General features: G+C 63.5%; 54 protein-coding genes and 1 riboswitch (1 of these 55 cut by a window edge). Of the genes, 20 read left to right on the top strand and 34 right to left on the bottom strand.

Features of this window, described 5'->3' with window-relative positions:
* Positions 1–7: 7 nt before the first annotated feature.
* Complete coding sequence (locus H281_RS0130000) at positions 8–832, top strand: OmpW/AlkL family protein (RefSeq protein WP_020070820.1); 825 nt, start codon at positions 8–10, stop codon at positions 830–832.
* Positions 833–1,083: 251 nt separating this feature from the next.
* Here H281_RS0130000 and H281_RS0129995 read toward each other — a convergent pair whose 3' ends face one another.
* Positions 1,084–1,731, bottom strand: a complete 648-nt coding sequence (locus H281_RS0129995; RefSeq protein WP_020070819.1) for a LysE family translocator — start codon at positions 1,729–1,731, stop codon at positions 1,084–1,086.
* A 67-nt stretch (positions 1,732–1,798) separates the two neighbouring features.
* Positions 1,799–2,668 (bottom strand): NAD(P)-dependent oxidoreductase, encoded by an 870-nt coding sequence (locus H281_RS0129990; RefSeq protein ID WP_020070818.1) that lies wholly within the window; start codon positions 2,666–2,668, stop codon positions 1,799–1,801.
* Between the two features lie 133 nt (positions 2,669–2,801).
* Here H281_RS0129990 and H281_RS0129985 point away from each other — a divergent pair, with 133 nt between their 5' ends.
* Positions 2,802–3,608: a Mut7-C RNAse domain-containing protein gene (locus H281_RS0129985; protein ID WP_020070817.1), complete on the top strand. Its 807-nt coding sequence runs from the start codon at positions 2,802–2,804 to the stop codon at positions 3,606–3,608.
* 78 nt (positions 3,609–3,686) lie between these two features.
* Positions 3,687–3,965 carry a hypothetical protein gene (locus H281_RS0129980; RefSeq protein WP_020070816.1) on the top strand — a complete coding sequence of 93 codons (279 nt, stop codon included), beginning with the start codon at positions 3,687–3,689 and terminating at the stop codon, positions 3,963–3,965.
* 216 nt (positions 3,966–4,181) lie between these two features.
* Here H281_RS0129980 and H281_RS0129970 read toward each other — a convergent pair whose 3' ends face one another.
* The 5 genes from H281_RS0129970 to H281_RS0129945 all read right to left on the bottom strand — a co-directional run bounded on the left by H281_RS0129970 (position 4,182) and on the right by H281_RS0129945 (position 8,198).
* Positions 4,182–4,394, bottom strand: coding sequence for a hypothetical protein (locus H281_RS0129970; protein ID WP_020070814.1), 213 nt, complete (start codon positions 4,392–4,394; stop codon positions 4,182–4,184).
* Positions 4,395–4,617: 223 nt separating this feature from the next.
* Positions 4,618–5,370, bottom strand: coding sequence for an IclR family transcriptional regulator domain-containing protein (locus tag H281_RS0129965; protein WP_020070813.1), 753 nt, complete (start codon positions 5,368–5,370; stop codon positions 4,618–4,620).
* 238 nt (positions 5,371–5,608) lie between these two features.
* Positions 5,609–5,860: a hypothetical protein gene (locus tag H281_RS0129960; protein ID WP_020070812.1), complete on the bottom strand. Its 252-nt coding sequence runs from the start codon at positions 5,858–5,860 to the stop codon at positions 5,609–5,611.
* A 798-nt stretch (positions 5,861–6,658) separates the two neighbouring features.
* Entirely contained in the window at positions 6,659–7,351 is a 693-nt protein-coding gene (locus tag H281_RS0129950) for a DUF2242 domain-containing protein (protein ID WP_020070810.1), read from the bottom strand.
* Between the two features lie 193 nt (positions 7,352–7,544).
* On the bottom strand, positions 7,545–8,198 hold the full coding sequence (locus tag H281_RS0129945; protein WP_027805062.1) for a lytic transglycosylase domain-containing protein: 654 nt from the start codon (positions 8,196–8,198) through the stop codon (positions 7,545–7,547).
* A 324-nt stretch (positions 8,199–8,522) separates the two neighbouring features.
* Here H281_RS0129945 and H281_RS0129940 point away from each other — a divergent pair, with 324 nt between their 5' ends.
* Complete coding sequence (locus tag H281_RS0129940) at positions 8,523–8,783, top strand: DUF6723 family protein (protein ID WP_020070808.1); 261 nt, start codon at positions 8,523–8,525, stop codon at positions 8,781–8,783.
* A gap of 140 nt (positions 8,784–8,923) precedes the next feature.
* Here H281_RS0129940 and glmS read toward each other — a convergent pair whose 3' ends face one another.
* From glmS to H281_RS0129915, 5 genes are all read right to left on the bottom strand, one after another.
* Positions 8,924–10,741: a glutamine--fructose-6-phosphate transaminase (isomerizing) gene (gene glmS, locus H281_RS0129935; protein WP_020070807.1), complete on the bottom strand. Its 1,818-nt coding sequence runs from the start codon at positions 10,739–10,741 to the stop codon at positions 8,924–8,926.
* Positions 10,742–10,802: 61 nt separating this feature from the next.
* Positions 10,803–12,164: a bifunctional UDP-N-acetylglucosamine diphosphorylase/glucosamine-1-phosphate N-acetyltransferase GlmU gene (glmU, locus tag H281_RS0129930; RefSeq protein ID WP_020070806.1), complete on the bottom strand. Its 1,362-nt coding sequence runs from the start codon at positions 12,162–12,164 to the stop codon at positions 10,803–10,805.
* 129 nt (positions 12,165–12,293) lie between these two features.
* Positions 12,294–13,268, bottom strand: coding sequence for a tRNA 2-thiocytidine(32) synthetase TtcA (gene ttcA, locus H281_RS0129925; RefSeq protein WP_020070805.1), 975 nt, complete (start codon positions 13,266–13,268; stop codon positions 12,294–12,296).
* A 3-nt stretch (positions 13,269–13,271) separates the two neighbouring features.
* Complete coding sequence (locus H281_RS0129920) at positions 13,272–13,667, bottom strand: dihydroneopterin aldolase (protein ID WP_020070804.1); 396 nt, start codon at positions 13,665–13,667, stop codon at positions 13,272–13,274.
* Positions 13,668–13,733: 66 nt separating this feature from the next.
* The gene (locus tag H281_RS0129915; protein WP_020070803.1) at positions 13,734–14,552 is read right to left on the bottom strand and encodes an SDR family oxidoreductase; all 819 of its coding nucleotides are present in this window, start codon (positions 14,550–14,552) and stop codon (positions 13,734–13,736) included.
* A 13-nt stretch (positions 14,553–14,565) separates the two neighbouring features.
* Between H281_RS0129915 and H281_RS0129910 the strand changes: the two genes are divergently transcribed.
* Positions 14,566–15,756 (top strand): class I SAM-dependent methyltransferase, encoded by a 1,191-nt coding sequence (locus H281_RS0129910; RefSeq protein ID WP_020070802.1) that lies wholly within the window; start codon positions 14,566–14,568, stop codon positions 15,754–15,756.
* 16 nt (positions 15,757–15,772) lie between these two features.
* On the top strand, positions 15,773–15,967 hold the full coding sequence (locus tag H281_RS0129905; RefSeq protein ID WP_020070801.1) for a DUF2905 domain-containing protein: 195 nt from the start codon (positions 15,773–15,775) through the stop codon (positions 15,965–15,967).
* Between the two features lie 83 nt (positions 15,968–16,050).
* Here the strand turns inward: H281_RS0129905 and H281_RS0129900 are convergent, their stop codons facing one another.
* From H281_RS0129900 to H281_RS0129885, 4 genes are all read right to left on the bottom strand, one after another.
* Entirely contained in the window at positions 16,051–17,283 is a 1,233-nt protein-coding gene (locus H281_RS0129900; protein WP_020070800.1) for a multifunctional CCA addition/repair protein, read from the bottom strand.
* On the bottom strand, positions 17,280–17,933 hold the full coding sequence (locus tag H281_RS0129895) for a glutathione S-transferase family protein (RefSeq protein WP_020070799.1): 654 nt from the start codon (positions 17,931–17,933) through the stop codon (positions 17,280–17,282). Before H281_RS0129895 ends, H281_RS0129900 begins: the two co-directional genes overlap by 4 nt.
* 32 nt (positions 17,934–17,965) lie before the next feature.
* Positions 17,966–18,919: a complex I NDUFA9 subunit family protein gene (locus H281_RS0129890; protein ID WP_020070798.1), complete on the bottom strand. Its 954-nt coding sequence runs from the start codon at positions 18,917–18,919 to the stop codon at positions 17,966–17,968.
* 81 nt (positions 18,920–19,000) lie between these two features.
* Positions 19,001–20,968, bottom strand: coding sequence for a lytic transglycosylase domain-containing protein (locus H281_RS0129885; protein ID WP_027805061.1), 1,968 nt, complete (start codon positions 20,966–20,968; stop codon positions 19,001–19,003).
* A 77-nt stretch (positions 20,969–21,045) separates the two neighbouring features.
* Here H281_RS0129885 and H281_RS0129880 point away from each other — a divergent pair, with 77 nt between their 5' ends.
* A complete protein-coding gene (locus tag H281_RS0129880; protein WP_020070796.1) occupies positions 21,046–21,588 on the top strand; it encodes a 5-formyltetrahydrofolate cyclo-ligase in 543 nt (180 codons plus the stop codon).
* A gap of 97 nt (positions 21,589–21,685) precedes the next feature.
* On the opposite strand, the gene H281_RS0129875 is transcribed toward H281_RS0129880, so the two are convergent.
* Positions 21,686–22,198, bottom strand: coding sequence for a winged helix DNA-binding protein (locus H281_RS0129875; RefSeq protein ID WP_020070795.1), 513 nt, complete (start codon positions 22,196–22,198; stop codon positions 21,686–21,688).
* Between the two features lie 201 nt (positions 22,199–22,399).
* On the opposite strand from H281_RS0129875, the gene pxpB reads away from it, so the two are divergent.
* The 6 genes from pxpB (at position 22,400) to H281_RS35495 (ending at position 28,957) form a co-directional block, all read left to right on the top strand.
* Entirely contained in the window at positions 22,400–23,053 is a 654-nt protein-coding gene (gene pxpB / locus H281_RS0129870; RefSeq protein WP_020070794.1) for a 5-oxoprolinase subunit PxpB, read from the top strand.
* The gene (locus H281_RS0129865) at positions 23,050–24,102 is read left to right on the top strand and encodes a 5-oxoprolinase subunit C family protein (RefSeq protein WP_020070793.1); all 1,053 of its coding nucleotides are present in this window, start codon (positions 23,050–23,052) and stop codon (positions 24,100–24,102) included. The genes pxpB and H281_RS0129865 overlap by 4 nt, the downstream gene beginning before the upstream one ends.
* A 97-nt stretch (positions 24,103–24,199) precedes the next feature.
* A complete protein-coding gene (gene pxpA / locus H281_RS0129860) occupies positions 24,200–24,952 on the top strand; it encodes a 5-oxoprolinase subunit PxpA (protein WP_020070792.1) in 753 nt (250 codons plus the stop codon).
* Positions 24,953–25,232: 280 nt separating this feature from the next.
* Positions 25,233–25,982: a DUF969 domain-containing protein gene (locus H281_RS0129855; protein WP_020070791.1), complete on the top strand. Its 750-nt coding sequence runs from the start codon at positions 25,233–25,235 to the stop codon at positions 25,980–25,982.
* On the top strand, positions 25,979–26,935 hold the full coding sequence (locus H281_RS0129850) for a DUF979 domain-containing protein (protein ID WP_020070790.1): 957 nt from the start codon (positions 25,979–25,981) through the stop codon (positions 26,933–26,935). Before H281_RS0129855 ends, H281_RS0129850 begins: the two co-directional genes overlap by 4 nt.
* 288 nt (positions 26,936–27,223) lie before the next feature.
* Positions 27,224–28,957, top strand: a complete 1,734-nt coding sequence (locus tag H281_RS35495) for a tetratricopeptide repeat protein (protein WP_020070789.1) — start codon at positions 27,224–27,226, stop codon at positions 28,955–28,957.
* A 13-nt stretch (positions 28,958–28,970) separates the two neighbouring features.
* Here the strand turns inward: H281_RS35495 and H281_RS0129840 are convergent, their stop codons facing one another.
* The 10 genes from H281_RS0129840 to H281_RS0129795 form a co-directional block, all read right to left on the bottom strand.
* The gene (locus H281_RS0129840) at positions 28,971–30,143 is read right to left on the bottom strand and encodes a TraB/GumN family protein (RefSeq protein ID WP_020070788.1); all 1,173 of its coding nucleotides are present in this window, start codon (positions 30,141–30,143) and stop codon (positions 28,971–28,973) included.
* Positions 30,136–31,155, bottom strand: coding sequence for a peptide ABC transporter ATP-binding protein (locus tag H281_RS0129835; protein WP_020070787.1), 1,020 nt, complete (start codon positions 31,153–31,155; stop codon positions 30,136–30,138). The genes H281_RS0129840 and H281_RS0129835 overlap by 8 nt, the downstream gene beginning before the upstream one ends.
* Positions 31,152–32,156: an ABC transporter ATP-binding protein gene (locus tag H281_RS0129830; protein WP_020070786.1), complete on the bottom strand. Its 1,005-nt coding sequence runs from the start codon at positions 32,154–32,156 to the stop codon at positions 31,152–31,154. The genes H281_RS0129835 and H281_RS0129830 overlap by 4 nt, the downstream gene beginning before the upstream one ends.
* Positions 32,157–33,074, bottom strand: coding sequence for an ABC transporter permease subunit (locus tag H281_RS0129825; protein ID WP_020070785.1), 918 nt, complete (start codon positions 33,072–33,074; stop codon positions 32,157–32,159).
* A gap of 6 nt (positions 33,075–33,080) precedes the next feature.
* A complete protein-coding gene (locus H281_RS0129820) occupies positions 33,081–34,091 on the bottom strand; it encodes an ABC transporter permease subunit (protein ID WP_020070784.1) in 1,011 nt (336 codons plus the stop codon).
* 150 nt (positions 34,092–34,241) lie between these two features.
* A complete protein-coding gene (locus tag H281_RS0129815; RefSeq protein ID WP_020070783.1) occupies positions 34,242–35,870 on the bottom strand; it encodes an ABC transporter substrate-binding protein in 1,629 nt (542 codons plus the stop codon).
* A 317-nt stretch (positions 35,871–36,187) separates the two neighbouring features.
* Positions 36,188–37,018: a methylenetetrahydrofolate reductase [NAD(P)H] gene (gene metF / locus H281_RS0129810; RefSeq protein ID WP_020070782.1), complete on the bottom strand. Its 831-nt coding sequence runs from the start codon at positions 37,016–37,018 to the stop codon at positions 36,188–36,190.
* A gap of 11 nt (positions 37,019–37,029) precedes the next feature.
* Entirely contained in the window at positions 37,030–37,383 is a 354-nt protein-coding gene (locus H281_RS0129805; RefSeq protein ID WP_006052549.1) for a phage holin family protein, read from the bottom strand.
* Between the two features lie 147 nt (positions 37,384–37,530).
* A complete protein-coding gene (ahcY, locus tag H281_RS0129800; protein WP_020070781.1) occupies positions 37,531–38,952 on the bottom strand; it encodes an adenosylhomocysteinase in 1,422 nt (473 codons plus the stop codon).
* Positions 38,953–38,984: 32 nt separating this feature from the next.
* A riboswitch (S-adenosyl-L-homocysteine riboswitch) is annotated at positions 38,985–39,123 on the bottom strand.
* 158 nt (positions 39,124–39,281) lie between these two features.
* Positions 39,282–40,091, bottom strand: coding sequence for a glycosyltransferase family 2 protein (locus H281_RS0129795; RefSeq protein ID WP_020070780.1), 810 nt, complete (start codon positions 40,089–40,091; stop codon positions 39,282–39,284).
* A 191-nt stretch (positions 40,092–40,282) separates the two neighbouring features.
* Between H281_RS0129795 and H281_RS0129790 the strand changes: the two genes are divergently transcribed.
* A complete protein-coding gene (locus H281_RS0129790; protein WP_020070779.1) occupies positions 40,283–41,233 on the top strand; it encodes a LysR family transcriptional regulator in 951 nt (316 codons plus the stop codon).
* Between the two features lie 63 nt (positions 41,234–41,296).
* Here the strand turns inward: H281_RS0129790 and H281_RS0129785 are convergent, their stop codons facing one another.
* Both H281_RS0129785 and H281_RS0129780 read right to left on the bottom strand, forming a co-directional pair.
* Positions 41,297–43,144: an OmpA family protein gene (locus tag H281_RS0129785; protein ID WP_020070778.1), complete on the bottom strand. Its 1,848-nt coding sequence runs from the start codon at positions 43,142–43,144 to the stop codon at positions 41,297–41,299.
* 195 nt (positions 43,145–43,339) lie between these two features.
* Positions 43,340–44,992 (bottom strand): GMC family oxidoreductase, encoded by a 1,653-nt coding sequence (locus H281_RS0129780; protein ID WP_020070777.1) that lies wholly within the window; start codon positions 44,990–44,992, stop codon positions 43,340–43,342.
* A 475-nt stretch (positions 44,993–45,467) separates the two neighbouring features.
* Here H281_RS0129780 and H281_RS0129770 point away from each other — a divergent pair, with 475 nt between their 5' ends.
* Both H281_RS0129770 and H281_RS0129765 read left to right on the top strand, forming a co-directional pair.
* Positions 45,468–47,153, top strand: coding sequence for an isovaleryl-CoA dehydrogenase (locus tag H281_RS0129770; RefSeq protein WP_020070775.1), 1,686 nt, complete (start codon positions 45,468–45,470; stop codon positions 47,151–47,153).
* 125 nt (positions 47,154–47,278) lie between these two features.
* Positions 47,279–48,697 (top strand): coniferyl aldehyde dehydrogenase, encoded by a 1,419-nt coding sequence (locus H281_RS0129765; RefSeq protein WP_020070774.1) that lies wholly within the window; start codon positions 47,279–47,281, stop codon positions 48,695–48,697.
* 35 nt (positions 48,698–48,732) lie between these two features.
* Here H281_RS0129765 and H281_RS0129760 read toward each other — a convergent pair whose 3' ends face one another.
* The 5 genes from H281_RS0129760 to fliE all read right to left on the bottom strand — a co-directional run bounded on the left by H281_RS0129760 (position 48,733) and on the right by fliE (position 51,976).
* Entirely contained in the window at positions 48,733–49,092 is a 360-nt protein-coding gene (locus H281_RS0129760; RefSeq protein ID WP_020070773.1) for an EscU/YscU/HrcU family type III secretion system export apparatus switch protein, read from the bottom strand.
* Positions 49,092–50,561, bottom strand: a complete 1,470-nt coding sequence (fliK, locus tag H281_RS0129755; protein WP_020070772.1) for a flagellar hook-length control protein FliK — start codon at positions 50,559–50,561, stop codon at positions 49,092–49,094. The genes H281_RS0129760 and fliK overlap by 1 nt, the downstream gene beginning before the upstream one ends.
* Before the next feature lie 67 nt (positions 50,562–50,628).
* Positions 50,629–50,955, bottom strand: coding sequence for a flagellar protein FliT (locus tag H281_RS0129750; protein ID WP_013589910.1), 327 nt, complete (start codon positions 50,953–50,955; stop codon positions 50,629–50,631).
* Positions 50,952–51,386: a flagellar export chaperone FliS gene (gene fliS, locus H281_RS0129745; protein ID WP_027805060.1), complete on the bottom strand. Its 435-nt coding sequence runs from the start codon at positions 51,384–51,386 to the stop codon at positions 50,952–50,954. The genes H281_RS0129750 and fliS overlap by 4 nt, the downstream gene beginning before the upstream one ends.
* Before the next feature lie 239 nt (positions 51,387–51,625).
* A complete protein-coding gene (gene fliE / locus H281_RS0129740; RefSeq protein ID WP_020070770.1) occupies positions 51,626–51,976 on the bottom strand; it encodes a flagellar hook-basal body complex protein FliE in 351 nt (116 codons plus the stop codon).
* A 236-nt stretch (positions 51,977–52,212) separates the two neighbouring features.
* On the opposite strand from fliE, the gene fliF reads away from it, so the two are divergent.
* The 4 genes in view from fliF to fliI are tightly spaced (each overlapping or abutting the next) and all read left to right on the top strand, a layout consistent with a single transcriptional unit that may run on beyond the window.
* A complete protein-coding gene (fliF, locus tag H281_RS0129735) occupies positions 52,213–54,012 on the top strand; it encodes a flagellar basal-body MS-ring/collar protein FliF (RefSeq protein ID WP_020070769.1) in 1,800 nt (599 codons plus the stop codon).
* Complete coding sequence (fliG, locus tag H281_RS0129730) at positions 54,002–54,997, top strand: flagellar motor switch protein FliG (RefSeq protein ID WP_020070768.1); 996 nt, start codon at positions 54,002–54,004, stop codon at positions 54,995–54,997. The genes fliF and fliG overlap by 11 nt, the downstream gene beginning before the upstream one ends.
* Positions 54,984–55,667: a flagellar assembly protein FliH gene (fliH, locus tag H281_RS0129725; RefSeq protein WP_027805059.1), complete on the top strand. Its 684-nt coding sequence runs from the start codon at positions 54,984–54,986 to the stop codon at positions 55,665–55,667. Before fliG ends, fliH begins: the two co-directional genes overlap by 14 nt.
* Positions 55,661–56,566, top strand: partial view of a flagellar protein export ATPase FliI gene (fliI, locus tag H281_RS0129720; RefSeq protein ID WP_020070766.1) — the 5' portion only. It continues 759 nt past the right edge of the window; 906 of the gene's 1,665 nt are visible here — the first part of the coding sequence; it begins with the start codon at positions 55,661–55,663; its stop codon lies off the right edge, out of view. Before fliH ends, fliI begins: the two co-directional genes overlap by 7 nt.

Here is a 56,566-nt window from a genome sequence, read left to right as displayed (position 1 = left end):
CAACAACATGAAAAAAATCTATCTCGCGATGCTGGTCACGTGCCTGTCCGCCAGTGCGCACGCACAACATGCGGGCGACAACGTCGCCGCGCTCGGCTGGTTTCACGTCATGCCGCAGGATTCGAGCACGCCGCTGACCACCCACGTCGCGCCCACGCCGATCAACACCCCGCTGCGGTTGCCAAGTTCGTTCACCTCAGAAGGCACGAGTCTGTCGACGAACAACGCCGACACCGTCGGCCTTGTGTTCAGCCATTACCTGACCGATCACATTGCCGTGACGACAGTGGCGGGCGTGCCCCCTGTGTTCAAGATCTACGGGCACGGCACGATCAAGCCGCCGGGACCGGCCGGCGCGCTCGGCCAGCAGGACATCGGCGATCCGCAGGTGAATCCGATCGTAAAGAGCGTGCGCCAGTGGAGCCCGGCCCTGCTCTTCCAGTACTACTTCAATGCACCGACGGCTAAATTCAGGCCGTTTGTGGGCGTCGGCGTGTCGTACAACTGGTTTTCGGACATTCAGCTGAGCCCGAACTTCGTGCAATCGACGCAGGAAAACCTTGGCGCCATCCTCGCCGCCGGCGCGGGCAAGCCGGGCAAAACACAGGTGTCGGCGAAGGCTTCGTCCTCGTGGGCGCCGGTTTTCAACGCGGGCCTCGCGTACAACATCACGGAACATTGGGGCCTGGTGGCCTCCGTGACCTACATTCCGCTGAAGACGACTTCGTCGGTCATTATCAAAGCCGCGGACGGCACGGAACTGGGCGTCTCGAAAGCCGAGCTCAAAGCTGACCCGATCATCTCGTTCCTCGCGGTCTCGTATAAGTTCTGAAAGAACCGACGCGCGACCGAGCCGGCCCACCGCGTGCGGAGAGCCGGCTTTTTTGCTTGTAGGGACAGAAGGAATTCGAGGCAAAAAAAAGCCCGCCTAAGTTGGCGGGCTGAATCCATATCAGAGGAGACATGGAGGAGACAAGACAAACTATAGCAAAAGGTTTGGTGCGACGCAACATCAAAATCAGGGTTGTCCCCTCTTGTTGCAGTTTCGCCACATGTGCTTAGGCAGGCCGGAACACGCCGCCGTCAGTGCCGCACTAACGCCATCATCGCGCCGAAGCCGACGAAAACGCCGCCCGTCAGGCGATTGAACATGCGCGCGACATTGCGGCTCTTCAGACGACTGCCGATGCGCGTGCCGAATCCGGCGTAGACGAAATACCAGCTCACCTCGAGAACGGCGAACGTCGCCACCAGAATGCCGAACTGCGGCAGCTTGGGCAGCGAGGCGTCGATGAATTGCGGCAGCAGCGCCGCGGCGAACAGAATCGCCTTCGGATTGCTGCCCGACACCAGAAAACCGTTGCGAAACAGCGCGAAAGGCGAGCGAACCGGTTTCGCGGCCCGGTCGTCGGCATTGGTCGCAGCCTCGGTGCCCGCGGTTTCGTCAGCGGGCGCGCGCCACGCCTTGATGCCTAAATACACCAGATACGCCGCGCCGATAAAACGCAGCGCATTGAAGAGAGCCGGCCACGCTTCCAGAAACACGCCGAGCCCCGCCGCCGACACCGCCAGCATCAGCACCAGCGCCGACAGACATCCGGCCATTGTGGCACCTGTACGGCGCAGGCCGTGCCGGGCGCCGTGCGTCATGACGAGCAACATGTTCGGGCCCGGAATGGCGCACACGACAAAGACAGTGGCGGCAAACAGCCACCAGGTATGCAAACTCATGACATCACCGCAAAAGGTTGGGCAACTAGTGAACGTGAAGCGGCACCGCCCGTGCGGGCCGCGTTGATCAACGGCCGGCGCGGCGGGCCGCCACCTGGCCCAGCACCGCGAAATCTTTCTCGCCGTCGCCATGCGCGACTGCCTCCAGCAGGCTGTCCCGAACGACGCTCGCGATTGGCAGCGGCGTCGTGACTGCGTCGGCTGCGGCAAGTGCAAGCCGCAAGTCTTTCAGCCCCAAGCGCGCCTTGAAGAGCGCCGGCTCGTAGCTCTGCTCCGCGATCATCTTGCCGTAGCCCGCGTAGACCGGGCCGGGGAAAATCCCGCTCGTGATCACGTCGAGGAAATCCTGGATCGCAAGGCCATGTCCCGACACCAACGCGGCCGCTTCGCCCAGCGTCTCGACCGCCGCGCCGAGCATGAAGTTGGCGGCAAGCTTGATGACGTTCGCCTGTTGCGGCAGCGAACCGATGCGCCAGGTTTTCTGCCCGATCGCGTCGAAAACGGGCTGCACGCGATCGATCGACTCCGCAGGCCCGCCGGCCACGATCGTCAGTTTGCCGGCGGTGGCCACGTCCGGCCTGCCGAGTACCGGTGCGGCGACGTAGTTGACACCGCGCGACGCATGCGCGGTCGCGAGTTCTTCGGCGAGCGCAACTGAGATCGTCGCCATGTTCACGTGAATCAGGCCGCGCGGCGCATGCTCCAGCAGCGATGCCGTTACGACCTCGCGCAACGCGGCGTCGTCGGCGAGCATTGAAAACACGGCGTCGCCGGCGAACGCTTCGGCGGGCGTCGCGACGAGTCGCGCGCCAGCGTCTACGAGAGGCTGCGCGCGTTCCGGCGAGCGGTTCCATACACGTACCTGATGCCCTGCTTTCAGGATGTTTGCAACCATCGCGGCGCCCATCTCGCCGAGACCGATAAAACCGATGTCCATCTGAGGCTCCGTCTTCTAAAGAACTGGAAGTAAAGCACACCCGTGGGACATATGCAGGAAAACGACGCAACCGCGGCCCGCAACCGGGCATGTCACTGCGGCACGCAACGGCGCACGGTGCGATACTTCTGCGATGGTCACCGCGACTTTCCGCTTCTATGAGGAGTTGAACGATTTTCTCGCCCGGCCGCTGCGCCGGCGAGCGTTCGCCTACGCATGCGCGCGCGACGCCACGACGAAACACGCAATCGAAGCGCTCGGCGTACCGCACACCGAAGTGGAACTAATCCTCGTGAACGGCGAGTCGGTGGGATTCAATCATCCTCTCGCCGAGGGTGATCGCGTCGCCGTCTATCCGAAGTTCGAAGCGCTCGACATCCGCCCGCTGCTGCGAGTGCGCGAACGGCCGCTGCGCGTAGTGCGCTTCATCGCCGACGCACATCTGGGCGGCCTGGCACCGCTGCTGCGCCTGGCGGGTTTCGATACGCTCTACGACAACCACTATCCCGACGCGGATATCGAAGCACTCGCCGCCGCCGAGAACCGCATCGTCCTCACCCGCGACCGCGAGCTATTGAAGCGCCGCTCGATTACGCATGGCTGCTACGTCCGCACGCTCCGTCCGCGCGAGCAGTTGCGCGAAGTGTTCGAACGGCTGGATCTGGCGGGCAGCGCGCAGCCGTTCCGTCTATGTCTGATGTGCAACGCACCGCTGCGGCGCATTCCACGCGACGAAGTCGGCGATCGCGCGCCCGACGGCGTGCTGCAGCGGCATAACCAGTTTGTCACTTGCGACGTGTGCCGCCGCGTATTCTGGGAAGGCACGCACTGGCAAAGAATGCGCGCACTGATGGACAGCGTAGCCGCAGCACCGGTCGACGCCGATGCCCATGCCGACGCCGACGCTCGCGATGCAGATGCGTCGGCCGCCTCGCCTTGAACGCAACGCCGTTCGCTCGCGCGACGCAACGCGCGGTGCGTACAATGCGGGATTACTTATCTGGCAGAGGCCTGACGTATGGCGATGAAAAAGACCGACCTTGAAAAGAACAAGGCACTCAAGCTGAACAATGCAATGAAGCAGTCCACCGCCGAACGCTTCGGCAAGGCTTCGGCTGCGGAGCCGAAACTGGATCGCCGGGAGCAGCGCAAACTGGATCAGGCGCAAGGTCTCGTCGCGTTCGCATGCAAGCTGAACGGCGACCTGGTTGCCGAGCTGAAAGAGCGCGCCGCGACGCATCCTGAAGGGATGACCGGACTACTGAATGAAGTGATCAAACGCGGCCTCGCGGGCTAAACACCGCTAACGCGAATGCGCGGCGCGGTATGCGAGCGCGCTGGGCGAAGATCGCTGCGAATCGCCGGGACTCGCGACAAACGCGACCGGAATACAAAAAGGCCAGAGCAGGAGCTCTGGCCTTTTTGCTTGCGACGCCTGCATCGAACCCGCATGACAGCCGCCCGTGCGGCGCGTGCAGCAGGCGAAGCGGCTCGCCTGACGAAGGGCGCCAGCTTAGTTCTGCGTGCCCTTGTCGTTCGTGCCGGCAGCCGACGCTGCTGCAGCAACCGGAGCGCGCTTGCCGTGCGTCTTCAGCTTCTTCACGTGATGCTTCTTCGGTGCGCTAGCTGCAGCGGCCGGAGCGGCTGCGTCCGATGCTTGTGCGAAAGCTTGAACCGAAACCAGCGCGATCGATGCTGCTGCGAGCGAGACGATAACTTTTTTCATGTGTTGTTCCCCAAACCTCAACGACTGAGTCAGTGTGAATGAAATAACTGCGCGGTGAAGCAGGGAGCGCTACAGGCGCCTTACCGCTTCCCGCGGGAGAGTATTACCTGGCGTAGGCGGTTTGTCATGCGCAAAACGGGATATGTATTTTCCGGGAGACAGCTGGCTTTCGAGCCGCTTTCGCTCACAAACAGCCGATATCAGGGATATCCCTTAGCTCTTCCTACACTAGGTTGCGCAGCAGGCTCGCGGTCTCGAGCAGCGTCGGCAGAACGCGGTGCAGCGCCGCGTTCGCCGACTCCTGACCGATCGGCATGCTCACGCTAATCGCCGCGACGACCGTGCCGTGCCGGTCGCGCAGCGGGACGGCAACGCCGCGGACACCGAGTTCCAGTTGCTGGTCTGTAACCACGTAACCGTTGCGCCGAATCTCGCCGAGCACTTCGCGCAGCCGTTCGATGGTGGAGTATGTGTGCGGCGTGAACACCTTGATCGGATACGACGCGAGCCATTGTTCGATGTTCTCCGGCGCCTGGAACGCCAACAACACCAACCCCGCGGACGATAACGGCGCCGGCGCGCGCGAGCCGAGAACGAAGCCGACCGCCATCGCCCGGTTCACACCGTTACGGGCGACGTAGACAACGTCGTGTTCGTCGAGAATCGCGACGAGCGCGGTTTCCTGGAGCGTCGCCGTAATCCGTTGAAGGAACGGCTGCACCGTGCGCGGCAAGCGCGCGGAGTCGAGATAGGACTGCCCTAGCCGCAACACGCGTGGCGCGAGCCAGAAGAGCTTGCCATCGGTGTCGACGTAGCCGAGTTCGCGCAGTGTCAGCAAATAGCGACGCGCCGCCGTGCGCGACAAACCGGCGCGTCCGGCTACCGCGGTCGGCGTCATGCGCGCGTGCTCTTCGTCGAATGCCTCGATGATCGCGAGCGCTTTCGCGGCACCGGCGATCCAGTCTTTGTCGTCCATCGGGTTGCCTGGGATTCGGGCTGCGAGCGAAAGCTCTGCTGGCGGCTCATTTCGGTCTAGCCGCTGGCACCTTTCGTCGCGTGATTGTGCCCGAAGCCGCCTCACTCTTGCGCGATTGGCGCGCGCGGGGCGTTGGATCAGTCGATGGTGAGTCTTGCGGTTGCATGAATCCGTGCTTCAACGAGCACCGGAGTGTGCGATGAACGCGGTGGGAAAAAGCGGCACGCTAGGTGCGCCGTCAAGCGGCGCGCGGATGCGCGTACAGGTGCCTTGCATCGCCGGTGGGCGGGAATACGCACCAGCAGCCGTCGTCGTGACGAAAGAAGAACAGCGCGCGCGAGCCTGATTCCGCCGATGTCTCCACGCGCACGTAGCGCCGGCCGCCATCGCGGGTACGACTGAATTCGGTGACGTGCACGGCCGCAGACGGAGCGGGCGCCAGCCATTTCTCGACGAGAAAACGCAACGACTGGTCGCTCGAGGCTCTCATGATCCGCTCCGGGCCGGCTTGCTCTCGCGAACCTCGCGGGTCGTATCGGCGCTTTCATTGCCTTCGTCGCGTTCGTGACTCTCTTCCAGCCCCGCATCGCGCTCGGCCGATGCGATCGCAATTTCCCGGTTGGTAGCCGCCGCCCGCAACGTGCTGCAATGGGCCGCATGCCTGATATCCGATAGAAGACGGACCAACTGTCGTGCTGTTCTGCGTTTCATCCGACACCCCCCGCACTGCACCAAGAACCTCAGAAACCACTTTAACTCTATGCCCGGATCGGGCATTTACCAACCTGTTTCGGCTAAATAGCAACGGTCGCGCTGCAGAAAGAGAGACGCAATCTTTGTTCCGCCTGCCTTACTCTGCGCGCGACGGTGCGTGCGATCTGTACGCTCGCGAGCCCTCGGTTGCACTAGAGGCCACGCCTTGCGCACCCCTGATGCGACCGGGCGCTCCACTACTTATCCACAGCGGCCTTTGCATAACGTAGGGATAGCGCATGGAACAGCCTGTGCGCGAAATCTTGATAAAACGGAGAAGGCGTCGCCGACGTGAAAAGTTATCCCGGCCTTGTAGATTTTCTACAGAGAAGAGCCCCACAGTTATCGCGACCGCATTACTTTGATCTAACGGAAGAAACCGCGGTTATCCACAGACAGGACTAACCCTTGTTAACTACTACTACATATGTATACGTCTTAAGTAAAAGACCTAGGAGAACTGCGGCTTGCGCGCTGGTTTTGCGGGCTGCAACCGCATTGAGCGGCGACAGCCCGACGACTTATCCAGCCTGACTTAGCGTACTAAGGCCGCTTCGCTCGCCGGTTGCACGGAAGCGGCTTTGCCGATCGGGTCGGCGATGTCGGGCGAAGGCGAAGGGGTAGGCGCCGCTGCCTCAACCGGCAGCGGCAGCAGATGTGTCTCGATACGGTCGCTGACGACAGGCTCAGTGCGCACCACGGTCTGCAGATAGTGGCCGACGAGACCAAAGAATCGGTCGTAGAACTTGCCCGAGGGAATCGTCTCGCTAGAGATCTTCACCATCGCGTCGCTGTTCGAGCGGATTGGCAGTGACAGCGAACCGAGCACACTCAATCCGACACTTGCCGACGTGTCGCTCTTTTTCAAAGCGAAGCCGTTCTGCACCGCGTTCACATAGACGATGCTGCTACTGCTCGCCTCTTCGCCCGGCGTGCACACCACGTGAAATTCGACGACCACGTGGGTGTCGCCGGTAGGCTGGAAGTTCTTCGTGCCGTCGACGGTATCGTTGCGGGTCATCGTGGTCAGATAGCCCTGGCTCAACAAGGCTCGACGCGCAGCTTCACATGTGTCCGTGACGCTCGAGTTGAAATTGCGCGCATAGGGGCTCGCGCCGGTTTCGAATAGCTCTTGCTGGAATTTGGGCGTCGGTGCGCTGCTGCAGGCGGCGAGGATCAGCAGGCCGCACAGCGAGGCCGCAGTGGTCTTTAGAAGCGAGGTGGACATGGTCAATCAGAAACGCTGCGTGAATGCGAAAGAAATCGCACAGGAAACGCATTGTAGAGCGGTTGTCGCCGGTGCGTAAAAAGCGTGCAGCGAATCGGCCGACGTGCGAGTTGCGCCGTCTTTCACCGTGCATCAAGCGATGCTGATAACCGTCGCCCCGCGCAATGGGGTTGCGACGAAGAAGGGTGGACGTTCAGTTGGACGTCGTGGGAAGTGCCGCCGACGTTACCGCCCTGCCTGGGCCCGCGCCGCCCGCGCTGGACGCTGGAACAGTGAACGCATCGGACCAGTTGCCGGATGCCGGGCAACCGTCGGTCGTGCGAGCGTCGCAGGAGGCCGTTCGGCCGTCCGAATTTTTGGCGGAGTCTTGAAGTGTCGCGACGCCGGCAAAATCGCCCGCACGCATGCTGACTTTTTGCGCGTAGGCTTGCGAGCCGCCGTAGCTCTTGAGCGCGGCGTTCATATCGCCGTTAGCCGAGCGCATGTAGCCGTACAGAATCGCGGAGCCGGCTTCGATATTGGCCGTCGGCTCGGTGAGATCCTTCACGTTTCTCAGAAGCCCGCGATGAGCGCTCGGCACGACCTGCATCAGCCCGGTCGCGCCGTTGGCGCCCTTGGCCTTTTCCTTGAAGCGCGACTCGATCGAGATAATCGCCAGCAGTAGCGCCGGCGGTAACGAGTATTTCGATGCTGCGGATTGCACGGCGTCGGATATCTTTGCCGCCTTCTCCTTGGCGAGACCGAATTTCTGCGTCAGATAGACGGACATGCGGTCGCCGTTCTGCTCAGCCAGCGCCGATTGGGCGAGGCCGAGCGAAAGCAGTATCAGGCAAAGTAACCGACTCATGGCATAGGTCTGAGGAAAAAGTTTGCGCATTATAACCTTGCCTTAAAAATAGGCATCGGTCGGCTAAATGCGGGCTCTTACGAGTAGACGCTGCCCGAGAGAGCCTGTGTCCCGTGGCTGTATGTGCCGGCGGTCCGATCGCACGCTGTGTGTCTAAACGCAAAAAGTGATCCGTTAGTTGCGATTGATGACGTCTGTGTGCTCCTCGTCGCACACGTTGGAACGTGAAACAGCCTCGCTTCTGCGGATTTGAGACAATGACGGTCGCCGGCGATCTTCCGTCCGCGACAATCGCAGGTTAATCGAACACGAGATGTCTTCAGCATGAGCAAGACCGCATTTATTCCCAGCGTCGCCGCAGCATCGGAGGACGATTTCGAAATATCGGCGAAGTCCAAGCTCGCGGGCTACCGGCGTTTCTACGGCGTATTGAAAGTCGTTCGAACGACCGACGGCCGTGTGCTGTTCCCGTTCGATGGCGCACCGGAGCTCGGCCCGTATCCGACGAAGCTGGAGGCGGTCGCGGCCGCGCAGGTCTACGGCGAACACATCGCGTTGTCCGACCTCGCCCGGCCGGAGTTGTGAGCGCAAGCCGGCGCTGACGAGCCTCGCGGGTCGCCATCAAGGGCAGACGCTGTGCAAACAAAAAAGCGCCGGCTATATAGCCGGCGCTTTTGTCTGGTGAGCTACCTCAATCTACAACCACAAAGCTCCGCCAACCCCTCTTACTCCACCGTCACCGACTTCGCCAGATTCCGCGGCTTATCCACGTCGGTGCCTCGCGCGCAAGCCGTGTGATACGCCAGCAACTGCAGCGGTACCACGTGCAGAATCGGCGACAACAGACCGTAGTGCTCCGGCATCCGGATTACGTGGATGCCCTCGTCGTTGACGATCTTCGTATCCGCGTCGGCGAAAACGTAGAGTTGGCCGCCACGTGCGCGCACTTCCTGGATATTCGACTTGAGCTTTTCGAGCAACGCGTCGTTTGGTGCGACAGTCACGACGGGCATTGCCTCGGTGACGAGGGCAAGCGGTCCGTGCTTCAGTTCACCAGCCGGATAAGCCTCGGCGTGAATGTAGGAAATTTCCTTCAGCTTCAACGCACCTTCGAGCGCGATCGGATAGTGCATGCCACGGCCGAGGAATAGCGCATGTTCCTTGCGCGAAAACTCTTCCGACCACGCGATGATCTGCGGCTCGAGCGCCAGCACGCTGTTCAGCGCGGCGGGCAAATGGCGAAGCTGTCGCAAGTATTCGGTCTCCTGCTCCGGGCTCACGCGCCCGCGCTGCTTCGCGAGCGTGACGGCCAGCACGAACAGCGCAACCAGTTGCGTCGTAAACGCCTTGGTCGACGCAACGCCGATCTCGCGGCCCGCATGCGTGAGAAACGCCAATTCGGTTTGGCGCACCATCGCGCTGGTGCCGACGTTGCACACGGCGAGCGTATGCCGATGACCAAGCGCCTGCGCATGCTTGAGCGCTGCAAGCGTGTCAGCGGTTTCGCCGGACTGCGATATCACGACCACGAGCGACCTGGGATTAGGCACCGACTCGCGGTAGCGATACTCGCTGGCGATTTCCACCTGCGTCGGGATCTTGGCGATCGACTCGAGCCAGTATTTCGCGGTGAGCCCCGAGTAGTAGCTCGTGCCGCACGCGAGAATCAGCAGATTGTCGATATCCGCGAACACGTTCCCGGCACTTTCGCCGAACAGCGAGGCTTCGAACGAATCCGATTGCGGGATCGTGTCGGAGATCGCGCGCGGCTGCTCGAAGATCTCCTTTTGCATGAAGTGACGGTACGGGCCAAGTTCCACCGCGCCGCCGTATGCCGCGACCTGACGCACCTCGCGGCGCACTTCGTTGCCCTCGCGGTCGGCAATACGCACGCCCTCGAGCGTCAATTCGCAGACATCGCCTTCTTCCAGAAAAATGAAGCGCTCCGTGCTGCCCGCGAGCGCAAGCGCGTCGGACGCAAGGAAGTTCTCACCGTCGCCGAGTCCCACCACGAGCGGCGAGCCCTGCCGCGCGCCCACCACGGTATGCGGCTGGTCTTTATGCAGCACCGCGATCGCATAGGCGCCGTGCAGTTGCGCGACCGCCTCGCGCACAGCCGCAAACAGATCGCCCCGATAAAGGCTGTGAATCAGATGCGCGATAACCTCTGTATCGGTCTGCGAGACGAACGTGTAACCCTTGTCACGCAACGTTTCGCGCAGCGATTCGTAGTTTTCGATGATGCCGTTGTGTACCAACGCGAGCGCATCTTTCGAAAAGATCGGGTGAGCGTTGTCGGTGACCGGCGCGCCATGCGTAGCCCAGCGCGTATGGGCAATACCAGTGATGCCGCCCAAGTGGCTGTCGCGTACCTGATCGTCGAGATCGGCGACGCGCGCCACGCTGCGAGCGCGCGCAGGGCCGCCTTCACCCAGCACGGCAACGCCGCAGGAGTCGTAGCCGCGATATTCGAGGCGCCGCAGTCCTTCGATCAGGACGGGGACGATATTACGTTGCGCTGCCGCGCCAACAATGCCGCACATGGTCTGTTCCTCGTTCAGTGCTGGAAGCTTGCAGGGCGCACGTCGCCCCGCGGCCGTTCCATCAACTCTTCTTTTTAGTCGGGCGTACGTAGCCCGTCTTGCTGGTTTGCGTCTTGTCGTTCAGGACCAGCGAGTCTGCCTCGACGTCCTTCCAGACCGTGGTGCCCGCCGCGATCGTCGCACCCCGCTTCACACGCACCGGCGCAACCAGTTGCGTGTCTGAACCGACGAAAACGTCGTCTTCGATGATCGTGCGGGATTTGTTCGCGCCGTCGTAATTGCACGTGATGGTGCCCGCGCCGATGTTCACTCGCGCGCCGATATCCGAGTCGCCGATATACGTGAGGTGGTTGGCTTTCGAGCCACGGCCGAGCACCGCGTTTTTCACCTCGACGAAATTGCCGACATGCGATTCGTCGTGCAACGACGCGCCCGGGCGCAACCGCGCATAAGGCCCGAGCACGACATTCGCGCCGACTTCCGCGCCTTCGATATGCGTGAACGCATCGACCCGCGTACCCGCGCCGATGGTCGCGTTGCGGATCACGCAGTTCGGCCCGACCGTCACGTTATCAGCCAGCGTTACGCGGCCTTCGAATACGCAGTTCACGTCGATCGACACGTCGCGGCCGCACTCCAGCGTGCCGCGCACGTCCACGCGCGCCGGATCGGCAAGCGTCACACCGGACACGAGCAGTGCGTCAGCCACGTTGCGTTGATGAATCCGCTCCAGCTCGGCAAGCTGCTGCTTGCTGTTCACGCCCAAGGTTTCCCATTCGTCCAGAGGCTGCGTGGTGACGACTTCGAGGCCCGCTTCAATTGCCATTTCGACCGCGTCGGTCAGATAGAACTCGCCTTGCGCGTTGTCGTTCTTCAACGCGGCCAGCCAGCCCGCAAGACGCTCGGTGGGCGCAACGATAATGCCGGTGTTGATCTCGGCAATCAGAAGCTGGTCGGCGTTCGCGTCTTTCTGCTCGACGATGCGGGACACCTTGCCCTGCGAATCGCGCACGATGCGGCCGTAGCCGCTCGGGTCGGCAAGCGTCACGGTGAGGACGCCGTAGCCATGCTGCCCTGCGCGTTCTACCAGCGCCCGCAGCGTGTTTGCACGCGTGAGCGGCACGTCGCCGTAGAGCACGAGCGTGGGCACGGACGGATCGAGTAGCGGCAAAGCCTGTTGCACCGCGTGGCCCGTTCCGAGTTGCTGTTCCTGCACGGCGAACTGCACGTCGGGCGCGGCAACGGTTTCGCGGACCAGGTCCGCGCCGTGACCGATCACCACGACGAGCCGCGTGGGCTTCAGTGTACGTGCAGTCTCGATGACATGAGCGAGAAGCGGCCGGCCGGCCAGGGGATGGAGCACCTTGGGAAGCGCGGACCGCATGCGCTTACCGGTGCCTGCCGCCAAAATCACGATGTTCATGGCGTCGGCATATAGACGGAGTTTGGAGCCGTCGATTCTATCATGCACGCACTTGTCAAAATGACCGCGAAAGCGGCCATTTTGCGAGCGAAAGGCCGCACGCAGACGCCATTTTTGCGAGCGTTCGAATCAAAGATCGTCGAACTGGACGATCGAGATCGGCCGCGCGGCGCCAAGCGGCGCGCCGTTATCGGCGTCGGTCGAGCAAGGTTCTTCGTCGAATGCGATGTCGCCTTGCAGATCGGCCTCGCCGGTCGCGCGCAGGCCCGCGAACGGAAACAGCTTGTGATCCATCAAGTGCGACGGCACGACATTCGACAACGCGTTAAACATATTCTCGATGCGCCCAGGAAAGCGCTTTTCCCAATCGCGAATCAGCGCCTTCATCTCCGCACGTTTCAGATTCGGCTGGCTGCCGCACAGATTGCACGGAATGATCGGGAATTCACGCAATTCCGCATACTTTTCCAGATCGGTTTCCTTCACGTAGGCGAGCGGACGGATCACGATGTTCTTGCCATCGTCCGATTGCAGCTTGGGCGGCATGCCCTTCAGCTTGCCGCCGTAGAACATGTTCAGCAGCAACGTTTGCAGAATGTCGTCGCGATGATGGCCGAGCGCGATCTTGGTCGCGCCTAGTTCGCCCGCCACACGATAGAGAATGCCGCGCCGCAGTCGCGAACACAGCGAGCAGGTGGTCTTGCCCTCCGGCACGAGCCGCTTGACGATGCTGTACGTGTCCTGATTCTCGATGTGAAACGGTATGTCGAGCTGCTTCAGATACTCGGGCAACACGTGCTCGGGAAAGCCAGGCTGCTTCTGGTCCAGATTCACCGCAACGATGTCGAAGTTGATCGGCGCGCGCTCGCGCAGCCGCATCAGCACGTCGAGCATCGCATAGCTGTCCTTGCCGCCCGACAGGCAGACCATCACCTTGTCGCCGTCCTCGATCATGTTGAAGTCGCCGATCGCCTCGCCGACCTGGCGCGCAAGCCGCTTGAAGAGCTTGTTGTTCTCGTACGCTTCCTTCTGCTCGCGGCGCGTGAGCGGCGACTTCTGACGGGTCGCGGGCGTGGTGTCGTCAATGATTTCCGGAGCATTCATGGCTCAATCCTCTTTGATGCGGAACACTTCGACGCCCACCGCGTCGCAGTCGGGATAAACATCCGGTTTTTCTGTCGAAACGCGCGCGGCCCGCACTTGCGGATGCTCGAGCATGGCCTTGACGAGGTCGTCGCACAGCGTTTCCTGCAAGTGAATGTGGCCTTGCTCGACGCGGCGCGAAATGGTCGAACGCATGAAGTCGTAGTCGACCACTTCATCCAGCTTGTCCTGCACCGGCGTGGAAAGCGCGAGCGGCACGAACAGTTCGACGTTGATGACGACGCGCTGTTCGCCGCGCTTCTCGAAGTCGTGCACGCCAATGTTGATGTGCACTTCGTAATTGCGCAGAAAGAGCCGGCGGCAGTCGGCGAGCCGGGGATGCGAAAGAGCGGCAAACATGTTCGTTCCAGTCCAAAAGAGCGTGGGGGCACGCAAAGGGCGGTTCAGGCGCCCATTAGAAACCCATTAAAAACCCGTTAGAAACATCACGTCGCGCGGCAGCGGCACGAGGTGCTGCCCGCCGTCGACCACCAGCGTCGTTCCTGTGACGCCGGTTGCGTCTGCGAGATACAGTGCGGCGGCCACAATATCCTCCGGCCGCGACGCACGGCCCAAAGGCGTAACCCGGTGAGCGGCCGCGAAGCTCTCCGCCGTTTGATCGGCGGATTGCATCGTCAGACCAGGCGCGAGTCCGACTACACGCACTTTCGGCGCCAACGCCTGCGCGAGCGCGATCGTGGCTGTCTGCAATGCCGCCTTCGACAGCGTATACGACAGGTAGTCCGGATTCATGTTGTACAGCTTCTGGTCCAGCACATTGATCACGACACTGCGCTGCGTTTCGTCGGCATGCGCGGCTTGCGGCGTCGCGTCGAACAGCATGCGAGCCAGCACGAGCGGCGCGCCGAGGTTGATCGCGGTCAGCTTCAGCAGCAGTTCGTAGCCGACGTTGCGAGGCGTGTCTTCCTCGAAACTCGACGCATTGTTGACGATGCAAACCGGCCGGCCGAGCGCCGCGGTGCAGGCCGGCAACAGGGCCGCGACCTGAGCCTCGTCGCTCAGTTCCGCATGCAAGGCCACCGCGCGGCGGCCCATGCGTGCGATTTCGGCGACCACTTCTTCAGCTTCCCCGCGCGACGCGCCGTAATGGACGGCGACGTCCCAGCCCCGCGCGGCAAAGCCGAGCGCGAGCGAACGTCCGATGCGGCGCGCGGCGCCGGTAATCAGGACGACACGCGGCGTTTCGGGCTCGCGGGCGGCGGCGGTGTCGATAGAAGCGGTCATTTACAATGCGGGAATGAATCCGAAAGCTCACCAACCCGATAGTTTACCTGCTCCCGGCCCGAGCGCGCTCGCGCAGTCCGAAGCGCTCGTCGCGCTCATTCGAGCGGAGCTTGAAGAGGCCGGCGGCTGGTTGCCGTTCGATCGCTATATGGAGCGCGCGCTGTACGCGCCCGGACTCGGCTACTACAGCGGCGGCGCCCGCAAGTTCGGCTTGCGCGGCGACGACGGCAGCGACTTCGTCACGGCACCCGAACTGTCGCCGCTCTTCGCGACCACGCTGGCGCGTCCCGTCGCCGAAGCGCTGCATGCAAGCGGTACGCGCAACGTGATGGAGTTCGGCGCCGGCACCGGCAAACTCGCGGCCGGTTTGCTGAACGCGCTCGCCGCGCTCGGCGCTGAATTCGACAGCTATTCGATCGTCGATCTGTCAGGAGAATTGCGTGAGCGTCAGCGTGAAACCATCGAAGCCGCCGCGCCTTTACTCGCGGGCAAAGTGCGCTGGCTAGACGCACTGCCGGAGCGCTTCGAGGGCGTGGTGATCGGCAATGAAGTGTTGGACGCGATGCCGGTGCGGCTTTTTGCTTCCGTCGACGGCGCCTGGCGCGAACGCGGCGTTGCATGGCGCGACGGGTGGTTCGCATTCGAAGACCGCCCGGTTTCCGCATCCGCCGATATGGCATTGCTGTCCGAAATCGACACGACCGGCGGCGACTACCTCGCCGAAACGCACGACGCCGCACGCGCCTTCACGCGCACCATCTGCACGATGCTCACACGCGGCGCGGCGTTTTTCATCGACTACGGTTTCCCGCGTCACGAGTACTACCATGCGCAGCGCGCGCAGGGCACGCTGATGTGCCACTACCGGCATCGCGCGCATGGCGATCCATTTGTCTATCCTGGCTTGCAGGACATCACCGCGCACGTGGAATTCACGGGTATCGCCGAAGCCGGCGTTGAAACCGGAGCCGATCTGCTGGGCTTCACGTCGCATGCCCGCTTTCTGCTCAACGCGGGCATTACGGATGCGTTGTCCGAAATCGATCCCGCCGACACAGCGCGCTTTTTGCCTGCGGCGAACGCGGTGCAGAAGCTGTTGTCGGAGGCCGAGATGGGCGAGCTATTCAAGGTGATCGCGTTCTCGCGCGGACTGGAAGACACGCTGCAGGCGTTTTCCAGCGGCGACCGGTCGCACACGCTGTAATGCCGGGGTACCCGCAATGATCCGCTGGCTGTTGACTACTTTCGTTGCCCTCGCGGTGCTGTCGGCTTGCTGGCCGTGGCTTCGAAAGCTCGGCATTGGACGAATGCCCGGCGACGTCAGCGTGCGTCTGTTCGGACGCGAATATCACTTTCCGTTTATGTCGACGTTGTTGCTGTCGATGTTGCTGTCGCTTATCGCGAGGCTCCTGTAAAGCCGCCGCGCGGTTGATCACTACAGCGATAGCTCGGCAAGCTCTTTCACGAAAACCGTCGGTGCACTAACCCGCCGTTTCGCTCACTCGAGCGCCGCGGCCACAGCACGCACGCGCTCCTGATGCACGGCGTCCTTGATGCCGGCTGGCGTATCGGCGAGCCTTTTGGCGACGGCGCCTGCATCCACGCCCCGCGCTGCGACGAGCGCGACTCGCAGACGCTCCGCCTGCGGATACTCCCTTGCTTCGAAACCGAGGCGGCCGCGCGCGTCCGCCTCGCAAGCCTGCAGTGCTTCTGCGAAACGCGAAGGCTTCCGTATCGCGTCGCAGCGCTCGAGCAGCCTCACGAGCGCAGCGGCGCCCATTTCCGTCACGCGATGAATGTTGCCGTGCTCGCGCGCCACCAGCACCGCGAGGTCGCGACATTCGTTCGGAACACGTAAGCGCTCGCACAGAGGTTTGAGCAGATCCACGCTGCGTCCTTCGTGGCCGATATGCCGCGGCAGAATATCTTCGGGCGTGGTGGCTTTGCCGAGGTCATGCGTGAGCGCCGCAAACCGCACGGGCAGCGCATAACCCTGCTGCGCGGCGTGGTCGAGCACCATCATTACGTGCACGCCCGTATCGACCTCCGGGTGATAGTCGGCGCGCTGCGGCACGCCGAACAGCGCGTCGATCTCCGGCAGAATCCGCGCCAATGCGCCGCAATCGCGCAGTACCTCGAACATGCGCGACGGCTTCTTCTCCATCAAACCGCGCGACACCTCCTGCCATACGCGTTCGGCGACGAGCGCGTCCACTTCGCCGTCCGCCACCATCTTTCGCATCAGCGCGAGCGTCTCAGGCGCGACGGTGAAATCGGCGAAACGCGCGGCGAAGCGCGCAATCCGCAAGATGCGCACCGGATCTTCGAGAAACGCATCGCTGACGTGTCGGAAGAGCTTTGCCTCCAAGTCGCGCTGACCGCCGAACGGATCAATCACCGGGCCTGTGAGTTCGCCTCCCGGACGCACCTCGCGAGCCATTGCGTTGATCGTCAGGTCGCGGCGCGCCAGGTCTTCTTCGAGCGTCACGTCGGGCGCGTAGAAGAACTGGAAGCCGTGATAGCCCGCCGCGGTTTTTCGCTCTGTACGCGCGAGCGCGTACTCCTCGTGCGTCTGCGGATGCAGGAACACGGGGAAGTCCTTGCCGACCGGACGGTAGCCCTGCGCGACCATCTGCTCGGGTGTTGCGCCGACCACCACGTAATCGCGATCCTGAACCGGCACGCCCAGCAATTCGTCGCGAATGGCGCCGCCCACTGCATAGATATTCATCGGCATTCGTCTAGATACGCAACGGCGTGCGTCTCGCAGAACGCGTCGTCGATCCAGGCTTTCACGGCGGGCACGGCCATGACCCGTCGCATATACGCCGACGACGTCTCGGACAACGCCGGTTGCCACGTGTTGAAGCGCATGACCACCGGCGCGTACATTGCGTCAGCGATGGTGAACTCGCCGAACAGGAAAGGACCGCCATATGTGTCCAGACAGTCGCGCCAGATCGCCTCGATACGCGCGATGTCGGCCAGCACACCCGGCGTTGCGTTCTTGCCGGGGAACGACGCGCGAATGTTCATCCACATATGCGAGCGCAATTCTCCGAAACCAGAATGCATCTCGGCGCTCACGCTGCGGGCATGGGCACGCGCCGCCGGGTCGCGCGGCCACAACGCGTGCTGAGGAAAGCGCTCAGCCAGCGTCTCGGCAATTGCCAGAGAATCCCAGATGGCAAGGCCCGTATCGTCGATCAGACAGGGAATCTTGCCGGGGCCCTTCGGCGCATGAGCCAGCACGGCAGCGTTGGTGCCGGGCTGGTCCAGATGAATCAGGATTTCGTCGAACGCAATCCCAAAATGCTTGAACAGCAGCCACGGACGCATCGACCACGACGAATAGTTCTTGTCACCAATAAGCAGCTTCATGCGGGTTCGTATGAGGAAGAAATTAAGAAGGTTCAGCGGCCCGCGCTCGCGCGAAACGCGTCGAAACGCGAGCGTGCCGACGCCCCGCTCAGATAGACCGGCGCGATGGTTTCGAGGCTGGCCGGCTCGAGACCAAGCTCGGGTGCCAGCGGCCGGGTCAGCACGTTATCGACTTTCATCGAGTCGAGATTGTCGCGTGTGAGGACAGGTTCACCGGGTGCCATTTCGAAGGTCATTGCCTGCATGCGAGCCAGCATTTCCGGCAAACGGATGATGCTCGCGTGCCTGCCGATCACATCGCCGCAATATTTGACGAGCTCTTCGAGCGAATAGACGCTCGGGCCTCCAAGCTCGTAGGTTTTGCCGCTGGCCGCATCGAGATCGAGCACGTTCACGATCGCCTTCGCGACGTCGCCGACATAGACAGGCTGAAACTTCGCGTCCGGCATTGCGAGCGGAATCACCGGGAAAATGCGCTGCAAGAAAGCGAACTTGTTGAGAAACTGGTCTTCCGGACCGAACACGACGGATGGCCGAAAAATCGTCCACGCAAGATTCGACGCGTGCACGGCTTTCTCGCCGTCGCCCTTCGAGCGCGCGTACATGCTCGGGCCGTTCGAGTCGGCGCCCAGCGCGCTCAGATGAATTAGCCGATGCACGCCCTTGCCTTCGCAAGCCGCCGCAATTCTGGTCGGCAGCTCGACGTGAGCGCGCGCGAATTCCGGACCGTACGGTGTGCGTCGCTTGCCGTGCAGCGTGCCGACGAGATTAATCACACAGTCGGTTTCCTCGACGAAGCGAGCGAGTTGAACTGGATCGAAGACGTCGGTCTCGATCACGTCGATAGGAAGCAGCGTGAGGTGGCGAGCGTTATAGCGTCGCCGTGTGGCGATGCGCACGTCTTTGCCCATTTCAACGAGGGCGTTGACGAGATGGCTTCCGATGAAACCGGAACCGCCAATGATCGCAATGGCTTTGTGTCGCATTTTCGACTCCCTGGTGGAAGCCGCGGCAACGGCTGGCGTGGCGCACCGCTACCTCGCACCGAGGCAGCGGCGGCACGGCGCTTACGGTGCGATGTAACCCAGACGCGCCTTCAGCGATTGCGGACGGCCTTCGAACAATGCCGCGTAGTAGACCGTGTTGGACAACACATTCTTCACATAGTCACGCGTTTCCTGGAAGGGAATCGCTTCGGCGAAGATCGCGCCTTCAACCGGATGCTGCAACGTCTGCCGCCAGTTACGCGGACGGCCCGGCCCGGCGTTGTAACCCGCGGTGGCCAGCACGGCGGAACCATCGAACTGATTGTAGATCATCGACAGGTAGTTCGTGCCCAGCAGGATGTTGGTGTTGATGTCGTTCATCTGCTCGCGCGAAATCGGGCCGAGGCCAATCTTCTTTGCGACGAGTTGCGCGGTGCCGGGCATCAGCTGCATCAAACCGCCCGCGCCGACTTCGGAACGCGCGTTAATGATGAAGCGCGATTCCTGGCGAATCAGCCCGTACGCCCATTCAACGTCGAGGCCGCTCGACTGCGCATCCCGTTCGACGATATCGCGGAACGGCGACAAATAACGCAGCGAGAAATCGTGTTCGGTTTTCGTGCGGTCGGCGGTGTTGACGGTTCGGTCATACAACTGGATACGGCGCGCGTATTCGGCGGCGGCAAGCAGCTGACGGTCGCTCATGGTGCGCAGCGGCCAGTTCCACTCGCGATTGCCTTCGAGCCGCAAGTTCAGCGCGTAGAAGCGCTGCGCCAGATCGAAACCAGGCGTGTTGCCGGCCTGCTGGACTTCGGAATCGGTCACCATGGTTTTAGGCGGCACCGAAATCTTCTGCCCGAGTTCTTCAGCGGCCAGTTGCCCGTAGAAGTTGAAACCCTGCGAGATCGACTCGAATTCCTGGTTGGCCGTGGTCGTGTCGCCAGCCTGCTTGAGCGCACGGGCATGCCAATAAACCCACGACGGCTGATTGCGCAGCGCCACCGGCATCTGCTCGATCGACCAGCGCACCATGTTCCAGTCTCCGGCGAGGAGCGCGGTGCGCGTGCGCCATTCATACGCGGGATTCGAGAGCGGCGCGTTTGCCGACAGCCTGTACCAGTCGGTTGCGCTCGGCATCTGTTTGGCCGCCGCCTGATAGGCAATGGTGCCCCAGCCGATCGCGCGTTCGGGCGAATTCAGCGACGGCGCGACAGACGCGAACGTGGCAGCAGCCATGGCCGGATCGTTGCGGGCCATTCGCGTGATGGCGAGCAACGCGAGTTGATGCGATTGCGCATCGGGACTGACACCGCGCGCGAGCAACAACGGCGGCGTACTGGTAGCCTGGCCGAACAGCACCGGATCGGGCGCCTGGTCGCCCAGCGCGTCGACCAGCTTGCTGCCGGTATTCGGATAGTTCTGTTCGTAAGCGAGACGGATCTGTTGCCAGATGTCGTCGGTGCTGAACTGCTTGTTCACGCCGAGCACCGTGATCAGATCGACGCAGCCGTCGCCGTACCATTTCGGATCGACGAGCAGAGCACGCGCCGCGTCCGCGACATTCTCGCCGCGCGACGCACGCGATTCGAGCGCGTAGCACTTGACCTGCGTATCGTCGTTCAGCACGAAGCGCGCATATTGCTGGTCGAAGTTGCGCCAATCGTGGCGCGTGCCGAGCACCGTGAGGTAGTCGTTGCGCATGCGGTCGGCGATCGCCTGGCCGTCGTACTTCTGCAGGAACGCGAGCACCGGCGCGTCTGGCGCGTCGACGCGCGCATGGCCGCCGGAATCGAAGAGCTGCGGCTTGATCTGGAAGTACTCCAGATACGAAGGCGCCGGATAGCTCGGGATCATGCTCGCCAACTGCACCGCACGAGCCGCGTCGTTATTGCGGGCGGCCTCGCGCAACTGGACGAAAATCTGATCGTCGTTGGTGAACTGCGAAATGGGAAGAGGCTTGACGGCTGATGCCGTGCTACATGCGACGAGCGCCGCTGCGGCTAACGCCATGCCTGCCGCGCGATATACTCGATAAAGACTTTTTGACATCGTTGTTTCTGGAGCGCGAATTGAACCCAAGCATAGCATGCAACCCTGTCGCGGAATCGAAAAAGGCGCTGCGTCGAATGCTATTGGAAGCAAGGCTACAAGCGGCTTCCGAGCCGACTAACAATGCCGCGCTCGGACGCTGCGTTCTCGATGCGCTCAAGCATTTCGACGTGCAAAGCGTCGGGTTCTACTGGCCGCTCGCGGGCGAATTCGATGCACGCGCAGCGATCTCCGTCTGGCTCACGGGCAGCACGCAACGCGAGGCCAGCCTGCCCATCATCAAGGAACGCGGGCTGCCGCTCGAGTTCCACGCATGGTCGCCGGATACGCCGATGAAGATCGGCCACCACAAGATCGCAGAGCCCTCCACAGGGCGAATGGTAACGCCCGAGCTACTGCTCGTTCCCTGCGTGGGTTTCGATGCCGACGGCTACCGGCTCGGTTACGGCGGCGGCTACTACGACCGCACGCTCGCCGGCTGGCCCGGAGCGAAGAAGCCGATCACGGTGGGTGTGGCGTATGAAGCATGCCGCACCTCTGCACTGGAGCGCGAGGTACATGACATCCCGCTCGACATGATCGTGACCGAAGCGGGGCTTCATGCGCGGAGCGTCGGCTAGATGCGTCTAAAGAGCGACCGGTAACACAGCGCTTCGCGCGGCTTGTACGCAGCCAGGAAACTCATGCCTCGCAGGCGCGCGTCTCAGCGCCTCACATCTATAACGACGCCGCCGCGCGCGCGGCTGTGTCGTACATCCCAGACGCGTTTCTCATCAGTTGCGCCGCGTCGCCGATCTGTTCGTTGGTGAGGCCGCTTTCCTTCAGCGTCGAGATGAGGCAACTCTCGCGCACCTCCCGATACTTCAGACACAGCGCACGGCCCGCTTCCGTCGCCGAAAAAAACACTTCCTTGCCGGTCTTTTCGCTTTTTACATACCCTCTAGCTACGAGCTTCTTCAACGCATAGGTCGCGACGTGCGTATCTTCTATGTTGAGGACGAAGCAGATGTCGGCCAGTTTTTTGCGGCGCTCGCGATGACTCACGTGATGCAGCAGCGAGACCTCGATTGCGGTCATGTCCTTGTCCCCGGCCGCCGACATGCAGCGCACCATCCATCGGTTGAATGCGTTGCCGGCCATGATGAGCGCGTACTCGAGCTCGGACAGTTCCGCGCTCGTGTCTGACACGAGATGTTCGGACGAGACGATCTTGGTGGGATGCCGCGACATGTGAATTTCTCAGAAAAACGGGATGGAGAGTGTCGGGAGTGTACGACGAGCGGCTCGCGGCGGCGAGCCTGGCGAAAACTCTTATTGATAAATTGTTGATATTTTATTGACAATGTACGCTTCAAACGTCGCGTAGCCATGCCCCATGGTTTGTGACGGCGTTCAATGCAGAACTCTTCGACATCTTCGGGTCTTCAAGCCATGAGCCAACCCAGAATTTTTCCGCTCGGCGACGCCGCGCTTGTCTGCGAGGCGCCCCCGCCCGCGACGCTGGACTGTCAGCGCCGCGTGTGGGCGGCCGCCGAAATGGCGCAGCACTGGCCTCATGTGCTGGAAGTCGTGCCGGGCATGAACAATCTGACGCTCGTGTTCGATCCCGTCGAAGCCGACCGCGACGCGCTGACGACGCGGCTGCAGGAGGCCTGGCAAGCGGTCAGCGCAACGCCCGCGCCGGGCCGCGAAGTCGAAGTCCCGGTTCAGTACGGCGGAGAGTTCGGCCCCGACCTCGGTGCAGTGGCGAACCACACCGGTTTGAGCGTGCGCGAGGTGATCGAGCGGCATTCGGGTGGCGAATACGTGGTCTTTTTCCTCGGCTTCCAGCCGGGCTTCGCCTATATGGGCGGATTGGAAGAGGCGCTGCATACGCCGCGCCGCGCATCGCCGCGACTCGAAGTGCCGGCCGGTTCGGTCGGCATCGGCGGGGAGCAGACGGGCATTTACCCGGCTACGTCGCCCGGCGGCTGGCAACTGATCGGTCGCACCGAACTGCCGCTGTTCGACCCAACGCGCCGCCCGCCCACCTTGTTGCAGCCGGGCGACCGGGTGCGCTTCACGATTGCGGGGATACACGCATGATCGACGTGATTCGCGCAGGTCTGCTGACCACGATTCAAGACCTCGGCCGTCACGGCTACCGGCATCTGGGCGTCGCGATGGGCGGGGCGCTCGACCGCCTGTCGCTGGAAGTCGGCAACCGGCTCGTCGGCAACCGGCCCGACGCCGCGGGCCTCGAAATCACCTTCGGCCCCACCGTGCTGCGCTTCCTGCGGGCGACACGGGTGGCCATCACCGGCACTGAATTCGGCGCGACGCTCGACGGCAAGCCGGTCTACTCGTGGTGGAGCCTGCCTGTGAAGGCCGGCCAGGAGCTGGTACTGAACGCGGCGAAGCGCGGCATGCGCGGCTACGTGTGCATCGCGGGCGGCATCGACGTATTGCCGATGCTCGGCTCGCGCAGCACCGACCTCGCCGGTCACTTCGGCGGTCTCGGGGGCCGGGCGCTGCGCGACGGCGACCGCCTGCCGGTCGGCGCGCCGCCGCAGCGCACACACGTCGGCTTCTCTCCCGAGGCGCCGGAGTTCGGCGTCAAAGCGCCTGCCTGGTGCAAGTTCGTGCTCGTGGACGAACCGCTGCGGCGCGGCCGTCATCCGACAGGCGTGCCTTGGGCGGTCCCCATTCGCGTGTTGCGCGGCCCGGAGTACGAAAGTTTCACCGAAGAAGCACATGAGTCTTTCTGGTCCGACGAGTGGCTAGTCACGCCGAACAGCAACCGCATGGGCTACCGGCTCGCCGGCACGGAACTGAAGCGCAAAGTCAAAGCGGATCTGCTGTCGCACGCGGTGCTGCCGGGCACGATCCAGGTGCCGCCGAACGGCCAGCCGATCGTGCTGATGAGCGACGCACAGACTACCGGTGGCTATCCGAAGATCGGCGCGGTCATTCAGGCCGACTTGTGGAAGCTCGCCCAGGTGCGGCTGAATGCGGCGGTCCGCTTCATTCCGACCACACCCTACGAAGCGCGCCACGCGTTACTGGAAGAGCGCACCTATTTGCGGCAGATCGACGCCGCCATAGCAATGCATGAAGAACGTTGCGCACGGCAGATGACCGCCGCAGCGTTGTGACAATGACCGCCCACAAGCCTGGCGCGTCGCGCGCGGCCTTTCGAGGGGCAAGAAAACTTGGGGCGGCCCGGCGTTTTCTTGAGAGTAGAGGAACATCATGGAAATCGATCTGAACGCCGACCTCGGCGAAGGCTGCGGCTCCGACGAGGCGCTGCTCGACCTCGTCAGCTCCGCGAATATCGCGTGCGGCTGGCACGCGGGCGGCGCCAACGCCATGCGTGACTGCGTGCGATGGGCGGTACAAAAAGGCGTGTCGATCGGGGCGCATCCGAGCTTCAACGACCCGGAGAATTTCGGCCGCAAGGAGATGGACTTGCCGGCGGCCGACATTTACGCGGGCGTGCTTTATCAACTCGGCGCGCTGTCGGCAATCGCGCAGGCCGAGGGCGGGCGCATCGCGCACGTGAAGCCGCACGGCGCTCTTTACAACCAGGCCGCGCGCGACGCGAAGATCGCCGACGCGATCGTTTCGGCCGTGCATGACTTCGATCCGTCGGTCGCGGTTTTCGCGCTTGCCAACAGCGGTCTGGTGACGGCCGCGCGCAACGCGGGGCTGACCGCCATCGAAGAAGTATTCGCCGATCGCGGCTATCGCGCCGACGGCTCGCTCGTGCCGCGCAAGGAGCCCGGCGCGCTCCTCGAAGATGAAGACGAAGTGCTCGAACGCACACTTGCGATGGTGCGCGAGCAGCGGGTGCGCGCCGTCGACGGTCAATGGGTGCCGCTCAACGCGCAGACCATTTGTCTGCACGGCGACGGCCCGCATGCGCTCGCGTTCGCGCGACGCATCCGCAGCGCGCTCCAACAGGCCGGTATCGAGGTGCACGCGGCCGGCGCAGCAAGCGTCTAAAGTACGCGCCGCCGCATCCTGGTCATGCCCTGAACGCCCCGCTACATGCGGGGCGTTCGCCAGGTGCGAGAGGTTATGCAGAGATTCGCAGTATCCGCAGTCGATTCACCGCAGTGAATGCAGGTGCTGGTGCTGGTGCTGGTGCTGGTGCTGGTGCAATTGCAGTGCGTAGCAACGCGGCCATCAAGAGCCGCGGAAACAAAACGGCGCGCGGATCGCCACGCGCCGGCCCATGTTAGCCGTCACAAGCGGCGACGTTGAAACCTGTTTGGAGATCCAGATGCAGACAACAGTCAGTCTATGGCCGCTCATCGGCGTGGCCGTCATCATCGTTGGCTTTTTATTGCGGTTCAATCCGATGCTGATCGTGGCAGTCGCCGCGATCATTACCGGGTTGGCCGCGCACTTTCCGGTCGAGAAAATCCTCGCCGAAATCGGCACTGGCTTTATCAAGACGCGCAACATTCCGTTGATCATCCTTCTGCCGCTCGCGGTAATCGGCCTGCTGGAACGGCATGGCCTGCGCGAGCGCGCGCAGACGTGGATCAGCGGCATCAAGGCCGCCACGGCCGGGCGCCTGCTGATCGTTTATCTGCTCGTGCGCGAGCTGACTGCGGCAGTTGGGCTGACCGGGCTCGGCGGGCATCCGCAGATGGTGCGCCCGCTCATCGCGCCGATGGCCGAAGGTGCAACCGAAACCCGCTTCGGCAAGATCAGCGACGCCGTGCGCTTCAAGCTGCGGGCGTTTTCAGCGGCAACGGACAACGTGGGCCTCTTCTTCGGCGAAGACATTTTCGTTGCGTTCGGTGCGATCGTGCTGATGACTACCTTCCTCAAGGAGGCAGGCATTATCGTCGAGCCGATCCACGTCGCGGTCTGGGGCATTCCCACTGCAATCTGTGCATTCCTGATTCACGGCTTCCGCCTGTATCTGCTTGACCGAAAGCTCGACCGCGAATTGCGCGGCAACGCCCACGCGGGCAATGCCACCGTATCGTCGACGCAATCCGCTGCAGGAGACAAAGCATGACGCTCTCGATTACCTATCTTTTCTGGCTGTTGGGCGTGGTGCTGCTGATCGTCGGCGGCATGATCGTCATGGACAAGGAACATCCGCGCCGCCTGACGGCCGGCGGCTTCTGGATTCTTTATGCGCTGATATTTCTGATCGGCGACAAACTGCCGCCCGCAGTGGTCGGCGTTGCAGTGATCGTGATGGCGGTGATTGCAGGCTTCGGCGGGGTCACCGCCGGCAAGCCCAGAGTGCTGTCGCTGGAAGCGCGCAAGGCAAGCGCCGCGCGCCTTCGCAACAAGCTGTTCGTGCCCGCGCTGACGATTCCCGTGATCACCGTGATCATCACCTTGTCGGCGAGTCACCTCGTGTTCGGCGGCGTTCCGCTGATCGAGAAGGCCAACGTCACGTTGATCGGCTTCGGCATCGGCTGCGTGATCGCGCTCGCGATTGCATGCGTGCTGACGCGCGACACCGTCGGGCAATCGATGAAGGAGACACGCCGCCTCGTCGACGCGCTCTCCTGGGCCGCCGTATTGCCGCAAATGCTCGGCATGCTCGGCCTCGTGTTCTCGGACGCGGGTGTCGGCAAAGCCGTCGCTCACGTGACCACCGCGTATATCAGCCTCGACTACCGGTTTATCGCAGTGGCCGTGTATTGCATCGGCATGGCGCTCTTCACGATGGTCATGGGCAACGGCTTCGCCGCGTTTCCGGTAATGACGGGTGGCGTCGGCGTGCCGATTCTCGTTGGCGTGTTCCATGGCAATCCGGCCGTGATGGTGGCAATCGGCATGTTCTCGGGCTACTGCGGCACGCTGATGACGCCGATGGCCGCGAACTTCAACATGGTGCCGGCGGCCTTGCTGGAACTGCCGGATAAAAACGCCGTTATCAAGGTCCAGATACCTACCGCGCTGACCTTGCTGGTGGTGAACATCTTCCTGCTCAACTTCCTGATGTTCATGTGAAGGGCTTCGTAAAAGCGTCCTCAAAAGCAGCAATTTCCGATGTGTCGCGCGACGCTTTCGCGGCACATCGGCGAAGCACCTCAAACAGGAAAAACCTGCAAGGGAAATAGGATGCGTCCGATCGTCGGTCCGTGATGCCGACCATAAGATGCTGGACCATCTCCTATCCACACGCGCCGGCGCGTGCAACGCGCGCCGCCGGAGCCTTTCCCGCAGGTTTCCATGGAACGTTAACCTCAGCGCACCGGCGCGCATTCCGCGCCGCCGTCATCCAGCGTTACTTCGCTCGTGAATGCCGCGCTTGGCGCGCATCAGGCCGGCCGGCTCGACACCGCCGAGTCCATCTACCGCGAGATCCTGGCGCTCGCGCCGACGAATTCGCAGGCTTTGCATTATTTCGGGGTACTGCATTATCAGCGCGGGCAATACGCGGACGCCGCTGCGCTAATGAGCAACGCGCTCAAATACGACCGTCACGACGCCGCCTGCTGGAGCAACCGCGGACTCGCCGCCGCCGCGCTCGGCCATCTCGACGAAGCCACCATCTGTTATGACCAGGCGTTGCAGCTACAACCCGATTTCGCCGACGCGCGCAACAACTTCGGCACCGCTTTGCAGGCGCAGGGCGCGTTGAACGAAGCCGTCGAACAATATCGGCTTGCAATCGCGTCGAACCCCGCACTGGTCGATGCCCATCTGAATCTGGGCACGGCGCTCGGCAAACTCGGGCGTTTCGCGGAAGCCTTGGCGTGCTATCGCGACGCGTTGCGAGTCGATCCGGCTTCAGCCGAAGCGCACTTCAACGCGGGCAATGCCTACACGGCGCAAGGCGAGCGCGAGGCGGCCGTCGCGAGCTTTGAGCGCGCGCTCGCGTTGCGTCCGGATTACGCCGAGGCACACATCAACCTGGGTAGCGCGATCGGCAAGCATGGCGACTATGCGGGCGCGGAGTCTCACTACCGGCGCGCGGTTGCAATCGCGCCGAATCCGACCAATCTCGTGTGCCTGGGCGGCTCGCTCGGCGCGCAGGGACGGCTCGACGAAGAGGAGACGTTCTATCGCGAAGCGCTCGCCCGCGACCCGCATTACGCCGACGCCCATCAAAACCTTGCCTGGCTGCTGCTCAAGCGCGGCGATTTCAAGCAGGGTTGGGCCGAGTTTGCGCTGCGCTGGCGTAAGAGCGATTACGAAGCGCTCGCGATTCCGGGCGTGGCCGAATGGCGCGGCGAACCGCTCAACGGGCGTCGTGTGTTGATCGTCGGCGAGCAGGGTTTTGGAGATCATTTCCAGTTCCTGCGTTTTGCGCGCTTGTTGCACGAACGCGGCGCCACAGTAGACGTCTGCGTGCGCGAGCCATTGCTGAGTCTTGTTCAACGCATGCCGGGCGTACATAACGCGTTCAGCGGAGAACCGGAGCAGAACTACGACTTCTGGGTTCCCATGACGAGCGTGCCGTCATGCGTCGGCACTGAGTTGTCCACCATCCCGGCCGAAGTGCCGTATTTGTTCGCGCACCACGCCAAGGTCAAAACCTGGCGCAAGAAACTGAAGAAAACTGGCGACGCAAAGCGCAGAGCGGGCCTCGTGTGGGCAGGCAGTCCGGCGTTCGGCAACGACCGCTATCGGTCAATGGCGCTTGCCGACTTGCACGCGCTCGCAGATGTCGCCAATGTGGACTGGTATCCGTTGCAGAAGGGTCCGGCGCACGCGCAACTCGCCGCCGCGCCGCAAGCCTTCCGCACGCACGATTTCAGCGGCGAGTTGAACGACTTTGAAGACACCGCCGCGCTGATCATGAACCTCGATCTGGTGATCGCCGTCGACACCGCCGTCGCGCATCTGGCCGGCGCGCTCGGCAAGCCGGTGTGGCTGCTGCTGCCGGCCAATTCAGACTGGCGCTGGCTTGAAGAACGGAGCGACTCGCCGTGGTATCCGGGAATGCGGCTGTTCCGGCAAAAGGTACTGGGCGAATGGGCGGAGGTCGTGAAGGAAGTGATCAGCGCAATCGATCCCGCGCCGTAGATCGCGCATCGCTTCAGCCCGCATCCACCACAAACCCATGTTGTCGCAAAAGCTGCAGAACGCCTTTGCGGCCACCCAGATGCAACGCGCCGATCGCCACGAACACCGGCTTGTTCGGCGCGGCGATCTGCAGCATCCGCGAGATGAAGCGCCGGTTGCGCGCGTACACGATCCTGTCGTCTATCGAGTTGGACACCTGCTTGTCGCGCGCCAGCTTTTCGGTTTTCGCGGCCTCCCAGGCGGCGATTGCATCGGCGTCGCCGACGCGCCACAGGCGGTGCAAGGTCCGCACGTCCTCGACGTTTTGCGCGGGTGTCTGCATAAGATCCTGCGCGAGCATCTCGCGTTGCTGGGCGAGCGTGAGTCCTGTGAAGGCGCGCATCTGCTGCGGCAGGGTTTCAAGGCCGATGATCTTGCCACGCGTGCGCAGATATACGTTCTGCAACTGCGCTTCGGTGCCGTACTCGGTCTGCAAGCCGGCGCTGAGCGAATCGTAGGTTTCGACCAGCAGCGAAGCGAGCCACGGGCGCATCTTTTTGATTTCATCCAACGCCGCGGGATTGCCGCGCAGACGAAACGCGAGCTTGCGCCACAGCGGCTCCGGCAAGAGGCCGGGAAGGCAGTCGCGGCGGCACACGCCGTACTTGGAAACATCGTCTTGCGAAACGAGTAGTTCGTCCGGCGAAAGTTCGAGCGCAAGCGTCGGCGAAGCAGCCAACGCGCCCATGATCGGCGGACGAAACGGCTGAGCCGGCGGGTAATCGGCGGGATCGCCCACGTGCAGTGTGCCCAGCACGTAGATGGTGGTAGCACCGCGAGTCGCGACGTAGAACGGCATACGCGCCGGTTGCAGGCGCACGGGTCCGCTCGCAGTCGTACCGGGTGTGGCAGGTGGCGGGTTGAAACCCGGCAGCGCGGCGCGTGGCTCCGACGGCGCGTGCGGCACCGGCAACGCGGGACGCACACCTTGCGTGGTTGAATTGACGCCAACCGTGGGTGTATTGGCCGCGGCGCCGGCAGCATGCGCGCGGCCGAGCGGTGCCGCGGAGAAATACAGAACGGAACAAACGCCGACGAGCGCGGCACCGGTCAGTGCACGCGCCCGCAAGCTTCGCATGAAGGCAACGCGGCGGCCGCCTTCACGCGAGCGGCGCGCAAGACGACGCGCCGCCAGCGCATCAGGCATCCACGTCCCCCACCTCCTCGGCGCGGTGACACGACACCTGACGGCCATCCACTTCACGCAGCTTCGGCTCTTCGCTGCGGCAACGGTCGATCACATAGGGGCAGCGCTGATGAAACGTGCAGCCCGAAGGCGGATTCAGCGGCGAAGGCATCTCACCTTGCAGCTTGATCTTGATCGTGCGATCCGCCTCGAAGATCGACGGCGTCGCCGACATCAACGCGCGCGTGTAGGGATGCCGCGGCTTCGAGAAGATCCGCTTCTTGTCGCCGAGTTCGGCCACGCCGCCGAAGTACATCACCATCACGTCGTCGGCAATATGCTCGACCACTGACAGATTGTGCGAGATGAACACATAGCTCGTCTTGAACTCCTGCTGCAGATCCATGAAGAGGTTCAGAATCTGCGCCTGGATCGATACGTCGAGCGCCGACACGGGTTCGTCGGCGACAACGATCTGCGGGTCGAGAATCATCGCGCGGGCAATCGCCACGCGTTGACGTTGACCGCCCGAGAACATATGCGGATAGCGCTTCGCATGTTCCGGACGCAGGCCGACAGTGCGCATCATTTGAGCGATGCGTTCCGCGCGTTCCGTTACGCTCAGTTGGGAGTTGATCGCGAGGGGTTCGCCGAGCGTCTGCTCCACGGTCTTGCGCGGGTTGAGCGACGCAAACGGGTTCTGAAACACCATCTGCACGCGCCGCCGCAGCGCCGCGATTTTCGCGTGATCCGCGCCAGCCACGTCTTCACCGTCGATCAGCAAACGGCCCGCACTGGGCGCTTCGATCATGGTCAGCTGGCGCGCGAGCGTCGACTTGCCGCAACCGGATTCGCCGACCACGGCGAGCGTCTTGCCGCGCTCGAGCGCGAACGACACGCCGTTGAGCGCCTTCACCGTGCCCGTTGCGAACATGCCGCGTTTGACCGTGTAATAGCGCGCGAGCTTGTCGGCGACCAGCACGTGATCGCCCGCATGGTCCGACTGGCGCCGCGTTTCAGGTACTGCGTTCATCGTGCGCCTCCATGTGTGTGAACGTTCGCGTCGCCGCTCAGGTTCAAGGGTTTGATGCAGCGCACGCGCGCGACTTCGGCGTGACCTTGCATGGGCGCGAGCGCGGGGCGTCCCCTGTTGCAGTCGTCGACCATGTATTTGCAGCGCGGGGCAAACAGACACCCTTTCGGGCGATCGTCGCGTCCCGGCACCATGCCCGGCAGAGCAGCGAGTCGCACGGCACCCACGTTGTGCTCGGGAATCGCGGCCAGCAACGCTTCCGTGTACGGATGATGAGGCGCGGCGAAGATATCCGGCACCTTGTTCGTCTCGATCACTTCGCCAGCGTACATGACCGCGACGCGCTGCGCGACCTCGGACACCACCGCGAGATCGTGCGAAATCAGCACGAGCGCCATGCCGCGCTCTTTCTGCAAGCGCATCAGCAGTTCCATGATCTGCGCCTGGATCGTTACGTCGAGCGCGGTGGTCGGCTCGTCAGCGATCAACAGCTTTGGGTTGCAGGCAATGGCCATGGCGATCATCACGCGCTGGTTCATGCCGCCCGACATCTGATGCGGAAACGCGCCAATGCGGCTCTTCGCGTCCGGAATGCCGACCTGATCGAGCAGTTCGAGCGCACGCTTGTCGAGCGCGGCGCCGCGCAGCCCTTCGTGCAGCTTCAGCACTTCCTTGATCTGATAGCCGACCGTGTAGCTCGGATTCAAACTCGTGAGCGCGTCCTGGAACACCATCGCGATATCTTTGCCGATGATCTTGCGGCGTTCCTTCGCCGATGCCTTCAGCAGATCGCGTCCATTGAACGTGATTTCGTCCGCCGTGACCTTGCCGGGGGCGTCGATCAGTCCCATCAACGCCATCATCGTCACGCTCTTGCCCGAACCCGATTCGCCGACAACGCCGAGCACTTCGCCCGGCGCGACGTCCAGATTGATCCGATCGACAGCAGGTAGTCCGTTGAAATTGACCGCCAGATTGCGGATGGTCAGTAGATTGTCCATTTATGCCATCCGTTTCAGTTTGGGATCGAGTGCGTCGCGCAGCCCGTCGCCGAGCAGATTGATGGCGAGCACCGAGATCAGGATGGACAAACCAGGCATCGTGACGATCCACCATGCACTGTCGATGTAGTCACGCGCCGAGGCCAGCATCGCGCCCCACTCCGCCGACGGCGGTTGCACGCCGAGGCCGAGGAAGCCGAGCGCGGCCGCATCCAGAATCGCCGACGAAAAGCCGAGCGTTGCCTGCACGATCAGCGGCGCGGTGCAGTTGGGCAGCACTTGCGAGAACATCAAGCGCAGCGTGCCGGCGCCGGCCACTCGCGAGGCCGTCACGTATTCCTTCTGCAACTCGCCTTGCGCCGAGGCGCGCGTCAAACGCACGTAGCCCGGCAACGCGACGATCGCGATGGCCAGCATCGTATTGACGAGGCCCGGACCGATGATCGCGACCACCGCCACCGCGAGCAGCAGCGACGGCAATGCGAGCAGCACGTCCATGATGCGCATGATCGGCGTATCGGCCCACTTCTCGAAGAATGCCGCGATGAGACCGAGCACGACGCCCGGAATCAGCGCGAGCACCACCGACACGAAGCCGATCCAGAACGACAGCCGCGCGCCGTACATCAGACGCGAAAGGATGTCGCGGCCGGCTTCATCGGTGCCGAGAACGAACCGCCAGTTGCCGCCTTCGAGCCATGCAGGCGGAATTTTCACGAAGTCGCGGTACTGTTCGATCGGGCTATGCGGCGCGATGAGCGGCGCGAAAATCGCCACGACGATAAGCAGCAGAACGACGATGCCGGCGCCAACCGCACCGCGATTGCGCGAGAAATTCGCCCAGAATTCGCGAGCGGCAATCGCGCGGCCGCTGGGCGGCGTCACTGCTGTGGGAACTGTATTTTGAATGTCTGCCATGCTTGATCACCTCGTATGGCGAATGCGCGGGTTGAGCACGCCGTACAACAGATCGACGACGAGGTTCACGAAGATCACCAGTGTGGCGATCATCAGGATGCCGCCCTGCACGACCGGATAATCGCGGCGGCCAATCGCATCGATCAGCCATTTGCCGATACCCGGCCACGAGAAGAGTGTCTCCGTCAGTACCGCGCCCGCAAGCAGCGTACCGACCTGCAGACCGATCACCGTCACCACCGGAATCAACGCATTGCGCAAGGCATGAACGACGATCACTCGCCCCGGCGACAAACCCTTCGCGCGCGCGGTGCGGATGTAGTCTTCCCGCAGCACTTCGAGCATCGACGAACGAGTCATGCGCGCGACGACCGCGAGCGGAATCGTTCCGAGCACGATGGCGGGAAGAATCAGATGGCTGAGTGCGGACTTGAACGCGCCTTCGTCGGTGGACATCATCGCGTCGACCAGCATGAAGCCGGTCACGTGCGGAATGTCGTATTCGACCGCGATGCGGCCCGACACCGGCGTCCACCCAAGCTTGACCGAGAACACCATGATGAGGATCAAGCCCCACCAGAAGATCGGCATCGAATAGCCGGTCAGCGCGGTACCCATCACGCCGTGATCGACCGCCGTGCCGCGCCGGAGCGCCGCGAACACGCCTGCCGGCAGGCCGACGATCAGCGCGAACAGCATCGCGCAAATCGACAGTTCAACGGTCGCGGGGAAGCGGGCGAGAAATTCGCCCATGACGCTCGTGTTGGTGATGATGGAAGTGCCGAGATCGCCGTGCAGCGCGCGGCCGATGTAGTGAACGTATTGCATTGGCAGAGGCTCGTCGAGCCCTAACCGGTGCATAGCCGCGGCATGCATCGCCGGATCGACGCCGCGCTCGCCCATCATCACTTCGATGGGGTCGCCCGGTATCAGGTGAATCAGCGCGAATGCAAGGATCGTGATGCCGATGAACGTCGGTATCACCATGCCGATGCGGCGCAAAACAAAGCGGAACATGGTTCGTCCCTATGGTCTTGATGAAGAAAAAACGCAACCGGCGACGAGGGCTTGTGACCCCGGTCGCCGGACCATTTCGACCAGTTTTCTAACCGTGCGAAAAGCGTACTGCGCGAATTTTACGGCTTGCCTGACTCAATATCGGGCGCCTTACTTGACGCTGACGCCGTCGAAGCGAGCGTAGCCGAGCGGCTCGATACGCATGTCGACCACCTTCTTGCTGACAGGCTGGTATACCGTCGAGTGAGCGATCGGCGAGAACGGCAGTTGCTGCGCGAAGATCTGCTGCGCCTGCGTGTATGCCGTCGTGCGCGCGCCCTGGTCGGACGTCGAACGACCCTTCTGGATCAGATCGTCGAAAGGCTTGTAGCACCACTTCGAGAAGTTGTTGCCGTTCACCGCGTCGCAGCCAAGCAGCGTGCCGAGCCAGTTGTCCGGATCGCCATTGTCGCCCGTCCAGCCGATCAGCATCGTGTCGTCCTCACCAGCGTGGGCGCGCTTGATGTACTCGCCCCACTCGTACGTGACGATCTTCGCCTTGACGCCGATCTTGGCCCAGTCAGCCTGGATCATTTCCGCCATCAGACGTGCGTTCGGGTTGTATGCGCGTTGCACCGGCATCGCCCACAGCGTGATGTCGAAGCCGTTCGGATAACCGGCCTTTGCGAGCAGCGCCTTGGCTTTATCCGCGTCGTACGATGCGCCCTTCAGGTTCTTGTCATAGGACCATTGGGTCGGCGGCATCGGGTTCGTGGCGGCCTGGCCTGCGCCCTGGTACACGGAGTCGATGATCGCCTTCTTGTTGATCGCCATGTCGAGCGCCTGACGCACTTCGACCTTGTCGACCGGCTTGTGCGTCACGTTGTACGCGAGGTAGCCCAGGTTGAAGCCAGGCTGCGACGGCATCGCGAGACTCGATTCGGCCTTGAGCGGTGCAATATCGGCCGGGCGCGGATAGCTCATCACCTGGCATTCGTCGCGCTTCAGTTTCTGCACGCGCACGCCGGCGTCCGGCGTGATCGAGAAGATCAGCTTCGAAATCTTGACCGCATTCGGCTTCCAGTAATCGGGATTGCCGTCGAAACGGATGGTCGCGTCTTTCGTATAGCTGCGGAAGATGAACGGACCCGTGCCGACCGGGAACTGGTTGATGTCGGCGGCTTTGCCGGCCTTCAGCAACTGGTCGCCATATTCAGCCGACAGAACCGACGCGTATTCCATGGCCAGGTTCTGGATGAACGGCGCGTTGACTTCCTTCAGCGTGAACTTGACCGTGTACGGATCGACCCTTTCGACCTTCGTGATCAGCTTGTCCAGACCCATGTCGGTGAAGTACGGGAACTGCACCGGGTAGGCCTTGTGGAACGGCTGGTTCGCGTCGAGCATGCGCTCGAAGGTGAAGATGACGTCATCCGCGTTGAATTCGCGCGTCGGCTTGAAGAACGACGTGGTCTGGAACTTCACGCCGTGACGCAGATGGAACGTGTACGTCTTGCCGTCCGCGGAGACATCCCACTTTTCGGCGAGGCCGGGTTCGACCTTGGTGCCGCCACGCTCGAACTCGACGAGGCGGTTATAGACGGTGAACGTATTGGCCGTGAAATCGGTGCCCGTGGTGTATTGGGCCGGATCGAAACCCGCAGGGCTGCCTTCTGAGCAGTAAACGAGTGTCTTGTTCGGAATCTCGGCGCGCGCGCTTTGCGCACCCACCATCGATGCCGCTGCAGCTGCGACGAGCGTCGTAACACGCGCGGCGCGCAACAGGTTGTTTTGCTTCATGTTTCCTCCAGGTTCGGGGCTGGCTGACGCCAGCGTAGCGCGATATTACTGAGCTTTCCCCGGTGTCACAAGCAGAGGAAATTATCCGCCACGCCGCAGCCGGCGCGCCTGCGCTGATATTTCGAGACCTCTTTCGAATGACTTTCAGAGTAGGCCATCGCGGCGATTCTTGTGGAATCGTTTCGAGTTGTTATGACTGGAAATCTGGGAAAAGTGCTGGGAAGAGACAATTCGCCAGAGCCGCCGCGCATGAATCCGCACGGCGGCCTGGAACAACAATCGGCAACAAAGGCCACCAACAACGACGAGTCAGCGGTTTAACTGCCCAGACGCTCGCAGATCGCCGTGGTCGCCGCAGCGCCGTTGAGCGTATAGAAATGCAGACCCGGCACCTTCGCGCTGATCAAACGCCTGCACAGGTCCGTCACCACGTCGAGCCCGAATGCGCGGATCGACTCGCGATCGTCGCCGAAACTTTCCAGCCGGCGCGCGATCCAGCGCGGCACTTCGGCGCCGCACATCTCTGAAAAGCGCATGAGCTGCGAAAAGTTCGTGATCGGCATGATGCCCGGCACGATCGGGACGTCGACGCCGAGTTTCCTGGCGTCGTCGACAAAACGGAAATACGCGTCCGCGTTGAAGAAGTACTGCGTGATCGCCGAATTGGCGCCGGCCTTCACCTTGCGAGCGAAGTTTTCGAGATCGTGACGCGGCGAACGCGACTGCGGATGATATTCCGGGTAGCCTGCCACCTCGATCCAGAACCAGTCGCCGAACTCGGCGCGGATAAAGCTCACCAGTTCAGACGCATAACGCAACTCGCCGACTTCGCCCATGCCGGACGGCAAGTCGCCGCGCAGCGCGACGATATGGCGAATGCCATGTGCGCGGTACTCGTTGAGAATCGCGCGCAAGCTCTCTTTGGACGAGCCGATGCACGACAGATGCGGCGCCGCCTCGAGCCCTTCCTTCGCCATATCGACGACGGTATCGAGCGTGCCCTGTTGCGTCGAGCCGCCTGCGCCAAACGTGACGGACACGAACTTGGGCTTGAGTAAAGCGAGTTGCGCACGCGTTGCGCGCAGCTTGTCGACGCCTTCCTGCGTTTTCGGCGGGAAGAATTCGAATGAAAGTTCGATCGGGTTCATGGTTCAGTATGTCAACCGAGACTGCGGTTGCCGAAAATGAGCGCGGACAGCAGCCATGACACGATGCTATACAGAATCGAGCCGAAGAACGCCGACCAGAAACCCGACACTTCGAAGCCCTTCAGCAGCGACGCGCACAGCCAGAAGCACAGCGCATTGACCACCAGAATGAAGAGCCCGAGCGTGACAATCGTGACGGGCAGCGTCAACAGAATCAGCACCGGCCGCAGGACCGTGTTGATCAGTCCGAGCACTACCGCGACGATCAACGCGGTGCCGAAGCTGCGGATATGAATCGACGGAACGAGGTAGGTGATGATCAGCAGCGCCAGTGCATTGATCAGCCAGGTCAGCAGAACGGTCATGTAAAGCTCCTTGCAGGCAGGATGTCCGTTGAACGAAAAGGCAGGCATGGCGAGCAAAGCGGCGCCTAAGCGCCGCCCCGTCGTCACACCATCATGTTTTCAGGCTGCCCTCGGGCTTACGCGCGAGGGGCATACCGGAACGCGTACTTAGTAGCGGTAGTGGTTCGGCTTGAACGGACCGTTCTTGTCGACGCCAATGTAGCCCGCCTGCGCGTCCGACAACACGGTCAGGTTCGCACCGATGCGCGCCAGATGCAGACGCGCGACCTTCTCGTCCAGATGCTTCGGCAGCACGTACACGCGGTTCTCGTACTTCTTGCCTTGCGTGAACAGTTCGATCTGTGCGAGCGTCTGGTTCGTGAACGAGTTCGACATCACGAACGAGGGGTGGCCCGTCGCGCAACCCAGATTCACGAGGCGGCCTTCAGCCAGCAGAATCACGCGCTTGCCGTCGGGGAAAATGATGTGATCGACTTGCGGCTTGATGTTGTCCCACTGGTACTGACGCGTCGAGGCCACGTCGATTTCCGAATCGAAGTGACCGATGTTGCACACGATCGCGTTGTGACGCATCGCCTTCATGTGATCGTGGTTGATCACGTGGTAGTTGCCCGTTGCCGTGACGAAGATGTCGGCTTTGTCGGCCGCGTATTCCATCGTCACCACGCGGTAGCCTTCCATCGCCGCTTGCAGAGCGCAGATCGGATCGATTTCGGTGACCCACACGGTTGCGCCGAGACCGCGCAGCGATTGCGCGCAGCCCTTGCCCACGTCGCCGTAACCCGCCACCACGGCGATCTTGCCCGCGATCATCACGTCGGTCGCGCGCTTGATGCCGTCGACGAGCGACTCGCGGCAGCCATACAGGTTGTCGAACTTCGACTTGGTGACCGAGTCGTTGACGTTAATCGCCGGGAACGGCAGGCGGCCTTCTTTTTCCATCTGATACAGACGATGCACGCCGGTCGTGGTCTCTTCCGTCACGCCCTGGATGTGAGCGAGACGCGTGGAATACCACGTCGGGTCGGCGTCCAGATGGCGCTCGATCGACTTGTACAGCGCGACTTCTTCCTCGTTGGTCGGCTTGGCGATTACCGAGCGGTCTTTCTCGGCCTTCGAGCCGAGGATCAGCAGCAACGTCGCGTCGCCGCCGTCGTCGAGAATCATGTTCGCGAACTCGCCGTTCGGCCATTCGAAAATGCGGTGCGAGAACTCCCAGTATTCGTCGAGCGACTCGCCCTTGAACGCGAACACCGGCGTGCCGGCCTTGGCGATTGCCGCAGCGGCGTGATCCTGCGTCGAGAAGATGTTGCACGATGCCCAGCGCACGTCCGCGCCGAGCGCGGTCAGCGTTTCGATCAGCACGCCGGTCTGGATAGTCATGTGCAACGAACCTGCGATTCGCGCGCCCTTCAGCGGCTGCTGCGCCTTGTATTCGTCACGCGTTTGCATGAGACCGGGCATTTCCGTCTCTGCAATGGTGAGTTCCTTGCGGCCCCAGTCGGCAAGCGACATGTCGGCAACGATGTAATCCTGGGAAGCTTGGGAATCGATAACTGCGGCGTTCATCACGCCCTCCTTTCTAAATAGTGACTAGAAATTTGACGTGAGCGCGGTTCGATGCGGTGGACAGGAAAGCGCAATGCGCATCCGTTCCTTCCGATTGAAGCCTTCGAGCCTGGCGGGCGGCCGGCGAATATATGCTGATTCGCGGTACCCGTCGCAACGCTCCTCGAAGACGAACGGCGATTGTAGCAAATCGAGATGGCTTCGGGGCGTGAGGATCGGTTTGGGGTGGGCTTTTGGGGGCGGGCTTATTGGGGTGGCGTTGCCGCGGCGTTGCGTTGCCTTGCGGTCGCCTTTTGCGGCGGCGTCAGGCGGCTAGCTCTTGCGCCGGGTTACACAGCGGCCGCGCCGCCTGCCGCATGCGCGCCGGCTTCGGCGGTCATCTGCGCGCCGTGCAACTGGACGATGCCCGCTCGCGCTCTGTCGAGAAACTGCCGGGAAAAGCGGAAAGCGTCGGCGACGTCGGCGGGATCGGGCGTCAGCCAGCCGAACGCAATGCGGAAGTAGCGCTCAGCGTGGATGCCCGGGTGGTAATGCATGCGCACGCGCTTCGCGTCCGCGAGCCGCGGATTGCCGAAAATTTCGCGGAGCGCCCACGAAAACGCGCCGTCCTCGCCGCCGATACGGCGAAACGCGTCATCCATAGGAAAGCCGCCGAGCGCTGCGAATGCCGCCCGACGCACGATGAGGCTGCTCGGCACCGTATTGCTGAGCGTCGCCGCATGTTGGGCGAAGTCCTGGTGACCGGTGATTTCGCGAGGAAAACCCACGTACTCGACGTCGAGGCGCATGGACACCTGTTTCGGGTTCTGCGCGAGGAACGCGTTTGCGGCAGCCAATGCGCCGGGCAGGTATTCGTCGTCGGCATCGAGAAAGGCAAGCAGATCATGCGACGCATGCAGCGCGCCCCAATTGCGCGCCTGCGCTGCGCCACCGTTGCAGGGCATGCGCAGCAGCGCGACGCGCGAGTCGGTCCGCGCGTACCGAAGGACGAGTTCGGCGGACGAATCGGTGGAGGCGTCGTCCACGACGATGATCTGCGCCGCCTCCGGCTGCAGCCGGCAGCTTTCGAGAGCCCGGGCAAGCGTCGAGGCGCCGTTGTAGCAGGGAATAACGACCGAAATGGGGTGAGCGGATGTCATGGGCAGAAGCCGTGGCTGACGGCGGGCGCGGCAAAAACCGGCGATGGTAGCGCGGGCGCCGGAAGACCCGTCTCGAAATCGTGCGGGCTTCATGCGCGGCGTCCGCAAGCGAACTTCATCAACCTCGCCGCTATAAATTTGATGACTTACAATCTCCCGGTTCATTCCAATTTGGAATCCGGAGCCCGATCGTGGAACTGCGTGCGCTGCGCTATTTCGTCGAAGTCGTTCGTCAGCAGAGCTTCACTGTCGCCGCCGAGCAGATGTTCGTCACCCAACCGACCATCAGCAAGATGGTGAAATCGCTCGAAGACGAGATCGGCTCCCCGCTGCTGCTGCGCGACGGCCGCCAGATGGTGCTCACCGACGCCGGCCGCATCGTCTATCAACGCGGTCAGGAGGTGCTTGCCGCGCACGCGCAGTTGCAAGCCGAACTCAACGACCTCGGCACGCTCGGTCACGGCGAACTCACCATTGGTATTCCGCCGATGGGCGGTTCGCTCTTCACGCCCGCTATCGCCACGTTCCGCCAGCGCTACCCGAAAATCGAACTGAAGCTTTTCGAGCAGGGCTCCCGCGCGATCGAGACCGCGCTGATCAACGGAGAGCTGGAACTCGGGGGCGTTCTCCAGCCGGTGGACCCCGACAATATCGACGTGCTGCCGATCACGCGCCAGTTACTCTGGCTCGTCGCGCGCGCCGGCTCCCGTTGGGACGAGCTTCACGTAGTGCCGCTCGCCCAGCTCGCGGACGAACCGTTCGTGTTCTACGGCGAAAGCCTCGCGCTCAACGACGTAGTGCTCGGCGCCTGCCGCAGTGCGGGATTTGCGCCGACTATTGTCGGGCGCAGCGGACATTGGGATTTCATGGCGGCGCTCGTGCTGGCCGGCGTCGGCATTGCGCTGCTGCCCGCGCCCTATTGCCGGCGACTGGATGCCGCGCAGTTCACTTGCCGGCCGGTCGCCGAGCCGGAAATTCCATGGGAAATGGCGATCGGTTGGCGCCGCAATGGGTATCTGTCGCATGCCGCGCGCGCCTGGCTGGACGTGGCGCGCGAGACGCTACCCGGCCGGGCCGGCGACGATCTGATGCTCGGTCTGACCGGCATTGCCGCGCCGCTTCAAACGCCGCGTTCCGAATGACAACGCGCCGCCTGGCGGGTCGCGGGGGGCGTGTCGCTAACGTACTTGCAAGCGGCGCCTAAATCATTGCTGTGCAGCGAACTCGATGCGGCGATTGGCAAAGCGTCCGCTGGCGGTGTCGTTGGACTGCATCGGGTGCGCCTGGCCGTAGCCTTGAGCACTCAGCGAATCTGCCGGAGCGCCGGTTTTAACGAGGTACGTACGAACCGCCTCGGCGCGCTGCTTCGACAGTTGCAGATTGGCCTGTTCGCCGCCCACGTTGTCCGAGTATCCCGCCACTTCGAGCTTCGCCGCCCGACCGTTGCGCGCACACGCGTTCAGCACGCGCGCGGACTGGTTCAAGTCTTCCGCTGCCGACGTGGGCACATGCGCGCTCGCGCTCGTGAAATTGATCACTTGCAGGTTCAGCACCTTGGCCACGTCGGCTGCGGCGCAGGTAGCACCGGGCGCGAGCAGCGCCTTGATTGCACTGCGAAAGTTCGCCGTTGCCTGCTGGATCGCGTTGTCTGCGTCGAACGTGCCGGTCTCGTAGGGAGCGCCGAACAGCGATTTCAGCGTGTTCAGCCAGCCGAGCTTCGCATTGGCGGCGGCGCCGCTCAGTTCGACATGCGTGCCGTCCAGTCTCAGTTCCGCTCCCGGCACGCTCATTAGCGGCATCAGGCCATCGAGGCGCGGGAGCCAGCTAGCGGGCTTCGTTGCCGGATCGACGGCGATGTTTGCGGCGTAGTTGTACTGGCCGAGGCGCTTCGTCAGTTCATCCACGAGTTGGGTTTTTTCTGCTTCGCTGCCGACCGTCGCCGTGAGCGTCGGCTTGCCGCTTTCGCCGACCGCGAAAGCAAGCTGGCTGTCTTTCGTCGGCGGGACGGCCACGCCCGGCTGACGCGCGGCGCTAGTTGCGCTGGCGGCGCTTGCGCCGCCCACTGGAGCTGAACCGGCACCCGCAGCCGAGGCGGAAACCCCAGCCGTAGAACTCGCGGCATCGAGCGCTTCAATTGCACCTGCTGCATTAGACGCCGCGGCATCGCTCGACGCAGCCACCGCAGCAAGCTCACCTGACGCCGCAACCGGCGCCGAAGCCGACTGCGCGTCGGCAGACCGTTCTGCGCCCGAAACCGCCGCCCCGCCGCTCCACTGTCCGCGCGGGAAGCCGCCCGGAAACAGATAGACGAGCGCCATTGCGGCGGCAATGATCGCCAGCAGCGGCCACCACAGCCACGCGTGCGAGCGGCGTTTTTCGCCGACCACCGCGTCCGCCGGGACCTGAACCGCGGCAGTGACTTCCGGTGCGGGCTTTGCCGCTGGCGTGGGCTGCTCGATATGCGCCGACACGGCCTTGAGTTGAGCGAGCACGCTGCCGGCGAAAGCGCCGACGCTGCCCAAGCCGAGCGCGGCAAGCAGGCGATCGTTCAGATACGGTGCGATGAGCGGCATCTGATGGCTCAGCAGCACGGGCAACTGACCGACATTGCCCTGGCTCTTGAGCAAGTGCTGTTTCAGCACGCCCAACATCGTTGCGCCGACGATTCCCGTAATGGCATGCGTCGCGTGCGCCGGCACGCCGGTTTGTGCGGCGACTTCGTCGCTGAGCGACTCGGCACGGCGGTCTAGCGATCGTTCGAGCAAACCGCGCCCCGCGCTTTCGAGTTCACTGACGCCGCCCGTACTCCCCGTCAGATGCGGCAACTGTTCGGCGATTCTCGCGTTCACGTCGGGCGAGACGACGGTCGCGAACAGCGAGCGCGCGCCTTCGAGCGTCGCAGCCCTCTGCATCAGACCGGCGAGCAGCGCGGGCGCGGCCGTGCTCATCACCGAGCGCGCCGCCTCAGGAGGCAATCCGATGCGCGCTCCAAGCTGCCCGACTACCTCGTCCGTCAACGCCGACTGAATCGCGTGAATCAAGTTGATGCTCATGCCTTCGCTTCCTTGAGTTTCCGAACTCGCCACCTGACGCGCCCGTTTTTGCGCGGCGATTATAGGCAGCGGGAAATCTCATAAACGGAATGGCACAATTTATGACGATTTAGACGACGTTTGGCCGACTTATCTCCTATTTGACATCGAAATGCTGATTGTTCGACTTGAGTGGCAGAGCCTACGGAGTCGGTTTCATGCCGCGTTGCCCGCAGGCGCCATGGCGGGTGCCTGAATTGTCACCGTGTGCGGCTTTCGACGGCTTGCCGCGATCAACTCCGCCGCGCGTTCGCCGATCATTACCGTGGGCGCGTTCGTGTTGCCGCCGATCAGCGTCGGCATCACCGATGCATCGACGATTCGCAGCCCGGTGACCCCTCGCACGCGCAATTGCGGATCGACTACGGAGGCCGCGTCGCCGCCCATCCGGCAGGTGGCGACCGGGTGATAGATCGTGTCCGCATGGCGTGCGATGGCCTCGCGCAATTGCGCGTCGGTCTGACCCGGCCGCGTGTAAAGCTCGCGACCGCCGTGCAGCGCGAGCGACGGCGCATCGAGAATGCGCCGCGCCATCTGCACGCCTTCCACCAGCAGGTCCAGATCGCGCGAATCGCTGAAAAAACGCGGATCGATCACGGGCGCCGCGCGCGCATCCGCGCTCGCGAGCGTCACGGTGCCCCGGCTGAACGGCCGCAGCACGCATACATGCAGCGAATAGCCGTGCCCCCAATGCATATGACGGTTGTGATCGTCGACGAGCGCCGCGCAGAAATGCAGTTGCAGGTCAGGCCGTTCGAGCGTCGGCTTGCTCTTTAGAAAACCGCCCGCCTCCGCGACATTGCTCGACAGCATGCCGCGTCCATGCCGGATGAAGGTGGCGAACTGCGGCACCATTCGCCCGATGCCGCGCACCGAAAAGCCCGTCGGCTCGATCGACGACACGCGTTTGTTGATGGTGAAGTCGACGTGATCGATCAGGTTCTGCCCAACTTCCGGCGCATCGTGCAACACCTCGATGCCGTGCGCCTGTAGATGCGCGGCCGGCCCGACGCCGGAGCACATCAACAGTTGCGGCGAATTGAAGGCGCCCGCCGCGACGACGACTTCCGCGCGCGCTTTGAGCATTTCCCGGCGCCCGCCGCGCACAATTTCGACGCCGCAGGCGCGCTTCTGCTCGAACACGACGCGCAGCACCGTGGCATCCGCGATCGTATGCAGATTGGCACGCTCGCGGTCGTAGACATACGCGCGCGCCACGCTGCAACGGCGCCCGTCGCGCTGCGTGACCTGATAGAAGCCGATCCCTTCCTGGTCCGGGCCGTTGAAGTCGTCGTTCGGTTTGTAGCCGGCTTCTATCGCGGCCTGTACGAACCGCCTGGAAAACGGATTGCGGTAGCGCAGATCCGACACGGTGAGTGGGCCGCTGTCGCCGTGCCACGCGTCGGCGCCGCGTTCGTTGCCCTCGGCGCGGCGGAAATACGGCAGCACGTCGTGCCACGACCAGCCGTCGCAGCCCGACTCCGCCCATTCGTCGTAATCGAGCGGATGACCGCGCGTGTAGATCATCGCGTTGATCGCACTCGATCCGCCGAAGCCGCGCCCGCGCGGCTGATAGCCCTGGCGTCCGGCGAGACCCGGCTGCGGCGTGGTCAGATAGCCGTAGTTCGTTTTGAGCTTGTTCGGCACGACCGCCGCGACGCCGACCGGCATATTGACCAGCAGGTTGCGGTTCGTGTGCGGCCCCGCTTCAACGAGGGCAATCGTCGCGTCGGGACAGTCGTCCGCAAGACGGCTCGCGAGCGCGCAACCGCCCGAGCCGGCGCCTACGATGATGTAGTCGTATTCCATCGCTCCTCCTGATCGCCCGCGTTGCTCGCGGACCCTGTCTCGTGCACACTTGTCTACGTATGTTTCACCGGCATTGTAGGAAGCGTTGTGTGGCCGCGGCGGCTTCGCGTCAGAGCGATTACTCTAAACACAGGCGGCGCCGCGACCCTATGATGGAAGTCCCACACGCGCCCGCGGACGGTCGCGCGGGGCATTCAAACAACGTCCGCGGACGTCGCGCTTTTCCCGTGCGGCAGACACGCAGCGGTCAAACGTCGCAGCGCCGGTTTGCGCCGCAGACCCGTCCGCGAAGGCGGCGACGAGTCGCGAAGAGCGAGGTCAAAAACGTGCCACGAATGAGCCGTCGGTGAGTCGTCAATCAGCCGCGGACGACCCTTAAGCAGAACGCGGACGAGCAACGCAAAGGCCACCGACCACGCGATGACCCCGCATACGGGCAGACCGCCGTCGAACTCACGGCGAACGGAGACAGCAGATGCAACGCCATAGCTTCGGCCAGACCCACGAGGTCACCAACCAGGTCCCGCCGCTCGCGGACTACAACCTGTTTTCTAGCGACGCTGCGCTCTCGGCCGCGCTCGAACGCGACGGCGCCGCGTGGCATCGCGATGCATTGCTGCGTCACGGCGCGGCGCTCACCACGCCCGAGACGCTCGCGCTCGCCGAACTCGCCAACCGCCACACGCCCGAGCTTTCCACGCACAGCCCGACGGGCGAGCGGATCGACGCGCTTGAGTTTCATCCCGCGTGGCATGAGCTGCTATCGCTGCTGCGTCGCAAGGGGCTGCACGCGCTGCCTTTTTCCGATCCGCAGCCGGGCGCGATGGCCGCGCGCTGTGCCGGATATTTTCTGCATGCGCAGATCGAATCAGGGTCTCTTTGCCCGTTGACCATGACGTTCGCCAGCATTCCGGTATTGCAGCGCGAACCACAATTGTTCGAGACCCTTCGCGACAAACTCTACGCACGCGAGCAGGATCCACGCGACTTGCCGCTCACGCAAAAAATCTCCGCGATGATCGGCATGGGCATGACCGAAAAGCAAGGCGGCTCGGACGTGCGCAGCAATCAGACGCAAGCGCGTGCGATCGCCGCCGGTGGTCGCGGCGGCGCCTACGAACTCGTGGGACACAAGTGGTTCTTCTCCGCGCCGCAATGCGACGCACATCTCGTACTCGCGCGCACGCACGATCACGCCGGTCTTTCGTGCTTCTTCGTGCCGCGCTTCGCGCCGGACGGCAGCAAGAACGCGGTGCAGATCCAGCGTCTGAAAGACAAGCTCGGCAACCGCTCGAACGCCAGCAGCGAAGTCGAATTTCTCGATGCGTTCGGCATCATGATCGGCGACGAAGGACGCGGCGTGCCGACCATCATCGAAATGGCGAATTACACGCGGCTCGATTGCGTGATCGGCAGCGCAGCGCTGATGCGCGCGGCGCTCGTGCAGGCCATTCATCATGCGCGCCATCGCAGTGCGTTTGGCCGCAACCTCGTCGACCAACCGTTGATGCGCAACGTGCTCGCCGACCTCAGCCTGGAATCAGAAGCGGCAACCGTGCTGTTCATGCGGCTCGCCCACGCGTTCGAGCAATCCGTGGATGCAGATTCGGCAACGTCTGCCGAGCGTGCGTGGCGGCGCATCGTGACGCCCGCGGCAAAGTACTGGATCTGCAAGCGCACGCTCGAATTTACCGGCGAGGCAATGGAAGTGTGGGGCGGCAACGGCTATGTCGAAACCGGTCCGATGGCGCGCTTTTATCGGGAAGCGCCCGTCAACTCGATCTGGGAAGGCTCGGGCAACGTGATGTGCCTCGACGTGCTCCGCGCCATGGAGCGCGAGCCTGAAGCGGCGCAAGCGCTGTTCGCGCAATGGCAAGCGGATGCCGCCGCGCATGCGGCGTTAAGTGCCGCGCTCGGCAAGCTCGCCGCGACGCTCAATGGTCCTGCCGAAGACCGCGAAGCGTCCGCGCGGCGCATCGCGCAGCAGATCGTGCTGATCGCGCAGGCCACGTTGCTCATCAAGCATGCGCCCGCTGCTGTCGCCGAGGCATTCATCGCCACGCGTCTCGGCAGTGGCTGCGGCGAAAGCGGCCGGGTCTACGGCACGCTGCCCGCCACGTTCGATCATGCGGCGATCGTCGAGCGGGCTTTTCCAGCCTGATGCCCGGAAGCCGCAGACGAACCGCAGCAAACGGCAGCAAACGGCAGCAAACGGCAGCAGACAGCAGGCAACGACACCGATAGGCGTGGCGCGACCGCGCATCTTTCATCAGGGAGTGGTGAACAATGAAAAACGATCTGCCCGAGGTCGCCGCGCTGGAGGCGTTGCTTCACGATCAGCGTCACGCCTGGTTGCGCGCGCCGTATCCGTCATGGGAAACGCGCGCGGCGCATCTGAAAGCGCTGCGCAAAGTCCTGCTCGACAACCGCGACGCGCTCGCCGATGCGATGAATGCCGACTTCGGCAATCGCGCGAAACAGGAAGTGCTGCTCGCGGAATTTCTGCTGGTGAAGGAGGAAATCGACGCCGCGCTGCGGCACGGCAAGCGGTGGATGAAGCCGCAGCGCCGCAGCACCAACAAATGGTTGCTGCCGGCCCGCGCGAAAGTGGTGCCGCAGCCGCTCGGCGTGGTCGGCATTATCGTGCCGTGGAATTATCCGGTGCTGCTCGCCGCCGGACCGCTCATCAGCGCGCTGACCGCCGGCAATCGCGCGATCGTCAAGATGTCCGAGTTGACGCCGCGCACGTCGGCGTTGTTCGAGCAGCTGATCGGCCAGACTTTTGCCCGCGTTCACGTTGCTGTAGTGAACGGCGACGCCGCGCTCGCCGCCGCATTCAGCGCGCAGCCCTTCGATCATCTCCTCTTCACCGGCTCGACGAAAATCGGTCACGAAGTGATGCGCGCCGCCGCCGAGCATTTGACGCCGGTTACGCTGGAACTCGGTGGCAAGTCACCGGCAATAATCGGCGAGCATGCGCGGTTCGACAATGCCGTGGACAATCTCGTCGCCGGCAAGACGCTCAATGCCGGGCAAACCTGTATCGCGCCAGATTACGTGCTCGTGCCGCGCGGCACGGAACAGGCGTTCGTCGAGCGGGCGCGCAAGCGGATGGAGAAGATGTATCCCGGCTTCGCCCACAACCCGGACTACACGTCGATCATTTCGCCGCGCCACTTCGCGCGCCTCCAGCGTCTCGCCGACGAAGCGCAGGCCGCGGGCGCGCAACTGCATCCGCTGACCGACAGCGCGCCCGACGCGGCGAGCCGCCGCTTTCCGCCTATCGCCGTCACTAACGCGCCGCAGGATTGCGAACTGATGCAGGAGGAAATCTTCGGCCCGCTGCTACCTGTCGTGCCGTACGACACGCTCGACGATGCGATCGCGTGGATCAACGCCCGGCCACGCCCGCTTGCGCTTTACCTGTATGCGGACGACGCAGCCACCATCGAACGGGTCACGCACGAAACCATTGCGGGCGGCATGGCGGTCAACGAAACGCTGATGCATCTGGCGTGCGAAAGCCTGCCGTTCGGCGGTGTCGGAGCAAGTGGAATGGGCGCGTATCACGGCTACGAAGGCTTCGTGACTTTCTCGAAGATGAAGCCCGTACTGACGCAGGCACGACTGAACGCGCGTGCATGGATTGCGCCGCCGTATGGCAGGCGCGTCAACGTGCTGCTGAAACTGATGATGCGGTTTTGAGCGACGCCAACTGTGTGGCTTCGCCGTGGGGGTGCCTAGCGCGTGCCTGTTGCGCCTTCGATATCGACCGCGACCACGTCGGTGACATCGTCAGCGCCGGTGCGCGCCCCGCCCGGCGCTGGCTGCGCCGGTTCGCTTTCCAGCCGATGCAGCCACGCGAGCAGTTCCGCCACCGCCTGATAGAGCTGCGGCGGAATGCGCGCGTCGAGGTCCACCTGCATCAGCAGTGAGACCATTTCGGGCGCTTCGTGCACATAAAGGCCGGCTTCCTTGGCGCGCTGCACGATCATCTCGGCGAGCATGCCGTAGCCCTTGGCGATCACGCGTGGCGCCGGATCGCCGCCTTGTGCGTCGTAGACAAGCGCAGCCGCGCTGCGGCGATGTTTGCGGCTCATCACATGTCCCAGTCGAAATCGTCGAGCGGCGCGGTCGCGGCGTTCGACGCGTGCGGTGCGCGACGGCTTTTCCCGGCGGCACTTGCCGGCGCTCCCGATGCGGCAGATGCAGTAGACGCCGCGGCGTCCGTCCGATTCGCCGCCGAGGCCGACCGCGCATACGCGGACGCCGCTGCCTGAGCCGCAGCCGCGGCGCCCGCTGCAGCCGCGCCGGTGGCGGGCGCGCCGCCGCCGATCTCGCGAATCGTCAAACCGTTCAGCTGAATGCCCGCCGCCGCGAGCCGCTGACGAAAACTTTCGCCCTGCATCGCGAGACGCGCCGCGCCGCCGGGACTCGCCTGTACACGCGCGACAAGGCGCATGCCGGTCAACGTCAATTCGGCGTCGACGGTGCCGAGTGTCGGCAGCGACAGCGTCAGGCGCGTGCGCCACGGCTGATCGTCCTCGCTATCCGCGCCGCCGCCGCTGCGGTCCCACTCGTCGCCTTCCTGCTCGACAGTCCAGTCCAGCTTCGCGCCGGGCCATGCTTCGCCGGTCCAGCGGAACTGGCCGGTTGCGAGCAGATCCAGTTGCTGGCGCACGAGCGGCACCGTTGCGGGATGGACCGCGGCGGCCTGCGGATTTTGCTGCGAGCCGGCGTCAGCCGTTGGCGAGGCCGCGTTATGCAGCCCCGCATGGGACGTCTGGCCGTTCAGGTCGGATAAGGAACTTGCCAGCACTTCACCGGCGACGAAGCGCGCGGCCTGCACGGTGTCGATCGACGGCATCGGGCGGCCAGCGGTGTTGGCTGCATTCGGGTTCGCGGCATTCGCGCCGGCTGCGTCGGCCGCGCCGCCTGATGTGTGCGGCGTGGCGCCCATGCCTTGCCTCGCTGCAGCTTGCGCGGGCGACGCGTCGCCCCCGTCGCTTGCCCAGTTCAACGGCAATTGCGCAGCGGCGGCGACGAGCTTGTTCTGTGCTTCGCCCGCGAGTGTCTCCGGCGAGCGCTGGCCGCTCAGCCATTGCGCGAGGTGTGCTTCGTAGAAAAGACCGCTGTCGCCGACCGTGTGTGCGAGCGCGGCCGCAAGCGCCGCCACCGGCACCTGGGTCGCCGCGACATTGGCCGTAGCCGCGGAAGCCGCGGCGTTAGAAGCGGTATTGGAAGGAGCAGGCGCGTCGAAGAGCGGCAAAGCGCCCACCTCGACATCGAGTGCGGGAGCTGCGGGCCAGATCGGTAACTGCCCGACGATCGCGGGCGTCGCCTCGCCACCGGAGCGCACGATCGCGTTGAGCGTCAGTGCGACGGCGGACAGCGCGGTCTGCGCGGAAGGCTGCGGCGCAGAAGGAGCGGCCGGAGCCGGCGTTGTCGGCGCGGTCTCGACGTCGGCCGCGCCCGTCTGGGCGGTGGCCGCGCTGCCGGGGGCAATGTTCAGCAGGCTGTCGACGCGGGTCGCGAGGAGCGATGCGACGGCCGTGTCGATTCCGTTCATGCCGATTCCTTGATCACATTGGCGTCAACGCGCTCAATTCACACAATCAGACGCCTTGCGGCCACCCTCAGCGCGCCCCGTACAGCTCCTTGAGCACCCGGGACGGCCGGCCGCCGAACAACGCCGACAATTTGGCGAGGCTCGGATTGGCCAGGTCGCGGATCGCGGCGTCGTCGGCGAGGATCTGCCGGATCAGCGCGTATTTGCGCAGGCGTTCCGTCTCGTCGAGTTTGACGCCCGTCTCCGCCTCTTTCAGCGCGTCGACGAGCAGCCGGTATTCATCCTGCAAGTGGACCAGATCGTTCCACAGGGCGCGTCGGGCAGCCATCAGCATGCGGCAGGACAACGCTGCGATGGCCTCGTAGCGGGCAAAGTATTCTGCGTTCGATGTCATCTCATGCTTTCCGCGACCGGCTGGGCAGCCATCCGCGCTATCTCCGGGGCAATCCCGATCCATGCCTCTTCGAGCGTGGCCAGCAGGCCATCGACTTCGACCAGCATTGCCTCGCTCTCTTTTATGTTGGCTTCGAGCAGCCGGCGCGACATATAGCTATATAGCGCGTTCAGCCGCTGTGCAATCTCACCGCCCACCTCAAGGTTGAGCGACTGTTGCAGCCCGCTTTCGACGATCTGAATCGCCTTGCCGATCGCCTCTCCACGACCGGGTACATTGGCCTGCTGCAAATGCATCCGCGCTTGCGCGATTGCCTGCCGGGCCCCCTGATACAACATCACGATCAGACGATGCGGACTCGCGCCCATCACCCCTGTCTCGACGCCCACGCGTGCATACGCATTGGCTCCAGAGTGTCCTGGGGAAAACATCGGCGCTCCTCCTCAAATGCAACTACGGTTGGTCGTGGCAGCCCATCGCGATGCGTAAGCGCACCCCGATTCATGCCTGTATCTGGTTATCGGATACGCAGCGAGAAAGCTTTAGGCCGGTGTAAGGAGGATTAAGGGGTGCAGGTTGCGCACGCCCCCAAGGGCGGCGCGGCGCGTGTCACGCGGGCAGTTGCAGCCGGGCGGGCGGAACATTCTTGCCGCCGTGGCCGCAGCCTCGATCAGACCTGCATCTGCATGATGTCGTTATAGGCGGACACCAGCTTGTTGCGGACCTGCAGGCCGAACTGGAAGCCGACGTTCGCCTTCTGCATGTCGACCATCACGTCGTTCAGCGAAACGTTCGACGCGCCAAGCTCGAACGCCTGCGATTCGCCGACCGCCTTGGTCTGATCGCCGCTGATCTTGTCCAACGAAGCCTTCAGTGCCGACGCAAAACCGCCGGTGGTAGCCGCACCGGACTCACCTGCGGCCGAAGCGTCAGCAGCGGCGGTGCTGCCGCCGGCGGCCTGCGCAGCCATCGACTGCAATTGTTGCAGCGCCGACGAAAGCGCGTTCACGGGCAAAGTCATGTTCTCTCCAGGAATGACGAGCGGCACGACCAAACCGTACCGATCTGGACGAAAGCATAGCAGCGGGCTCTCCTGGAAAGCCCCGAAACTAGGGGGGAAACCCGGCTCTATTCAAGCAATCGGGCGCGCCTGCCGTGCGGATAATTTCAGTCGTGAAAGTATCTGTCCATACTCCCGCCGAGCCTCGGTGCGGTTGAGCGGCAGAACGCAAAAGGCTTCCCGGAGAAACCCGACGCATGGATTCGTCAGCCAACTCTTTGATCAACCCCGACGCCCGCATGGGCCTCGCCGGCGCACAGCCCGGCGCGGCAGCGGCGGGCGCCGGTCAGCCCGGCGGTAACGCAGACCTGGGCGGCCTCGGTGGCGGCCTCGGCGGCAATTTCGGCCAGCGCCTGTCAGGCCTCGCGCAAATGCGCGGCAACCCGCGCGCCCCGCTGATTTTCGCGGTGGCGCTGCTTGTCGCCGTGGTGGCGGGCCTGTTTCTGTGGTCGCGCGCCCCGGACTACAAGGTGCTTTACAGCAACTTGTCCGACCGCGACGGCGGCGCGATCATCACCGCGCTTCAGCAGGCCAACATTCCGTACAAGTTCTCCGAGTCGGGCGGCGCGATCCTCGTGCCGGCCGAACAGGTGCACGAGATGCGCTTGCGCCTCGCGTCGCAAGGCCTGCCCAAGAGCGGCTCGGTCGGCTTCGAACTGATGGACAACCAGAAGTTCGGCATCAGCCAGTTCGCCGAGCAGATCAACTATCAGCGCGCGCTGGAAGGCGAGCTGGAACGCACGATCGAATCCGTTTCGTCGGTCAAGTCGGCGCGCGTCCATCTGGCGATTCCGAAGCCCTCCGTATTCGTACGCGACAAGGAAGCGCCGTCGGCGTCGGTGCTCGTCAATCTCTATCCGGGCCGCGCGCTCGACGAAGGCCAGGTGCTGGCAATCACGCACATGGTGTCTTCCGCGGTGCCGGAAATGCCGGTCAAGGGCGTGACCATTCTCGATCAGGACGGCAACCTGTTGACACAACCGTCGGTTGGCGGCGGGCTCGACGCGTCGCAACTGAAGTATCGCCAGCAGATCGAGCGCAACACGCAGCAGCGCATCGACGCGATTCTTGCGCCGCTCTTCGGCGCCGGCAATGCACATTCGCAGGTGAGCGCGGACATCGACTTCTCGCGCTCCGAACAGACTTCGGAAAACTACGGCCCGAACGGCAACCCGCAACAGGCGGCGATCCGCAGCCAGCAATCGAGCACCGCGACGGAAATGTCGCAAGGCGGCGCGTCGGGCGTGCCGGGCGCGCTGTCGAATCAGCCGCCGCAGCCCGCCTCCGCGCCGATCAATGCGCCCAATGGCGCGAGCGGCGGCGTGACGACGACGCCCGTCAGCGATCGTAAGGACATGACCACGAATTACGAGCTCGACAAGACCGTGCGTCACCTCGAGCAGCCGATGGGCGGCGTCAAGCGTCTGTCGGTGGCCGTGGTGGTCAACTATCTGCGCGTGGTCGACGGCAAGGGTCACGCGACGATGCAGCCGGTCACCGCCGACAAGCTCGCGCAGGTCAACCAGCTCGTGAAGGACGCGATGGGCTTCGACGCGCAGCGCGGCGACTCGGTCAACGTGGTCAACAGCCCGTTCACCGCCGACGTGGACCCGAACGCGGACCTGCCGTGGTGGCGCACGCATGACATGCTGGCTCTGTACAAGCAGATCGCGACGTATCTCGGCATTGGCGCCGTCGCCCTGTTCCTGTACTTCGTGATGGTGAAGCCGGCGCTGCGCCGCGCCTTCCCGCCGCCGGAACCGCTCGTCGCCGCGGCGCTGCCGTCGCCGGACGAGCCGATCCTGCTCGACGGCATCCCGACCGCGGAACGCGCCAACGGCAACGTTGAAATCGACTCCGGCGACAGCGAACTGCTGGCGCTGGAAAACGCGAAACACAAATATGAGCGGAACCTGGAGTTCGCACGCAGCATCGCGCGCCAGGATCCGAAGATCGTTGCAACAGTCGTCAAAAATTGGGTGACCGATGAGCGCTGAAGGCGTAATGAAGAGCGCGCTTCTGCTGATGTCGATCGGCGAGGAAGAAGCGGCGCAAGTGTTCAAGTTCCTTGGACCGCGTGAAGTTCAGAAGATCGGCGTCGCCATGGCCGCCATGAAGGCCGTGACGCGCGATGAGATCGACGTGGTGCTGCACGAGTTCGTGCGCGAGGCGGAAAAGCACACCGGCATGTCGCTGGACTCGAACGAGTACATCCGTTCGGTGCTGACGAAGGCGCTCGGCGACGACAAGGCCGGCGCGATCATCGACCGCATCCTGCAAGGCAGCGACACCAGCGGTATCGAAGGCCTGAAGTGGATGGACTCGCCGGCCGTCGCGGAACTGATCAAGAACGAGCACCCGCAGATCATCGCGACGATCCTCGTTCACCTCGACCGCGATCAGGCGTCGGAAATCGCCGCGTGCTTCACGGACCGTCTGCGTAACGACGTACTGTTGCGAATCGCGACGCTCGACGGTATTCAGCCGGCCGCGCTGCGCGAACTCGACGACGTGCTCACGCACCTGCTGTCGGGCAGCGACAACCTGAAGCGCAGCCCGATGGGCGGCATTCGCACGGCGGCGGAAATCCTCAACTTCATGTCGAGCAACCACGAGGAAGGCGTCATCGAAAACGTCCGCCAGTACGACGGCGAACTCGCGCAGAAGATCGTCGATCAGATGTTCGTGTTCGAGAACCTGCTCGACCTGGAAGACCGCGCGATCCAGCTGCTGCTGAAGGAAGTCGAATCGGAAGCGCTGATCATCTCGCTGAAGGGCGCAGCGCCTGCACTGCGTCAGAAGTTCCTGTCGAACATGTCCCAGCGTGCAGCCGAGCTGCTCGCGGAAGACCTCGACGCGCGCGGCCCGGTTCGCGTCTCCGAAGTCGAGACGCAACAGCGCCGTATCCTGCAGATCGTGCGCAATCTGGCAGAAAGCGGCCAGATCGTGATTGGCGGCAAGGCGGAAGATGCATATGTCTAATCGCAACTCCACGGCAAAGGAAAGCCTCTCGGCCTACCAGCGCTGGGAGATGGCCTCATTCGATCCGGTGCCGCCGGCACCGCCCACGTCCGAGATCGACGAAGCGGCTTTCGAAGCCGAGCTCGAGCGCCTGCGCGAAGCCGCGCACGCGCAGGGCATCGCATCCGGCCACGTTGCGGGCCAGGCGCTCGGCTATCAGGCCGGATACGACCAGGGCCACGCACAAGGTTTTGAACAGGGCCGAAGCGAAGCGCGCGATGAAGCTGCGCGACTCGCCGCGCTCGCCGAAACCTTCAAGGCCGCGCTCGACGGCGCGCAAGGCGCCATTTCGGAGACGCTCGTCGCGCTCGCGCTCGACATCGCGCAACAGGTGGTGCGCCAGCATGTGCAGCACGACCCGACCGCGCTGATCGCCGCCGCCCGCGAGGTGCTCGCGGCGGAACCGGCGCTAATCGGCGCGCCCGCGCTGATCGTGAGTCCCGCCGATCTGCCGGTGGTCGAGGCGTATCTGATGGAAGAACTGCAAACACGCGGCTGGACCGTGCGTACCGATCCGGCCGTGGAGCGCGGCGGCTGCCGCGCGCAGGCCGGCAGCGGCGAGGTGGACGCCGGCATCGATACACGCTGGGAACGCGTTGCCGCGGCGCTTGGCAAAGTGAGTACATGGTGAAACCGACGCTCGAGGAGATCCGCGCAAGCGACCTGACGCCGCTCGAACGCGAGCTGGCGCTGGCGTCGTTCGGCGCCGAGGCGCTCGCGGACGCGCCGTTCGCGGACGCAGTCTCGACCGCCGCGACGGCGGCTGACCCGGGTCATGCTCATCCGGTGACGGGCGCGGCCGCGAGCCGCGAGTCGGCACCGGCTGCGGGCGCCGGTCTCGGTGCAAGTCCGGCCGCCGCCAAGGCAGCAAGCGCCGCGGCTCCTGCTGCGTACGATCCCGCGCTCGACAGCAATCCGCATATGCAAGCCTGGCGCGGCCGGCTCGACGCATTGCGCGCGCGCAACGCGATCGCGAAGCCGATGCGCGCCTGCGGACGCCTGACGCGCGCCGCCGGTCTCGTGCTCGAAGCGGTTGGATTGCGCCTTTCGGTAGGCGCCGAAGTGATGATCGAACTGCCGCCGGGCAGTTCGCTGCCGATGGCTGAAGCGGAAGTTGTCGGCTTCTCCGGCGACAAGCTGTTCCTGATGCCCACCACCGAAGTGATCGGCCTGCTGCCCGGCGCGCGCGTCTACCCGCTCGAAAGCGCGCCGATCGCCGATCCGATGGCGGGCGCGAAGCGTCTGCCGGTCGGCTGGGAACTGCTGGGCCGCGTGCTCGATGCGTCTGGCCGCCCGCTGGACGGACTCGGCCCGCTCGGCGCGCATGCCGACGCGCCGTTGTCCGCGCCGGTCATCAATCCGCTGAACCGGGAGCCGATTCACAAGGTGCTCGACGTCGGCGTGCGCGCGATCAACGCGCTCCTGACCGTGGGACGCGGCCAGCGCATGGGACTGTTTGCAGGCTCGGGCGTCGGTAAATCGGTGTTGCTCGGTACGATGGCGCGCTACACCAGCGCCGAAGTGATCGTG

The sequence above is a fragment of the Paraburkholderia caledonica genome (genome assembly GCF_000383275.1).
Taxonomy (GTDB): Bacteria; Pseudomonadota; Gammaproteobacteria; order Burkholderiales; family Burkholderiaceae; genus Paraburkholderia; species Paraburkholderia caledonica.
Note: the sequence above shows the minus strand (reverse complement) of the source record. Positions and strands in the feature narration are given on the sequence as shown.

Bases quoted from the DNA above. Each gene is read 5' to 3' on its own strand.
- H281_RS0129815 (WP_020070783.1), bottom strand. From the start codon at position 35,870: ATGAAGCAAAACAACCTGTTGCGCGCCGCGCGTGTTACGACGCTCGTC.
- fliE (WP_020070770.1), bottom strand. From the start codon at position 51,976: ATGACTTTGCCCGTGAACGCGCTTTCGTCGGCGCTGCAACAATTGCAG.
- H281_RS0129835 (WP_020070787.1), bottom strand. From the start codon at position 31,155: ATGAACGCAGTACCTGAAACGCGGCGCCAGTCGGACCATGCGGGCGAT.
- H281_RS0129900 (WP_020070800.1), bottom strand. From the start codon at position 17,283: ATGAATATCTATGCAGTGGGCGGCGCCATTCGCGACGAATTGCTGGGC.
- H281_RS0129750 (WP_013589910.1), bottom strand. From the start codon at position 50,955: ATGACATCGAACGCAGAATACTTTGCCCGCTACGAGGCCATCGCAGCG.
- H281_RS0129765 (WP_020070774.1), top strand. From the start codon at position 47,279: ATGAAAAACGATCTGCCCGAGGTCGCCGCGCTGGAGGCGTTGCTTCAC.
- H281_RS0129760 (WP_020070773.1), bottom strand. From the start codon at position 49,092: ATGAGCCGCAAACATCGCCGCAGCGCGGCTGCGCTTGTCTACGACGCA.
- H281_RS0129910 (WP_020070802.1), top strand. From the start codon at position 14,566: ATGAATCCGAAAGCTCACCAACCCGATAGTTTACCTGCTCCCGGCCCG.
- fliG (WP_020070768.1), top strand. From the start codon at position 54,002: ATGAGCGCTGAAGGCGTAATGAAGAGCGCGCTTCTGCTGATGTCGATC.
- fliF (WP_020070769.1), top strand. From the start codon at position 52,213: ATGGATTCGTCAGCCAACTCTTTGATCAACCCCGACGCCCGCATGGGC.
- H281_RS0129780 (WP_020070777.1), bottom strand. From the start codon at position 44,992: ATGGAATACGACTACATCATCGTAGGCGCCGGCTCGGGCGGTTGCGCG.
- H281_RS0129785 (WP_020070778.1), bottom strand. From the start codon at position 43,144: ATGAGCATCAACTTGATTCACGCGATTCAGTCGGCGTTGACGGACGAG.
- H281_RS0129850 (WP_020070790.1), top strand. From the start codon at position 25,979: ATGACGCTCTCGATTACCTATCTTTTCTGGCTGTTGGGCGTGGTGCTG.
- H281_RS0130000 (WP_020070820.1), top strand. From the start codon at position 8: ATGAAAAAAATCTATCTCGCGATGCTGGTCACGTGCCTGTCCGCCAGT.
- fliS (WP_027805060.1), bottom strand. From the start codon at position 51,386: ATGTTTTCCCCAGGACACTCTGGAGCCAATGCGTATGCACGCGTGGGC.
- H281_RS0129880 (WP_020070796.1), top strand. From the start codon at position 21,046: ATGCTATTGGAAGCAAGGCTACAAGCGGCTTCCGAGCCGACTAACAAT.
- fliH (WP_027805059.1), top strand. From the start codon at position 54,984: ATGCATATGTCTAATCGCAACTCCACGGCAAAGGAAAGCCTCTCGGCC.
- H281_RS0129865 (WP_020070793.1), top strand. From the start codon at position 23,050: ATGATCGACGTGATTCGCGCAGGTCTGCTGACCACGATTCAAGACCTC.
- H281_RS0129960 (WP_020070812.1), bottom strand. From the start codon at position 5,860: ATGAGAGCCTCGAGCGACCAGTCGTTGCGTTTTCTCGTCGAGAAATGG.
- H281_RS0129820 (WP_020070784.1), bottom strand. From the start codon at position 34,091: ATGTTCCGCTTTGTTTTGCGCCGCATCGGCATGGTGATACCGACGTTC.
- H281_RS0129770 (WP_020070775.1), top strand. From the start codon at position 45,468: ATGCAACGCCATAGCTTCGGCCAGACCCACGAGGTCACCAACCAGGTC.
- H281_RS0129825 (WP_020070785.1), bottom strand. From the start codon at position 33,074: ATGGCAGACATTCAAAATACAGTTCCCACAGCAGTGACGCCGCCCAGC.
- H281_RS0129890 (WP_020070798.1), bottom strand. From the start codon at position 18,919: ATGCGACACAAAGCCATTGCGATCATTGGCGGTTCCGGTTTCATCGGA.
- H281_RS0129795 (WP_020070780.1), bottom strand. From the start codon at position 40,091: ATGACATCCGCTCACCCCATTTCGGTCGTTATTCCCTGCTACAACGGC.
- glmS (WP_020070807.1), bottom strand. From the start codon at position 10,741: ATGTGCGGCATTGTTGGCGCGGCAGCGCAACGTAATATCGTCCCCGTC.
- H281_RS0129905 (WP_020070801.1), top strand. From the start codon at position 15,773: ATGATCCGCTGGCTGTTGACTACTTTCGTTGCCCTCGCGGTGCTGTCG.
- H281_RS0129805 (WP_006052549.1), bottom strand. From the start codon at position 37,383: ATGACCGTTCTGCTGACCTGGCTGATCAATGCACTGGCGCTGCTGATC.
- glmU (WP_020070806.1), bottom strand. From the start codon at position 12,164: ATGAACATCGTGATTTTGGCGGCAGGCACCGGTAAGCGCATGCGGTCC.
- H281_RS0129980 (WP_020070816.1), top strand. From the start codon at position 3,687: ATGGCGATGAAAAAGACCGACCTTGAAAAGAACAAGGCACTCAAGCTG.
- ahcY (WP_020070781.1), bottom strand. From the start codon at position 38,952: ATGAACGCCGCAGTTATCGATTCCCAAGCTTCCCAGGATTACATCGTT.
- fliK (WP_020070772.1), bottom strand. From the start codon at position 50,561: ATGAACGGAATCGACACGGCCGTCGCATCGCTCCTCGCGACCCGCGTC.
- H281_RS0129830 (WP_020070786.1), bottom strand. From the start codon at position 32,156: ATGGACAATCTACTGACCATCCGCAATCTGGCGGTCAATTTCAACGGA.
- H281_RS0129995 (WP_020070819.1), bottom strand. From the start codon at position 1,731: ATGAGTTTGCATACCTGGTGGCTGTTTGCCGCCACTGTCTTTGTCGTG.
- H281_RS0129990 (WP_020070818.1), bottom strand. From the start codon at position 2,668: ATGGACATCGGTTTTATCGGTCTCGGCGAGATGGGCGCCGCGATGGTT.
- H281_RS0129840 (WP_020070788.1), bottom strand. From the start codon at position 30,143: ATGCCTGATGCGCTGGCGGCGCGTCGTCTTGCGCGCCGCTCGCGTGAA.
- H281_RS0129875 (WP_020070795.1), bottom strand. From the start codon at position 22,198: ATGTCGCGGCATCCCACCAAGATCGTCTCGTCCGAACATCTCGTGTCA.
- metF (WP_020070782.1), bottom strand. From the start codon at position 37,018: ATGAACCCGATCGAACTTTCATTCGAATTCTTCCCGCCGAAAACGCAG.
- pxpA (WP_020070792.1), top strand. From the start codon at position 24,200: ATGGAAATCGATCTGAACGCCGACCTCGGCGAAGGCTGCGGCTCCGAC.
- H281_RS0129970 (WP_020070814.1), bottom strand. From the start codon at position 4,394: ATGAAAAAAGTTATCGTCTCGCTCGCAGCAGCATCGATCGCGCTGGTT.
- H281_RS0129965 (WP_020070813.1), bottom strand. From the start codon at position 5,370: ATGGACGACAAAGACTGGATCGCCGGTGCCGCGAAAGCGCTCGCGATC.
- H281_RS0129940 (WP_020070808.1), top strand. From the start codon at position 8,523: ATGAGCAAGACCGCATTTATTCCCAGCGTCGCCGCAGCATCGGAGGAC.
- H281_RS0129950 (WP_020070810.1), bottom strand. From the start codon at position 7,351: ATGTCCACCTCGCTTCTAAAGACCACTGCGGCCTCGCTGTGCGGCCTG.
- H281_RS0129920 (WP_020070804.1), bottom strand. From the start codon at position 13,667: ATGTTTGCCGCTCTTTCGCATCCCCGGCTCGCCGACTGCCGCCGGCTC.
- H281_RS0129985 (WP_020070817.1), top strand. From the start codon at position 2,802: ATGGTCACCGCGACTTTCCGCTTCTATGAGGAGTTGAACGATTTTCTC.
- H281_RS0129945 (WP_027805062.1), bottom strand. From the start codon at position 8,198: ATGAGTCGGTTACTTTGCCTGATACTGCTTTCGCTCGGCCTCGCCCAA.
- ttcA (WP_020070805.1), bottom strand. From the start codon at position 13,268: ATGAATGCTCCGGAAATCATTGACGACACCACGCCCGCGACCCGTCAG.
- H281_RS0129885 (WP_027805061.1), bottom strand. From the start codon at position 20,968: ATGTCAAAAAGTCTTTATCGAGTATATCGCGCGGCAGGCATGGCGTTA.
- H281_RS0129915 (WP_020070803.1), bottom strand. From the start codon at position 14,552: ATGACCGCTTCTATCGACACCGCCGCCGCCCGCGAGCCCGAAACGCCG.
- pxpB (WP_020070794.1), top strand. From the start codon at position 22,400: ATGAGCCAACCCAGAATTTTTCCGCTCGGCGACGCCGCGCTTGTCTGC.
- H281_RS0129855 (WP_020070791.1), top strand. From the start codon at position 25,233: ATGCAGACAACAGTCAGTCTATGGCCGCTCATCGGCGTGGCCGTCATC.
- H281_RS0129895 (WP_020070799.1), bottom strand. From the start codon at position 17,933: ATGAAGCTGCTTATTGGTGACAAGAACTATTCGTCGTGGTCGATGCGT.